Consider the following 57,508-nt stretch of genomic DNA (forward strand, 5'->3'; position numbering starts at 1 on the left):
ACATGCGCCTCAGTACACGCAGCGACTCGCGCTCGAATTCGTCGTCTTGGGCTTCGGGCCGTCCTGCCTCAGACGTCACGATTGCAAAAGAAGAACCTGTGCGCTCCATTGGCGCAAAGTGTGATTGGGCCAGAGAATGCAGAGCTGCATCCACCAAAGGATCGTCCCTGCGCATCTCAACCCTGCGGATCTGACGCAGAATGGTCGAGGCATGGCACCCTGCGGACCGCGCAATATCCCGAATAGATCGCCCTGACTCCGTATGGTCCAGATATCGTTGCGCCCCTTCGGGAACCCATGCCGGAACAGTGAATGCCACGCTGTTTTCCATATTTCTTCGCCCTCGTCGACAAAACAAACTGACAGTTTTAGCCGTCGGATTCTTAGTTAACCAAATCTAACTAGAGTTGCTTTCATTACTCGTTCGTTAATCACAGACGGCACAGAGCAGAATTGATTCAAAAAGATAAACAGTGGTGAAACCATAGTTCGGGGTGATCCCGCACAAGGCAACACCCGCTTAGGTTGTGTCACATTTCAGACAGCGAAATTGAAAAAGAAGGAAAGCTGCCGTGCAGGACCTGATGACCATGATCACCACACTCCGCCGCCCGCGACTACTGGCCCGTGCCGCCAAGATCGGGGCGCAGGACTATAATCGCGACCGCCACCTGCAACGGCTTCTTGGGTATGGATCAACGCCGGCCACTGGAGCAGCGTTGATCCGTTTGCTGGAATTGGAGCGTGAGACTAACGCGCAGCGCATCGAAGATGATGCGGCCTATTCACTGGTTCGCCATCTTGATCTGCTGATTGCATTGAATGGCGAAGCGCAACTGTATCAGGCCAGTCGCGCAACGCAGTATCAGTAATCAGGTGAACGCGTCCGGCATCGATGCTTTCTTTTCGGCAACATATGCGTCGAGCGCCGCCTTTACATCAGGGTCAAGCTGCGGCTGCTGGTAGTTCGCCAACAGATGCTCAACCCGTGCCGAAGCCAGCGTCCGTGTATCGCGGGCGCCTTCTTCTTCCCAGGTCTCAAACGGCTTATAATCCAAGAGATCGGTTTTCCAGAACGCTTCCTTGAAGTTGGCTTGCGTATGGGCACAACCTAAATAGTGACCTCCGGGACCGACTTCGCGGATGGCGTCCATCGCCTGTGCATTCTCATCATAGGCCACACCTTTGGCCAATCCGTGCAAGACGCCCAACTGATCGGCATCCATGACGAATTTCTCGAAATCCGCCACCAAGCCGCCTTCGAGCCAACCGCAGGAATGCAGCATGAAATTCACACCCGACATAAGGCCCATGTTCAACGAGTTCGCGGTCTCATACGCAGCTTGCGCATCCGGCAATTTTGAACCACAGAACGAACCCGCAGAGCGATATGGCAAACCCAGTCGGCGCGCCAACTGACCCGCACCATAAGTGACGTGCGAAGCCTCTGGGGTGCCAAAGGTCGGCGCTCCTGAATTCATGTCGATCGACGATACGAACGCCCCAAAGATCGCAGGAGCACCCGGACGGATGATCTGGCTATATGCTACACCTGCCATGACCTCGGCCAGAACCTGCGTCAGCGTGCCCGCGACCGAAACCGGTGCCATAGCACCACCAACGATGAACGGCGAAATAATGCAGGCCTGATTGTTTGCGGCATAAACTTCCAGAGAACCCATCATCACGTCGTCAAAGGTCATCGGCGAGTTGATGTTGGTCAACGATGTCATCACGGTGTTGTTCTGCACGAACTCTTTGCCGAACAGAATCTCGCACATCTCGATCGAATCCTGCGCCCGGCTAGGATCAGTGACCGAACCCATGAACGGTTTGTCGGACAGTGTCATATGCGCCATCAGCATGTCCAAATGGCGCTTGTTTACCGGAATATCTGTCGGTTCGCAGACCGTACCGCCCGAATGGTGCAGCCACTTGGACATGTAGGCCAGCTTCACGAACTTGTTGAAATCGTCCATTGTCGCGTAACGACGTCCGCCTTGCGCATCGCGTACGAACGGAGGACCATAGACCGGAGCCAGAACCATATTGCGGCCGCCGATGACTACCGATTTCTCAGGATTGCGGGCGTGCTGGGTAAATTCGCTAGGGGCGGTCTTGATCAGCTCACGTGCCAGGCCGCGCGGCAGGCGGACGCGCTCACCATCCACATCTGCACCCGCGTCTTTCCAGCGCTCAAGCGCTGCCGGATTGTCTACGAAATTGACGCCAATCTCAGCCAATACGGTTTCCGCATTGGTTTCGATAATCTCCAGCGCCTCTTCGTTGAGGACCTCGAAATTGGGGATATTGCGTTCGATATATTTCGCGGTTTCGATCTTGACCGCCGTACGCTCGGCACGACGGGCGGCACCACCGCCACCCCGTGCCCTGCGCCGGGTGTTTGCCTCTGCCATTGAGTAAATCCCGTGATTGGTTGGTTTGGTAGATGTGTTACATGAACGGCAAACTTCGCCACAGGTAGTTTACGGCGCTCTAGAGGTAAAAGCGACATGAACCGCGGGCCGCTGCGACATATGTCTGTCGGTTACTACTTTGCCTTTTTCTGCATAACGACAGTGTTTCCTGACACCTCGACCTCAACCCACCCCAGATGAGTGTACATTTCGCGGGTTGCACGCATCAGCCGATGTGTCCGCAAGCGCAGGACTGAAAGCCCGGCCTCAACGGCCTTAGCTTCAGCAACTGCAAGCAGTTGCCGCGCAATACCCTTGCCCTGAGCCTCTGGCGAAACGGCGAGATTGAATATCATCATAGCCTCGGCCTGTTGATCAAATATGATGACACCAAAAAATGTACCGTCCACTTCAGCAATGACGACCTGATGCTCTGCGATCTCTTCCTCGATACCAGACGTAACATCCGGCAGATCGGCAATGTCTCTCATCGCATCGGCATAAGCGCTTGCGATACAAACTTGTATCGACTTGGCGTCGCTTCGTTCGGCAGTTCTGAGTTTTATGGTGGTCATGTATCAGCCTCCTCGCTGAATTGACGTCATTACGCTTGCACAAGCAAGGCTTGCGACCTAATAGCCAATCATGACCCAAGACAGCCATGACCGCCTTTTGATCATCGACTTCGGCAGCCAGGTGACGCAGCTTATTGCCCGCCGCTTGCGCGAACTGAACGTCTATTGCGAAATCCACCCCTACCAGAACGTCACGATGGATTTCGTGCGAGAGATGGCGCCCAAGGCCGTCATTTTTTCGGGCGGCCCTGACAGTGTTACGCGCGAGGGTTCACCCCGCGCCCCGCAAGAGATTTTTGACTACGGCGTGCCGATCCTGGGCATCTGCTATGGTCAGCAGGTGATGATGCATCAACTGGGCGGCAAGGTTGAAAGCGGGCACGGCACCGCAGAATTTGGCCGCGCATTTGTTACTCCGAATAATCGGCTTGATATCCTCGATGGCTGGTTCGCCGAAGGTGACGAACAAGTCTGGATGAGCCACGGCGATCATGTAAGCGAAATCGCTCCGGGTTTTGAGGTGTTCGGCACTTCACCCAACGCGCCGTATGCCATCACGGCCGACGCCTCGCGTCATTTCTATGCGGTGCAATTTCACCCCGAGGTTCATCACACACCCAAGGGTGCAAAGCTCTATGAGAATTTTGTCAAACTGTCAGGGTTCAAGGGCGATTGGACCATGGGGGCTTATCGGGACGAGATGATCCGCAAGATCCGCGAACAGGTCGGGGACAAAAAAGTCATTTGTGGCTTGTCTGGCGGTGTCGACAGCTCGGTTGCGGCGATCCTGATACATGAGGCGATTGGCGATCAGCTGACCTGCGTGTTTGTCGACCATGGGCTGCTACGCAAGAACGAGGCTGCCGAAGTCGTCGGCATGTTCCGCGACAATTACAACATCCAGTTGATCCACGCGGACGAAAGCGAACTGTTCCTGGGTGAACTTGATGGACAATCCGATCCTGAAACCAAGCGCAAGATTATCGGCAAGCTGTTCATCGACGTGTTCCAGAAACACGCCGACACAATCGACGGCGCCGAGTTCTTGGCACAGGGCACCTTGTATCCAGATGTGATTGAATCCGTGTCGTTTTCAGGCGGTCCATCTGTGACCATCAAATCGCACCACAATGTGGGTGGCCTGCCTGAAAAGATGGGCCTGAAGCTGGTCGAGCCTCTGCGTGAACTCTTCAAGGACGAGGTCCGCGCGTTGGGCCGCGAGTTGGGCCTGCCCGACAGCTTCATCGGTCGCCACCCCTTCCCCGGCCCCGGCCTTGCCATCCGCTGCCCGGGTGAGATAACTCGCGAAAAGCTTGAGATCCTGCGCGAAGCCGATGCCATCTATATCGACCAGATTCGCAAACATGGTCTGTATGATGAGATTTGGCAGGCCTTTGTCGCCATTCTTCCGGTGCGCACAGTCGGTGTAATGGGGGATGGACGAACATACGATTATGCCTGCGCCCTCCGCGCGGTCACATCCGTCGATGGCATGACAGCGGACTACTATCCGTTCAGCCACGAATTCCTCGGTGAAACCGCCACGCGTATCATCAACGAAGTCAAGGGCATCAACCGGTGCACTTACGACATCACCTCGAAACCTCCCGGAACGATTGAATGGGAATGATTATTCCCCCTCGACAGTGCTGAAATGCACCGCGTTTGACGGGAGAAGGACAATTCGATGAGCAACTACTCGGTACATGAAACGGCAATCGTCGATGAAGGCGCGCAGATCGGAGATGGCTGCCGAATCTGGCATTGGGTGCACATCTGCGGAGGCGCCAAGCTGGGCCGAAATGTTTCACTCGGGCAGAATGTCTTCGTTGGGAACAAGGTCATAATTGGCGACGATTGCAAAAAATTCAGAACAACGTTTCGATCTATGACAACATCACGCTGGAAGACGGCGTATTCTGTGGGCCGAGCATGGTGTTCACGAATGTGTACAACCCGCGTTCATTGATCGAACGAAAGGCCGAATACCGCAATACTCTGGTAAAGAGAGGGGCCACGCTGGGCGCCAATTGCACAATCGTTTGCGGTGCCACAATCGGGGAATACGCTTTTATCGGCGCAGGTGCCGTTGTTAATTCTGACGTGAAGCCATACGCACTGATGGTGGGCGTCGCTGCAAAACAGATTGGCTGGATGAGCGAGTATGGCGAGCAGTTGGATTTACCTCTCACTGGTCGTGGTGAGGTTACCTGCCCTCATACCGGTGCTCGATACGTGTTGAACGGCGATTCGGTCAGCAAAGCTCTGCCAACCACCTGAGTATCAGAGCCAGCACGCCGAACGGCTAAGAACCCCTTTTATTTGCGGGTTCGCGTCAGAATACTGGCATCATCTAAGCCCCTCACCCAAAGCGATCATAGACGGCCAGACTTACATTTAGCCTTGCTTCATCGGGTAAAACGCAATCTATTCAGCCCGTTGCACCACAGCACATGTAAGAGATCTCATGAACAGCAATAAAATGCAGATCGGTAAGGCGGCGCTGTGGATGACAGGGGCGATCGCCTCATTCACATCGATGGCCATTGCCGGCCGCGAGCTGAGCGTGACGCACGACACCTTTGAGATCATGTTCTATCGCAGCCTAGTTGGTATCTGCGTGGTGGCAATCGTCCTCTCGGCTTCACGCAAATGGCATCAGGTAACCACCAAACGTCTTGGTTTGCATGGTATTCGGAACGTGTTGCATTTCACCGGGCAGAACCTGTGGTTCTATGCAGTAACGGTGATCCCGTTGGCCCAGGTCTTTGCACTCGAATTCACTCAACCCATCTGGGTGATCCTGCTATCCCCACTGCTGCTGCACGAGAGGTTGACCGCTTTGCGTCTGACCGCAGCCCTGATCGGATTTGCCGGGATTCTCATTGTGGCCCGTCCAGGGGCCGCCACACTTAGTCCCGGCGTTATTGCTGCGGCCGCATCTGCGATTTTCTTCGCGTTAACAGCAATATCGACCAAGTCCTTAACGCGCACAGCCAGCATCGGATGCATTATGTTCTGGCTTACTTTGATGCAGGCCGGTTTGGGTCTGGTTGCATCAGGTCTGGATGGGCAAATAACACTTCCAACCTTAACGACTGCGCCGCTTCTTTTGCTTGTCGGCTTGGCAGGCCTATTGGCCCACTACTGTATTACCAATGCCCTGGCCATCGCGCCTGCGACCGTGGTCGTGCCGTTTGATTTTGCACGCCTTCCGACCATCGCGATCCTCGGGATGGTCATTTATCACGAGCCGCTGGATCACTGGACGCTTCTGGGGGCCGTGGTGATCTTTGCCGGGATTTTCCTGAACGTTTGGTCCGAGAACCGTAACAATTCAGCAACACCCGCATAGAGCTATTTTGCTGAATAACGCTCCGTCACCGGTTGACCCAATTTTAAAGTTTAAGACAGTAAAAAGCGGTAACGAGGCCGAATACGCCCAATGAGGATGCGTATAACAGGCAATTTGGACAGTGTAGGGAGGAATATATGAAACGAGTGTTGTTGCACACATGCGCGTTGTGCATTGGGGCAACCGCGGCGCAGGCCGGCGGCCTAGACCGAAGTGGGCAAGGTGTTAACATCCTGTTCGAAGAGGGATCTGTCGTGCAGTTTCGGCTTGGGTATACAAAGCCGGATGTAAGCGGATCGATGGAGGATCAAATCCCGACCAGCCCGACGTTTGGGGAAACGATTGACTCGGGCAATGTCTCGAACAGCTTTTTCACGCCGCATCTGGCATACAAGACTTCTTTGACCGAAAAGCTCGACTTCGCGCTGGTTTATGACGAGCCGTTTGGCGCGGATATCGACTATTCTTCGGATTATCCCTTGTCGCAGAATGTCTTGGCTCTGGCAGGTCTTCCCGGAGCAACAACTGACGTGCTTCGCGCAAAAGCAGATACCGATGCGATCACGGCTTTGCTTCGCTACAAATTGGATGGTGGCTTTAGTGTTATCGGTGGTCTCCGCGCCCAGCGTCTGAAAGCAAGTGTTTCAGTTCCGATCGCTGGTGCAAGCACAACACCATTCGCGTCCGGCGGATACCGCGTTGAAACCGATGCCGAGATCGATTTCGGTTACGTTGTCGGTGTTGCTTGGGAACGGCCAGATATCGCCGCACGGGTCGCTCTGACCTATAACTCGAAAATCACACATGATCTGTCGCAGACCGAAGCCAACGATGCCATCACTGGAATTGTACCACCCGGCATACCCGTCGTGGGTCGCGTCAGCGCTGATTCATCGACCGAGGTTGTGACGCCTCAATCGGTCAATCTCGATTTCCAAACAGGTGTCGCGCCAAAAACCCTGTTGTTTGGTTCGATCCGTTGGGTTGACTGGCCGCAAACCGTGTACGCACCGCCGGTCTATACTGGTCTGACCGGTATTAACCTAGTCGACTACGAAGAAGCGACATGGACCTACTCACTGGGTCTCGGCTATCAGTTCAGCGAAGAATTTTCTGGCGCGGTAACGCTGGGTTACGAGAGCTCTCAGGGGAACTCGGTCTCGAACCTAGGCCCGACGGATGGGTTCTGGAGTATCGGTCTGGGCGGCACTTACTCTCTTGAAAAGGCCAAGATTTCCGGTGGTGTACGCTACACGGATATTGGGGATGCCACTGCCAACGGTACTGGCCCCGATAACCGTGCCACGTTCACTGGCAACAGCGCATGGAGCGTTGGTATTCAGGTGACTTACGCGCTGAACTAAAGCAGATGCAAATGTGCATATTAAGCCCCGCCAATTCGGTGGGGCTTTTTCGCATGTTCCGGGTCGATATGCTGATTGAGAGATGCCAGAACAAGCCATGACTTCTCAGAAAACACTCACAGCTCGCACTTGGTCCGAATTGATACTCCTTGGTGTCATTTGGGGAATGTCATTCCTTGCGATCCGAATCGCACTTGATACGATTCCCGTCATAACATCAGTTTTCCACAGGGTTTTTTGGGCAGCGCTGGCGTTGTGGATCGTCATCATCTTTCAACGCCAACCGGTCCCGAGCGATCCGAAGGTCTGGGGTATTTTTCTGATCATGGGGCTGTTGAACAATGTCCTGCCATTCTCGCTTATGGCCTGGGGGCAGCTCTATGTCGAAACTGGGCTGACATCGATTCTGAACGCTGCCACCGCGATCTTCGGCGTCCTTCTGGCGGCCTTGTTTTTTCGCGACGAGAGGCTGACCAAAACCCGCCTCCTTGGCGTAGGGCTTGGGTTTCTGGGCGTTTCAATCACAATTGGCCTCAGACAGTTTAGTAACCTAAACCCAAGCAACCTGGGTCAGGTTGCGATCCTGGCTGGGACGCTTTCTTATGCGTTTGCAGCCATCTGGGCGCGTAGCCACATGAGCGCCCTTCCCCCTCAGATCGCCGCGGCAGGTATGTTGACCGGATCTGCGATCCTGATGACGCCTGTTATGTTGTTGGTCGATGGAGTTCCAACCTTCACCCTGCCCCTGCAAACCTGGCTGGCAATCGCCTATTACGCCCTGCTGGCAACAGCCGGAGCCTATTTGCTGTACTATCGGGTGCTGCAACAAGCAGGCAGCGGCAATGTTCTGCTCGTAACGCTCATCATTCCGCCAATCGCAATCCTAATGGGTGCTTTGGTGCGCGATGAAGCTTTGCCACCACGTGCTTTTATTGGTTTTACGGTACTGGCGATCGGCTTGCTCATCCTCAGCCGATCTCGCCGACGCGATTGACGCCGCCAGCGGCCCGTTTTAGCTAGGGCAAAACAAGGGACGGCGGATTATGATCTACAACTCGGCAACGGACTGGCGTCAGGCTGCGCGAAAGAAGGTGTTGTTCTTCGGTATGTCCGGGTTGGGAAAATCCTATGTCTCAAACACGCTGCGAGATGCCGGGGACTGGTTCCACTATTCAATCGATTACCGCATCGGCACCCGCTATATGGGCGAACATATCGCGGACAATGCCAAGGCTGAGGCGATGAAAGTACCCTTTCTCCGCGAGCTTTTGCTGTCGGATTCAATATATATCGGGTCGAACATCACGTTTCAGAACCTGACCCCGGTGTCGACTTATCTGGGCAAGCCGGGCAATCCCGATCTGGGCGGCCTTGAAATCTCGGAATATCAGCTGCGGCAAGACCAGTTTCGGCAGGCCGAAATCCATGCCCTGTTGGATACCAAGTATTTCATAGATCGGGCCAACCGTCTTTATAGCTATCCACACTTTATCTGCGATACCGGCGGGTCAATCTGCGAATGGGTAGAGCCTGACAATCCAAATGACCACATTCTGACTGAATTGTCGCGCCAGACCCTGATGATCTGGATCAAGGGCGATGAAGCCCACACTGAAGAACTGATCAAACGCTTCGACAAGGCACCAAAGCCTATGTCCTATAAGGCCGAGTTCCTGCAGAGGGTTTGGGACGAATACCTCGCCCTCAACAAGTGTTCCGGCACCGAGGTTGATCCGGATGCATTCATCCGCTGGACCTATGCGCAAGCGCTGGCGCACCGGCAGCCACGCTATGAAGCGATGGCCCGAAATTGGGGCGTTACAATAGCAGCCGATGACATCGCCAAAGTGCGGGATAGTGGCGATTTCGATGAGTTGATCGAACGCACCCTTGAGACCCGCCCCAACCCCGCCTAAGTTCCAGACTTCCTTCGCAGTTTCAACAGCGTGACCAAATGCCGATCAAAATCCCCTCCGACCTGCCCGCCTTTGAAGTCCTGACAAATGAGGGCGTCATGGTCATGGCTGATGATCAGGCCGCACGGCAGGATATTCGCCCCCTTCGGATCGGGCTTTTGAACCTGATGCCAAAGAAGATACAGACCGAAAACCAGTTCGCACGCCTGATCGGAGCGACCCCGCTGCAGATTGAGCTATCGCTGATCCGCATGACGGAACACCAGACAAAGAATACCGCCGCCGAGCATATGGCCGAGTTCTACCATCCTTTTCAGGAGGTGAAGGACCAGAAGTTCGACGGCCTGATCATAACCGGTGCACCAATCGAACATCTGGATTTCGCTGACGTCACCTATTGGGATGAAATCCGCGAAGTGTTTGAGTGGACCCAGACCAATGTGCATTCCACATTTGGCGTATGCTGGGGTGGTATGGCGATGATCAACCATTTCCACGACGTTGAAAAACACATGCTGGATGCGAAGGCCTTTGGCTGCTTCCGGCACCGGAACCTAGCACCCGCGTCTCCATTTTTGCGTGGTTTTTCTGATGATTGCGTGATACCCGTCAGCCGCTGGACCGAGATGCGGCAATACGAGATCGATGCGGTTCCTGATCTGATCACTTTGCTTGGCAGTGATGATGTCGGCCCCTGCCTGATCGAAGATCCCGTGCATCGGGCGCTCTATATCTTCAATCACTTTGAGTATGACAGCGATACGCTTAAACAGGAATATGACCGGGACATCGCAAATAACACGCCGATTAATGTGCCTATCAACTACTATCCCGACGATGATCCAAGCCAGAACCCTCAGAACAGGTGGCGCAGTCACGCGCATCTGCTTTATGGTAACTGGATCAATGAAATTTACCAGACAACCCCGTTTGATATGAGTAAAATTGGCCAGTAAGCTTTTGATATCACTCAGCGTTGCGCTTGTGGGTCTCGCTCTTGTGACCGCATGGCGCAGCGGGCAGCGTGAAAGCAGCGCCGAGGCTTCGTTTCCGCCAGAAGGCCAGATCGTCGATGTCGATGGCGTTGCTGTGCATGCCGTCGTGATGGGCGTAGGGCCGGATGTGGTGCTTATCCACGGGTCCAGCGGAAACACGCGCGACATGACTTTTGCGCTGGCCCCAATTCTGGCCGAGACCTATCGCGTCATCGTCTTTGACCGCCCGGGTCTTGGATATTCAGATAGCTTTAACTCCGACGGTGAAACCATTGTCGAACAAGCGGAAATCCTACAACGGGCTGCATCGAAACTAGGCGCAGAAAAACCGATCGTCGCCGGGCAAAGCTATGGCGGTTCGGTTTCGCTTGCCTGGGCTGTCACCCGGCCCGACAACATCGCAGCTTTGGTCCTGATCGCTCCGGCGGCGATCCCGTGGGAAACACCTCTGGACGCGTTCAACACTATTGGTGCGACGACAGCGGGCAACGCCCTTGCTTTGCCTTTGGTCAGCGCATTTGTTCCTGACTGGTTTGTTACGAAGGCGTTGGACCAGGTGTTTGCACCGCAAAAAGCCCCCGAAGGATATGCCGAGCATTTCGGGCCGGGCTTGACCATGCGCCAGTCTTCGATGCACGCAAATGCCAAACAGCGTGCAAATCTGCTGGATGAAATCACCGAGCTTCAACCCCGCTATGGCGAGATCTCCGTGCCAACCGAAATTGTCCACGGTACCGCGGATACGACTGTCGGGCTGGGCTGGCATTCCGAGCGCCTGATCGAACAAATCCCTGGCGCTGAGCTGATCGAATTGGACGGCATAGGACACATGCCGCAGGTTGTGGCCGCCCCAGAGGTTGCCGCCGCAATCGACCGCGCAGCCGAGCGCGCGGGTTTGCGTTAAGCCCATCCGTAATTCATAGTAAGATATGGATTTTATTGCGAGGCGTGCATGACCCAATCAGACCCGGACACTATCGAGAACTATTTTCACAACCACGCCCCAGAACCCATACGCTCGGCTATTGAAGAGGCCAAGAAGGGTGAAATTCTGAACCCGACCTACCCCTACTCCAAAAAGCTTAAAGGCAAGGAATACGATCAGCAGATGGAAGGTCTGCAGATTGAGCTGGTCAAGATGCAGCGATGGGTCAAAGAGAATGACCAGCGCATCGCTATCCTGTTCGAGGGCCGTGACGCCGCTGGCAAAGGCGGAACCATCAAACGGTTCCGCGAGAATTTGAATCCGAGGGGCGCGCGGAACGTGGCGCTTAGCAAACCCTCGGACGCAGAACGCAGCCAATGGTATTTCCAACGCTATATCTCTCATCTCCCATCGGCCGGTGAAATCGTGTTTTTTGATCGCAGTTGGTATAATCGGGGCGTTGTCGAAAATGTCTTTGGCTTCTGCACGACGGAAGAGCGTGAACGGTTTTTCAGGCAGGTCCTGCCCTTGGAAACCGGGTTTAGCAACGATGGCATACATATCTTCAAGTTCTGGCTGAATGTCGGGCGCGCCGAGCAGCTTAACCGCTTTCTTGCCCGCGAAACCGACCCTCTGAAACAGTGGAAACTCAGCCCGATCGACATCGCAGGCCTACACAAATGGGACGAATACAGCCAGTCGATTACCGAAACCCTTACACGAAGCCATTCCGAAAACTGCCCTTGGACGATCATTCGATCAGATGACAAGAAACGCGCCCGGCTGGCAGCCATTCGCACCGTGCTAAGCCAACTCGACTACGAAGGCAAAAACCTGGAAGTGGTGGGCATGCCGGATGAAAAGATCAGTGGTGGTCCGGAAATCTGGGATGCATAAGCTAATTGCAACACTCTGCTCAGCCTATGCTGGATTACGCCCTAGCCGCTGCATATATATAATAAAACGCGCCTGAGGCCGGGATGACGAAACGCGGATATCACCACGGAAACCTAAAGCAAGCCTTGATGGAGGCCGCCTTATCCCTGATCGAACAGAAGGGACCGACCGGTTTTACATTGTCAGAGGCCGCAAAGACCGCTGGGGTCACTCCCGCAGCCGTTTATCGCCATTTCGAAGGGCGTGAGGACCTGATCGCCGAGGCTGCGCGGCAGGGGTTTGAGATGTTCGCCGACCTGATGCAATTTGCCTATGACAAAGGGCAACCCTCGGCACTTGCGGCGTTTGAGGCCACGGGCCGCGCCTATCTGGCCTTTGCCCGCAAGCACCCCGGCTATTATATTGCGATGTTCGAAAGCGGGATTTCAATCAATCGTACACCGGAACTGGCGCTGGCCGCGAACCGGGCCAAAAACGTGCTTGAAAAGGCCGCCAGCGATCTGTCGCAGCATATTCCGCCGGAGAAGCGTCCGCCCGCTTCGATGTTCAGCGCCCATATCTGGGCCATGAGTCATGGTGTTGTCGAACTTTTCGCACGCAATACCGGCGCAAGTTCCCCCTTCCCGCCTGAAGACCTTCTGGAGAGCGGAATTGGAATCTATCTGCGCGGTTTGGGTCTGGTCGCACAGGACGAATAAGACCGTGCCAGTCAATCACTTTCGCGGGCGGTCTCGCCGTCGATCAACGGGACTCCCGCTGCCCTCACGCCTGCAATAAGCGCATCAACCGGTTGCGACTCTTTGAATACGCGGCGCTTCAGGGCCTCCAGCGGAAAACCAGGCCAAGTTTTCTGGTAAACATTGGCGAGACGCCGTGCCTCGACTTGTTCGCCATTGTTCCAATGTGCGGCCATCAGATAGGCCGCTGAAATCGGCCCAAATGGTCCTCCGCGCTCGATCGTGTCCTCGTAAGTTCGGATCGCCGCTGCATAGTCTCCGGTATGAAAATGCGCAGACCCCAGTACATTGCCAAAGACAAGCCCGCCGCTGCGTTCCGCGAGCTCTTCATACCATTCAGATTGCGCCAGGATCCGCTCGAAATTCAGAGTATAGAGTGAAATAAGCGCATCGAACTCAGCAACATGCGGATCGGTCGGGGCCAGATCAACGGCTCTGCGAGACAGGGCCGATGCCCGATCGTAATTGCCCAGTGCAAATTCCAGCCAGGCCCGCGCCGAAAGCGCCCAAGCCTCATCAGGTGCGATATCCATCGCATGGGCGCTTTTTTCATCGGCAGACTTCAAATACTTTTCTGCATCCGGTTCAAAGAACAACAAAATGGCCAGCATGGTCTCGACCTGTGCCGCTCCGGCATAGCCGCAGAAAAAGAGTGGATCTCGTTCAATCGCCGTCTCAAAAATCAGCAAAGCCGGTTGCAGGCGCGATAGGTCAACAACGGGGAACATCACATCGCGGCCAGCACTACAAAGGTTTATCGCTTCTACCCGCGCGGGAGATACGTCATAAATCGCGCTTTGCCCTCGGCCCACAGCGCTGCGTGGCTCATTCTTTGAGTAATAGCCTGATACCCAGATGCCTGCGCCAATCAAAACCAGAAAGAACGCGATAACCAACGCGCTTCGCCGAATGCCCTGTGGGTTCTGGGCTTGCGAACTCCCCAGCGTAAATTCGGGTGCATAGCTACCGACAGGCAGCGAAATCACCACGGGATCAGTTGCGCCATCACCTCCGTAGTAAGCTTTTAGCTTTCGCCGGACACGACCCGCATCGACGCGCACAACCCCTTCCCGCTTGGTCAAGTCGTCGGCGCTGTAGCCATAAACATCCATGGCAATGGTCTTGGCGCGGATCTCATCCGTGCGGCCCGCAAGCGCTTCGGTCACGACATAGCTAAGAAAAGCCCGCATTCGGGCAGATCCTTTGAAGCCACCTGAGTTCAATACCCGCTCAAGAGCACTTCGCACCTCCTCATCCGAGAAAGAAAGCGCTGTGTCACGTTGTTTCTTATCCGCCTGGGCAGTCAAGAACTATCCTTTCATGACAATGGCTTGACCCCATGATGCTACGGTAGCATGCGGCTTTATACGTTCAAGTCATATTCTAGGGAACGCATGCTTTATGAGCAATTTCTACGAAGGCAACGCGGATGGACGAAGAAGACTTCTTTGACGCACATTTCCCGGGAACCTCCGTTCTGCTGCGAAACATGCGCGCCCAAGACAGTGAGTTCGACCGGATTTGCCTCGATTATCAGGAGATGATGACCGAGCTGGCACTGTCTCCTGTTTCCGACACGGGCGTTCGCCCTCGGTACCTCGCGGATCTGGCGGAAACCGTTACTGATTTGCGAAGCTCTATCGAAGCAAAGCTATCAGACCTTCCAGATACTCCCGGGCATATGGATAAAACGAAAGGCTTGAAATGACCCTGAAACACATTTTGCCCGCGCTAATCCTCACTGCAGGTTCGGCATATGCCCAACAGAACCCGATTATTCACGATGGTGAGTTCGAATTTCTGCGTGCCCAGTTCGGCGCGGTCTGGGATGCCCAGGACATTGAGATTGACGCGAAACTGGCCGAAATCCGCGACGCAAACGGGGGCAAACCACCCAATATCCTGTACATCCTGATCGACGACATCAGCTTTGGTCAGATGGGTGATCGCAAGATGAACTACGTCATGGGCATCGAAACGCCCAGCATCAACCAGTTCGCCACCGAAGGTTTGTCGCTGATGCGAATGTACACGGAACCTTCGTGCACGCCGACCCGCACGGCAATGCTGACGGGGCGACATCCGGTGCGTGCCGGTGTGACAGAAGTCAAAGTGGCTCTGGTAGGCGAAGGCCTTCCAGCCAGCGAGGTGACCCTGCCCGAGATCCTGAAAGAAGTTGGCTACAACACCGTGCATGTCGGCAAATGGCACCAAGGTGATATCGAACAGGCCTACCCCCATAATCAAGGTTTCGACTGGGCTGCCTTCCCCCTGCATCAACAAGTTCAACTGAGCCTCATGACCCCCGAGGCGATGCGCGCGAATAACATGCTTGGATACGTGCCCGAGGGGCAGAACAATCAGTTTCTGCTGGATGAACGTTTCAAGCCCTACGGGCTGGTGACCGGTGTCGAGGCAGAAGCAGGCGGCACCGCTCGAGAGGTGGATATGTCACCGGGCGAGGTCTGGACCCAAGCCAAGTATGAAGCGATGAACGAGAGGTATCAGCGTCAGGCTCTTGAGCAATTGGAGCGTGCCGCAGCCGAGGAAGAACCGTTTTTCCTGCAATATTGGCCGCTCTACCCGCTGAATTTCGTTTATGCCGAGAACGCGATCTCTCGCAACGGCGGGTTTCATGCTGACAAACTGCAACTACTAGATGGCTGGATCGGTGACCTGCTGGTCAAGCTCGAAGAAACCGGAGAAGCCGACAACACGATTGTGGTTTTGATGGCCGACAATGGACTGATGTACCACTACGAAGGAACTTCGGGGCTCAATCAACTGATCTATCGTGGCGGTAAGACCCAACATCTGGAAGGTGGCGTACGCACGGATGCATTCATTCGCTGGCCCGGAGTAATCGAGGCTGACAGCGCCGCCGGAGATATCTTTCATGTGTCTGATATCTATACCACAATGGCTCGGATCGCAGGCGCGACTGATCATATCCCGCGCGACCGCATCATCGATGGTGTCGATCAGACCGCCCTGCTGCTGAACGGTGAAGGCAACGGTCGCCGCGATTATGTATATGTCTATGAAGGCCCGGTTTTGCGCTCGGTGGTCAAGCAGGAATTCAAAATGCACCTGCCCGCGCCCGGCCAACCCGGAGCGGCGGCCCCGACCTTCAACATCTATCGTGATCCACGCGAACTGCACCCTTTGGTCGGTTACTCACTTTGGGCCGGAGCGTCGTTTCAGGACATGATCAAACGCCATCAGAAGATGATCGCGAAACATCCACATTCCGAAATCGGGCGCGGCATCCCCTACGAGGGCATCGACAACCTGCGCCCGGAATCTGAACTGGCTCGCGATGTATTCACCAGCTGGCAGCAGTGAAGGCTACAGAAATTCCTGTTTAAATATGATAATGTTTTAATGTGAAATCAGCGGCAGGAGTGTTTGCGTTCCGCCCAGTACACGATCGGGGGATATCGAATGAAGATTTCAGGGGTATTGGTTTTATTCGTCGGCCTTGCCGCGCGCAGCACGTTCGCGCAAGAAAACCCAATCCAACACGATGCCGAATTCTATATCTTGCAAGCACAGCGCGCAGAGCAATGGGCCCAGGATGATATGGCTGTGGATGAAGCCCTGGCTGCATTTCGCGAAGGCAACAACGGTAAGCCACCGAACATCATCAGCGTTCTGATCGATGATCTGGGATTCGGCGACATGGGGATACCCGAGTTGAACGCCGTTCGGGGCTATTCGACGCCGAATATCAACGATTTCTCCGACGACGCGATGCGCATGGTTCGGATGTATACCGAACCCTCTTGCACCCCTACTCGCGTCGCCCAAATGACAGGGCGGCTGCCTGTACGCATGGGAATGGGTGATACCACCGTTGATATTGCCGGCTTTGGCCTGCCGGGGGCAGAAGTGACATTGGCCGAAGTGCTGAAACAGGTTGGCTACGCAACCAGCCATGTAGGCAAGTGGCACATGGGGGATATCGCGGAAAGTTGGGCGATGAACCAAGGCTTTGACTATGCGCAACACGCCATTCACCAGCAGGGTCAGCTGACGATTTTCAATGATGATGCAATCAAAGAGCAGGTCTCGGTCGCGATCAGAGATTATGATGACAAATACACGCTGGACGGTTGGTTCAGGCCGGACGCCTCAGCGATGATGACCGTCATCGAAGGCGAAACAGGCGGTCCTATTCGCGAAATTCGGATGGAGTCCGGTGAGCGCTGGAATGCGGCCAAATACGATGAGATGAACCAGGCCTTTCAGGACAAAACCTTGTCAGAGCTTGAACGTCTTGCCAGCGACAATACCCCCTTTTTCCTGCAATATTGGCCGATGATCCCTCTGGATAATACCCGCGCCGGACGCTCTGGTCCCGAAAGCGCGAATGGCGGTCTCTATGTCGACAAGATGCAACTTTTGGATCAGTGGCTGGGTGATTTGTTCGCCAGCATGGCAGAGTTGGGGGTCAGCGAGAATACCATCGTCATCGTCATGGGGGACAACGGCCACTTTACCAAATACGCCCCGCAATCTGGCTATACTCCGATGATATATGCTGGTGGCAAAGGGGATACGACCGAGGGCGGTGTTCGGGTCGATGCCTTTATTCGCTGGCCGGGGATGATACAGGCAGATGGTTTGCTGAACAGCATCATTCACGTGTCGGACCTTTATACAACGCTTTCACGTTTTGCGGGGGCCGAGCAATACATCCCGCGGGATCGTCTGGTGGATGGCGTCGATCAATCCGCAGCGCTATTGTTTGCGGACGAAGCCAAAGCGCGCAGAGATCACGTGATCATCTATTCGGTGAACAAACCCGAGGCGATCGTGAAGGACCAGCTTAAGCTCAAACTGCCGGGAGCCGGGGAAAGCGCCATTCTGGCAAAGTTCTTTGATCTCTACCGGGACACGCGCGAGGAATATTCAGTCTCGACCGAGGTTGGCGCCTGGGGCGGGCAGGAATTCGCACGCATCCTTGGCCGACACATGGCCCGCAAAGAGAAATTCCCCGACACGCCACCCGCGTATGGCGTGCCCTATGAAGGGATCGAGAACCTGCGCCCCGAAACCCAACAAGCGGTCGAGGCTTTCCTGGTCAAAAGCCAATCCCCGCAGCAATAGCACGGTGTCGCCGTCGTCATTCACTCAAGTTTCTAGGATCATCACATGCTTGGATTACTCCTATTCGCACTGGGTTTAATCGGATCACTTGGGATCGGGTTCGTCTACTTCCGTGATTTGGGCGACGTGTCCCAGATGCTGTTGAAGGTAAAGCGCGAGAATATGGTGCGTTTCATCCGCAATGAATACCGCTTGATTGCCATCGGGTTGGGCGCATTTGCTCTCGCAACGCTCGCGCATTTCGCCCTGGGAGCCGGGCCGTTCTGGCTTTGGCTCATTGCCGCTTTACTTGTTCTACTTCTCTATGGCTTTCCCTATGTCTGGGTTCATCTAGGTCTGAGAAATCAGCTAAATGACGCGCAGTATTTTCCCATCGACGAGGCCCGCAAATATGTCGGGCCGACTGCCCCCGTGATGGTGATTGAGAATGACGGCCATGCCCGAGCCCATCCTGATGCACAAATCATGCGCCCACATTTGGCGGGCGACGACAAAGGGCTGGGCGGAGAAGACGTCGTGATGACCTATTGCGCCATGGCCAATCTCGGTCAGGGCTATGCGCCAAGCATCGAAGGCAAACGGCTGAACCTTGAGGTTCTCGCCCAGCATGGCAACAACCTGATCCTGCGGGACAACGATACTGGCGAGCCCATCCAGCACATATACGGTTTTCGCGAAGCGGATCGTGACACAAATGCACACGGTCTCGCGTGCCCTCTGCGGCCCGAAGCGCAGATGACACCCTGGCCAACCTATCGGATGACCTTCCGTGGATTTCAAAAGGCTTTCCCGGAAGGCGAGGTGTTTTTGAACAAACCCTCCCCAAACCCCTTGCTGCGGCTGCTGGACATGATGACCGAGATCACGTTCGGCTGGGGCATTGGCCGCCAGCATCAGGAAGAGGCTCCGGTGATGGACAACATGGACCGTTCGGACACTCGGCTGCCGAATAAAACCTATGTCTGGGGGATCACAATCGGACAGGATGCCACCTGCTGGACCGACGATTTCGTTGTCGACAACGATTGGATCGTCAACGCGCGTGTCGGCGGGCGGGATATCGTCGTCAGCCTCGATCCAAAATTTGAAAGCTTGGGCGTTTGGTACAATGACAGCGGTCAACCCGTGACCCAATGTGACTTTTGGGGAATGTCTGATCAGGGCCAACTACAACGGGTCGAAACGCTGCGCGCAGGCGTGTTCTGGCATGTCTGGTCCGAGTTTTTTCCCAGCACCGATATCAATCGTGTCGGTGACGGCGCAGGCAAATCCGAAGACGTGGCAGCATGAAAGAACGAACAATGCGCCTGGCTAGGTTGGCATGAGGCGACAATAGAAATCAATTCAAGGTTCTTGGCGGGAGACGGAAAATGGATGTGACAGTAAAGTGGACAGGATTGGCTCTTGGCCTCGCAATGGCAGGTTCGATGGCACCAATGGCCTTGGCCCAACAGTCGGACTGGTCATATGAGGCCTCAATCTATCTTTTCATGCCGGAAACTGAGACCTCACTCAGCACACCGATGGGTACACTGGATGGCACCCTGAGTTTTTCCGATGCGTTGGACAATCTCGATTTTGCTTTCATGGCCGCGTTTGCCGCCACAAATGGCCGGTGGTCCCTGTTGGCCGACTATAACTATACCAATCTGTCTTTCAGCAGCGACACTCCCGGCCCTGCCAGCTCAGGCTTGGACACATCCTTTACCACGCAATTTCTCAGCGGCTATGTCGGCTACAGGGTCTACGAGGATCAAACCGCGAATGTGGATATTGTCGGTGGATTCAGGTGGTTCAGCACGGAAACCGACTTTGAATTGCAACCAGGCGCGGCCCCCGGCCGTCGAACAACGGTTGATTCAAGCTGGACTGATCCCTTGATCGGGGCCCGCGCACGCGTCAAGTTCTCGGACAAATGGTCAGGAACTGGGTTTGTAGACTATGGCGGCTTCCGCAGTGGCAGCGAGACATGGCAGGTTCTGCTGACAGCCGACTATGCGATTAATGATCGTTGGCTGATCCGCGGTGGATACCGCTATATCTCATTCGACCACGACATCGACGGAAACGATTTCAAGTTCGACCAATCCGGTCCACTGATTGGCGCGACTTACCGCTTTTGAGCGGCTTCTAGTGACCGCCAAAGTAGGCCTCAAGCAATCGCTTATCATTCCGCAACTCGTCTGCGGTGCCTGATGTCTGCATGCGTCCTGACTCGAGCACGTAAATCCGGCTCGCCAGCGAAAGCGCGAAGTTGGCGTTTTGCTCGGTGATTACAACTGTCAGCCCGTATTCCTTGTTGAGCTTGCGCACCACCTCGGCGATTTCGTGACAGATTTTTGGGGCCAGACCAATCGTCGGTTCGTCGACGAGCAACAGCTCGGGGCTGGTCATCAGCGCGCGTCCGAACGAGACCATCTGACGTTCCCCGCCCGACTGGGTCGAGGTCTCCTGCCCTTCCCTCTCTTCGAGACGCGGGAACAGACTGTGTACCATTGCCAGATTGCTCTGGATGTCTTCGCGGGCCGTGAAGGCACCGACCATTAGGTTGTCACGCACCGACATATAGGGAAACAGGTTAAAGCGTTCGGGCGCATAACCCACGCCATGTCGTACAATTTCGGAAGGCGTCCGACCGGCAAGGCTGTGCCCCCTGAGCCGGATATCGCCCTCGATTTTGACTAGCCCCATGATGCTGTCCAGCAAGGTCGATTTTCCAGCCCCATTTGGACCCACCACAGCGACAATCTCACCGGGTTGGACGGTGATCGAGATGTCGGTCAGCGCTTGCGCCTTGCCATAGAATGCCGACAGGTTTTCGATTTCCAGATACGACATTACGCGCCCCCCAGATACGAGGCCTGAACAGCCTTGTCGTTCATGACTTCGCTGAACGAGCCCTCGGCAATCATGGTGCCCCGTTCAATGGCGATCGCACGGTCGACCAATGGCTCAAGCGCAGGCAAATCATGGCTGACGATCAGAAAAGTCATCCCATCTTTGCGCATCGACTGAATGAGATCAGAGATTTGGGCGATCTCTCCTGTGGTGAGACCCGCAAACACTTCATCCAGCAGCATCACCTTGGGCGCGGTTGCCATTGTGCGCGCCATCTCAAGTTTACGCAGATCACCCATGGCCAGTTCTGTTGGCGCTCGTTTCAAATCCGCTTCTGTAAACCCGACGCTGAGCGCAAGCTCTCGCTCACGTTCTTTATCTGGGGGTGAGACGATCATCTGCCAGATATTGTCGGGCATTAGGCCAACCCGGATATTTTCGGCAACGCTCATATCACCAAACGGGCGTGGGATCTGATAGGTTCGGCTGACCCCGGCCCGAATGCGTTGCGGGGTCGACAGCGTCGAAATCTCCTGCCCGAACAGTTCGATCGTTCCGCCGTTTTGCCGCAACTCACCCATGATCTGGCTGAACACGGTCGTCTTGCCTGCCCCGTTGGGGCCGATCAATCCAAGCGACTCGCCCTCTTTGAGAGAAAACGACAGATCATTCGTCGCGACTAATCCGCCGAAACGTTTTACCAGACCTGAAACCTGTAACGCCACGCTCATGTCGTCCGCCCCTTGCCCAGGCCTTTGAAACCACGCCGAACCAGCTCAACAATGCCTTTCGGCTGATACATGTAGAGGAGCAGCGCTATGGCTCCGTAGACGAAATACCGTTCGGCGCCAGGAAGGACCGGTCGCAGATACTCCAACAGGAATGTCATGAAGAACGCGCCGATCATGGGGCCAATGATGGTCGAGGTTCCCCCCAGAAGTGCCGCAACGATGATTGTGAACAGGAAGTTAATATCAAACAACGCACGCGGCGCGAGCGATCCCAGATAGTGAACGTAGAAGGCACCACCCAGGCCCGCGATCATCGCACTTGTCAGAAAGGCAAAAGCTTTGAGACGCGTGGTGCTGAGGCCCGAGCCGCGCACGCTTTCTTCGTTCATACCGATGGCAGACAAGGCCGTTCCAAGCCGCGTCTTCATCAGCAACCACATGCTGACGGCGATCGCCAGCATCAGCGTCGTGGACAGGTAATACCCGTTCGCCGCGCCGCGCGTCAGAGTTTGAATACCCGACATGCCGCGTGTTCCGCCGGTCAGATCCGGGCGAATGACCTGAACTAGTTGGTAGAGCAACTCCATGAACGCCAGCGTGACCAGCGCAAAATAACTTCCACGGATACGCAGCGCTGGTAGCAGCACCAATAGGCCCGCGATCATGGTAACAAGTACGGCGATCGGGATCGAGATTTCGACAGCGACGTCAAAGCGCTTGGTCAGGATTGCCGTGGTGTAGGCCCCGATACCGATCAGGAATGGATGACCAAAGCTCACATAGCCTGTTCGGCCAGACAACACGTCCCAGCTGATAGCGAAGATCGCCAGGTAGTTGGCAAAGATCATCGTGCGCATCGTCCCGTTCGAGACGAATTGCGGAAGCAGGAACATTCCGACGATCAAGCCACCCCAGAGTGCAAAGTGAAACCAGCGTAGCCCCATCGTCACAGCTCCTCTCGGCCGAACAGGCCCTGCGGTCGCGTGACCAGCACCCCGATGATCAACAGCATCGTGAAAACACCGCGCAACTCAGGTGCAAGCGTCGCCACAACGATGACTTCGAGGAAGCCCACAATATGCGCCACCACCAAAGTGCCCAGGATCGATCCGATCCCGCCAACGATAACCACAGCCACCGAAATGATTAGCGGAGCCACCCACATGGATGGCGATAGCTGAGTGTAGCTGGCAAAGAAGACGCCTCCGATTGCGCCCAATGCGCCAGAGATACCCCAGGTGATCAGATTGATGCGATCCGGATCGATCCCGGAAATTGCAGCGCCTTTAGCATCCATCGACACCGCCTGCATCGCCCGTCCGGTATGTGTGAGCCGCACAAAGGCATAGAGCCCTAGCAGAATTGCCCAGCTAATAAGGGTTGCAATCAGGATGTTATACGTGACCGAGGCCCCGGCCACATTGATCACACCGGGGACAATCGGCAAAAGGATTTTGCTGCTGTCGCCAAAGACCAAAACGATCCCGGCCTGAATGACGACAGCAAGGATCAACGTCGAAATCTCGACAGCCACGTGATCCCCTTTGAGCGTTTTGACGATCAGGCGGTACTTCAGAACTCCCATCAAAACACCCAGCACAGCGGCAACGGCAACGCCCATGAGTTTTGGCATACCAAGTGACTGCGATATCCAGAAGTAAATGTAGCCGCCGACCATCAGATAGGCGCCATAGGCGAGATTCAGAACGCGGCCTATGCTGAAGATCAGCGTAAACCCCATTGCTATAAGCGCGTAGAGACCGCTGAGCAAAAGCCCCTGAATCAGTATCTGCAACATAAATGGATCCTTGGCTGCGGGTGCGCGCTGCCGCGCACCCGTTTCAAGCTAACGACGCGACCGGGTTACGGCTTGACCCAGCTGGGAAGCGTGAATTCGCCCGTCGCGTATTTCTCGGGGTACACAACTGCGGCAGTGCCGTCTTCATACCACTGAACAACGACCATTGACGGGGCCGCATCATCAAACGGCTCGGAAAGATCAAAGCGAATGTTGTGAGGATAGGTGCGGCCTGTCACAGGCTCGACCTCATCATCGCCCCAGAAGGCGTAGCGCAGCCAAAGCTGACCATCCATCTCAAGAACCAGATCCTGCTTCTTCATTGCGTCGGCCCAGCCTTCGACATTGTCGAAGCCACCCGCCTCTTCCGCGGCAGCCATAGCCTGTTTCAGACCGTGGTAGGCGTTGAAACCATTGAAATGCGGCAGCAGTGGGCGGCTGTCATACTTGGCCTGATAGGTGTCGACAAAGGTCTGGCTTGCCGGGTCAAGTTTGAACCCTACAGACGGGATCGGTGACAGGGTCGAGATGCCGCCCCCGGCTCCGCCAGTGTCTTCCCAATATTCCATACCCAATGCAGCTACGTTCACCCCTGTCATCGCCATGGGCACCTGCAGTTTCACATATTGCGACGAGACCACCTGAGAATTTACGGATGAGACCTGGTAGATGAAATCCGCCCCAGTGTCCTGCGCACGGCTGAAGATCGGCGCAAAATCAACGGTGGCAACATCATAGGTGATGATGTCCTTGACCTCGATCCCCGCAACCGGCGCAAGCGCCTCGGTCACCAATCCTGTGATTGCCTCGCCAAACGCTGTATCCTCAGCCAGAATGACAACGGAGTCCCAACCCATCTTTTCCTTCAGAACATCCGCACCGAAATTGATATAAAGCGTGGCAAGCGCCTCGTCTGAGGCGATGTTCATGAAATATGGTGCCATGCTTTCGGGATCTTCGACCACCATGTCGATGATGCCGATATATGACGTCCATGTGTCCAGCGTCGGAATCCGGTATTCCTGCATTCGCGGCAGCCAGCCCAACGAAACATCATCGATAGAGCCTGAGATGATGAAATCCACTTCCTCGGTTTCCGCCAGATATTCATAGGCCCGCACACCTTCAGTCGGGTCCTGACCGGTATCGGCAGACACCAGCGTGATCTGTTCCCCCATAACGCCGCCATTCGCATTAAGCTCTTCAATCGCGATCTCTGCACCACGCAGCGTCGACAGACCGGTGTCTGAGGAAAGAGATCCAATAAAGCCCACCTTGATTTCAGCTGCGGCCGCCGAGGCCACAAGCGCGATACATGTTCCGCTGAGTAGCGCTGTCTTGATCATCACATTAGCTCCCTGTGTCTTATTGTGCCCTTCTTGTATTCTGTATACAGTACACAAGACGATAGTTCGATCAAATCCTTTCTTGGTGACTCATGTTCAGATTCCGCTGATTTCGCCGTTTTCGTCGTGAATTACCGCATCCACATCGATTTCCACCGTCAAACCGGGTTGCGTCAGCCCGGCTTGAACGGCTGTCAGAACAGGATCAATATCCTTGAATACCTCTCCGTGAACGCTCGCGAATTCACCCGCGCACGACAGATCGGTCAGATATGCGCGGACCCGGCCAACATGGCGCATCTCGGCACCGACGGCCTTAAGCGCCTCTTCTATACGGGACAGAATGTATTTTGTCTGGGCGCCCACATCTCCTGGCGCATGAATACGCCCGCTGGGTTCGATCGCTGTGGTCCCTGCGACCCAAACGAAGGGACCGATGCGCTTTGCGCGGGAATAAGACGCATCTTCTTCGAACCGCCCGCCTGACTTCCAGATGCGGAGGGTCACAGGCCTAACCTCGATCGGATGGCATCCGCCGCTTTCTGCAAGGCTGCTTGTTCTTGATCGGTCAGCCGCAACTCCTCGACTTCGACCAACCCGGAAGACCCCAGATGGGCAGGAACACCAAGCACAACCCCATCGATGCCATATTCCCCCTGCAACATGACCGAGACCGGAACCGGGCCGGTGCGTGCGCCCCGGATATGGTCGATCAACTCGATCGACGCGTGCGCCGGTGCTATGGTTGCGGAACCGGATTTCTTCAGGGCAACTACCTGCCCACCGCCGGTCACGGCGTCCTGAACGCAAGCCTCAATCTGATCAGGCGATAAAAACACCTCCAATGCCCTGCCCTTAATTTTGGCCCGGCTTGGGATTGGCGCCATCTCGTCCCCGTGGCTTCCGAGCGTGAAGGCTTCGACATCAGCGGGCGCTACTCCCGCAGCCATAGCAAGGGCGTTGCGAAACCGGCTGCTGTCCAAAGTACCGGCCATGCCCAGCACTCTTTCACGAGGGAACCCGGTTGCACGCAGCATTTCTACGGTCATTTCGTCAAGCGGATTGGTCACCACGATGACGATGGCATCAGGCGCAGCGGAGCGTATGGCCTCAGCGGCCTGGCGGATCACGCGCGCATTCACATCGATCAGATCCGCGCGGCTCATACCCGGTCGCCGGGCACGGCCTGCTGTCACCACGACCACCTCAGCACCTGCCACAAGGTCCAGCGACTCGCCGCCAACACATCGTGCCCGTGCGCCGGTAATGCCTGACGTGTGGTTCAGATCCAACGCCGTAGCAGCGGCCATTCCAGGCGCAATATCGATCAGCGCGATCTCATCCGCGATATCCTGCATCGCCGCCAGATGCGCCACATTGCCCCCGACGCCCCCTGCCCCGATCATGGCAAGTTTGCCAAGCCTTCGGGCGTTGTGTTTCGCACGCACCGGAGCAACCCATTTTGGCGAGCGGCGATACAACACCCGCTGCATTGAAATAGCAGCGTCTGTACGCGTTGGTTGTGGCTTTTCCAGCGGTCCGTCGACAAGCTTTATGCCAACACGCTCGGCAGTTTCGCGTGCCAAGGCCGTCACGATATCGTCGGGCAGGACTTCAAACACGATCCGACCGCGACGGCGGGCATCTTCGACCGCCTCTGAACCTATGACGCGCGGCGCTGCCATCAGTTGGCTTGCCCGTCCACCGCCTCGATGGCGCGGGTCGCAGCCTCGACGGCGGTTTTGACCGAATTTTCCGACCCGGAAATGAACAACCGCCCAAAACGCCCCACGGCGCGCACTTCGACAATATCGATCTCTGCCGCCTTCTCCGCTTCATTCGCGGCAATCGAGATATAGGCTGCCGGGGCACATTCGACGATGCCCAGCGTCTGCCCTGGAACGATCAGAGCCCCTTTGCGCCATTTGTTCAGCAGTTGCGCCTGATAGGGTTCGACGCTGGTGATAATCTGCGTGGAACTGATCGCCGGTTTCAACCGGTCAGACATTGTTGCGCCGAGCTCTGCCAGCATCGCATCGCGCGCAGCGGACACCTCCGCATTCGACGGAGACCGCAGGATAAAGAACCCGAACTCGCGCTCGACCATTTGTGTTGTCGCCTCAACCGAAGATGCCTTGAGCGCCCGGTCGATCAGCGAGAATACTCCGTTACCCGGCGCAAACTCTCCGATCAAAACCGTATCCCCGGACAAGGGCACCGACCCTTGCACCGTCGCACCGTTATAGGCGGCGAATTTTGGTTGCAGGTTGTCGATCTGCATCAGCGCCCGGATGGTAATCTCGCTCATGCGCCATACTCCTCGTAAATGTCGCGCCAGGGCCTGCTTTCGTAGGCAACCCGTTTGATGTTGATGAGATGCAGGGCTGTCACATTGTCCGAAGTGATCGAACCTGACCACGTGCCGGTGCCCAGCATGAAGGATGGTTCCAGATCAGTCGAATATCCCATACCGCCCATGATGCCCGGTGTATTCACCAGTACCCGACCCGTCGGCACGGTGGCAAAACGGGCCACGATCTCAGGGTCGTCCGAATGGATGACCGAGGAATGACCCCACCCTTCGAACTTGGCGATTGATTGCGCCAGCTCGATCCCATGGTCTGTGGATTTCGCCGCGTAGAACGCTAGAACGGGGTTCAGCTTTTCTGCAGACAGCGGGCGCTGCCAACCTACTTCTGTCTCTTCCGAAACAAGGCACCGGGTGCGTGGTGGGATGGAAAAACCGGCGGCATCCGCCAGCGCCTGCGGGCTTTGCCCCACCTTCTCAGGGTCCATGGCCTGCACGCCTTTGAAGATCACCCCGGCAAGACGATCCGCTTCGGCCGGTGTGCAGAAATAGGCACCTTTCAATTTAAGCTCGTGGCGCAAATCACGTGCGATCTCGGGATCAGCGACGACGGCCTGCTCACTGACGCAGGCGGTTCCGTAGTCAAAGCTCTTCGACGTCACGATCATCTCGGCGACTTCCGCCAGATCGCGAGCTTTCGACTTGTGTACGTAACACGGCACGTTGCCCGCACCGACCGCGAGCGTGGGTTTGCCGCTGGAATACGCCGCTTTGACCATGGCCGGACCACCGGTTGCCATCACAACCGAGGTGCGGCGATGTTTCATCAACTCGGCTGTGCCCTGAATTGTCACGGAATCCAGACATTGGATTAGACCCTTGGGCGCGCCCATTTGTTCAGCCACGCGCGCCATAATTCGCACCGTTTCGATGCCACAACTCACACCACGCGGATGCGGCGCACACACGATCGCATTGCCTGCCTTCACCGCAGAAAGCACTTTGTAGATGATCGTTGAAGTGGGGTTCGTCACCGGGATCAGAGCTGCCACAACGCCCATCGGTTCACCGAAGGCTGCGATCTTTGTCGCATCATCGCGCCAAAGCAATCCCAGCGTTGTCACATCTCTTAGATAATCCGCGACTGAAAGCGCGTTGAACAGGTTCTTGACGCGCTTGTCCGGCACATTCCCATATCCGGTTTCCTCGACGGCCATTTGCCCCAGCCGTTCGGCCTCGGGCTCGATGGCGCGCGCCATGGCGTCGACTATTGCGTCTACCTGCGCCGGGTCGGTGCCCAAAAAGGCGCGATAAGCCTCGAAAGCGCTATCTGCGGCACGCCGTGCGGCGGCGATTGATTTCAGATCTGCATCCATCAAGAAGCTCCGGTGACGATGGTGTCAAAGATACGGCGCGCTTGAACAACGTCGCCCGCTGAAACCCCTATGGCTTCGAGGCGCCGTCCGGCGGCAGCCACATCCGCCCCCAAAATTCGATCGGACATCGCGATCAGGCTGTTCGTCAACGGGCTCGGGATACCCGCAAGCTCACCCGCTGAGACCAAAGGTACAAGCGAGCCCAACACGCCATCCCGCATCATACCGCGCGACGTTTGCTGATCCGGGATCGGACGCGCGCCCGAGCCACGTTCGGCGCCGGCAAAGGTGGCTATCCACTGCCCTGTCTCCGGCAGGTTGCGAACTCCAAACGCAGCAGCAATGCGTCGCCGTTCGTCTGCAAGACCCTGAATGACCTCTGCCTGGTCTGGACCAATCAGAGACACAAAGGTCTGGTTATCCTCAAGCGGAACACCACCCATTGGAATGTCAGGACCACCTGTCCCCATTGCGGCACCGCCGAGGATCAGCGCAGGTATCTCGACTGCGGCCGACAGATCGTTGAAGCCGCACGACAAAACCGAGTCGACCGCCTGAACGTTGGACAAATAGGCGGACACGGCGTCCAGAACTTCTTCCCGACCGCGCGGCAAGGTTGCCGCAGCCATCGGTGCCGCCTGCGAAAGCGTCAAAGCTGCGCCCTCGGAACGGAACCAGTATGGCAGACCCTGAACCTCGACCAGCGTGACGTCCGCCGCGCAGCCTCCGATCCGCAATAGCCAGGCTGTTTCCACAGCCCCCAGGGATCGTCCTGGCGCAAGGACCAAGATTTGCCCGTCGTTGAGGTGATCGGCCAGCACCATCGCATAAGTGCGCTGTTTGTGAAGCGGTCCGGTCAGGAATATCACCTGTGCATCGCGCACCGCTGCATCCAGCTCAGCGGTTGTGCGCACCGACGGCCCATCCCGATCGACTTGATAGGTCCCGACCGGACCTTCACCGCGAAGCGAAATGCCCGAGGACTGGGCCAACAGCGACAGTTCGGCCCCATAGGCCGAAAACAAGGTGACCTCAGCCCCTTCGGCAAGGCAAAGAGCGGCCAACAGGCGTGCATCAGCCCCGCCGCCCAACACCGATATCCGGTCGAGCTTGGGATGTTCAGGTGCACCCCGGGTTGAGCCACGTGTCGCTGCACGTGTGAATTCCTCGAAACCGGCTGACATAGCGTCTCCTCAAGACAGACGGATTAAGCCGCAGAGCCAGCACCAAGGCTGTCGATTATGGCCTCAAGTTCATCATGTGGGCGCGCGATCACGTGGACGGATACGACTTCACCCACTTTGTTTGCCGCTGTCGCACCGGCATCCGCGGCGGCTTTGACTGCGCCGACTTCACCACGCACAAGGGTGGTGACTAGGCCTCCGCCAGCCTTGGTTTGGCCGACAATCGAAACGCTGGCCGCCTTGACCATCGCATCTGCCGCTTCGATCGCGCCGACCAGTCCGCGCGTTTCGATCATGCCCAGGGCCATTTGCCCCGCCACTGGTTTCGCCATTTTTCGTTCCTCCAAAGAAATTTAGATGTTTGGTGTTCTTGGTTCAGGTCGTGGACACGCTATCCACAATCGCGATGATCGCCAGATCGACGGGCGCGGTGGACAGACCGGCGGCCATACGCGCCGCCGAGCCGTTGACCAGCAGAACCGTATCCCCCACCCCGGCACCGCAGGTGTCGACGGCGACCCGCGCCGGTTCGATCACCTTGCCTTTGCTATCGACCAAATCCGTCACCAGCAGTTTCGTACCAACCAGTTTTGCGTCTTTGGCCGTGGCTGTGACGGTCCCGACGACCTTGCCCAAATGCATCAGAAGGTCCTCAGGTAACGGTCCAACTCAACCGGAGTGACCTGTTGATTGAAGAATTCAAGCTCGCGCTCAGCCTGCTGCAGAACCAACTCCCACAGCATTTCGCCCATGAGATCGCGAAGCCATTCGGATCCTCGCGCCAGTTCGATCGCCGTTGGCAAGTCGGTTGGGATCGGATCGCCGATCCCTTCTTCGTAACCGTTGCCGGTTGTCGGTTCTGACGGAGCCAGGCCCTGCTCGATCCCGTCCAGCCCCGCTGCTATCTCGGCTGCCAGCAGAAGGTAGGGATTGGCATCTGCACCAGCGTCACGTTTTTCTACGCGCACCGCGCTGTCGGATCCCTCAATGACCCGAATACCAACGGTCCGGTTGTCATAACCCCAGCTCGTGTTGATCGGGCAGAAAGTATAAGGCTGACGGCGTCGATAACCATTGACGGTGCCACTGCCACAGATTGCCGTTTCGCACATGCGTTGTTGGAGCCCGGCGATGAAGGATTTGCCGGTATCGTTTATCTTGCCGTTATCGGCAAAGACGTTCTTGCCGTCTTTCCAAAGCGAGTAGTGTGTGTGGAAGCCGTTGCCGGACTGATCGAAGAACGGTTTTGGCATGAAGGTTGCCAGATAGCCGTGGGCGATGCCCAGCTGGCGGATCAGCGACTTAAACAAGACGACACGATCTGCCGCTGCCAGCGCTTCGCCGTAACGGATATTCACCTCAATCTGACCCGCAGCGTATTCGGGGTTCGATTGCTCGATTGGGATACCGCACTCGTTGATCTGCTGACGGATCGGTCCAACGATGTGCTCCATACGCGCGGCGCGGCCCAGACCGTAGACCTGAATCCCGCTATCGCGCGGCTGTCCGGTCTCCGGATCCAGTAGATAGAATTCAAGTTCAGTGCCGACATTGACCTCGAACCCCATTTCGCGGGCCCGTTCAACCTGACGCACCAACGCCTGACGCGGATCGATCGGTACAGGCTTGTGGTCCATACCTTCCGCCCGACCAAAACAAACAGCGACGCCTGGCTCCCACGGCACAGCGACGGGCTGGGTCATTGGGAAGACGTGCATATCGGGGTAGCCGTTGTCGAAATTGACATAAGGCGTATCCCAGACGTCGCACGTCATATCGATCGCCATCAATGCAATCGACAGCGCATTGCCGCTTTTGCAGACGTGGTCCCAGTGGCTGGCCGGAATGCGCTTGCCGCGCATGATGCCGTTGAGGTCACCCACACCGAGTATGACGGTGTGCGTACCTTCGGGCAGATCAAATCCCGAACTCATTGATGCGCTCTCCCTGTTTTTTGGCTTTATAATTGTTGTATTCTGTATACAGTATTCACAAAGACAATCGATAAACAAGGAAAATCTGCATCATGTCCAAGAACTCGGTCATCGTTGTCGGAGGCGGCATCGTCGGCGTCATGACGGCGCTTACACTGCAACGACGTGGTGAGGCAGTGACTTTGATAGATCGCTGGGAACCGGGACATTCCCGTGCATCTTCAACGGATTACAACCGTGTCATCCGTGCGATTTCCGGGCGGGATGAGTTCTATACACGTTGGGCCCGCGAAAGCCGCCTGCGCTGGCTGGAACTGCAAGCCGAGAGCGGCCAGAACCTGATGTATGAATGCGGTGCGCTGATTCTTGCAACAGGCGGTCATTGCGACTGGGAGAATGCCACAGCCGAAACCTTCGACCGCGTTGGTGTGCCCTACTACAAGTTCGGGCGGCAGGACATCGAATCGCGATTTCCGCAGTTTCGCGTTCCTGACATCGAATACGCCCTGTTCGAACCCGAAGCCGGAATGCTGATGGCGCATCGCTGCGTCCTGACCGGGCTTGAGCTGTTTCGTCGAGCGGGCGGGATCGTACAGCGCGGTCGCGTGACCACCGATGGATCAGAGCGCCCAATGCTGGATGGAAAGCCGCTTGAGGCCGATCTTATCATTGTCTCGACCGGTCCCTGGATGGCGGACATGTTCCCCAGGACGATCAAGCCGATATCGACGGTGGTTGGTGTGAATGTCCTCTATACCTCAACGCCAGATGGGTCCGAGGAGTTCGATATGAGCCAGATGCCCTGCTGGATCGATCATGGTCAGGGCTCATTCGGGCTACCCTCATCCGAAGGTTCAGGCGTGAAAGCCGCGGTCGTAATTCCGGACAAGATCGACTTAGACAATGACGAAAGGCTGATCCGACAGGAAACGCTAGGACGCACTCGCAGCTACATCCGTCATCGTCTTCCGGGCCTTGAAGGTGAGCGGGTGGTGGATTCCAAATTCAACCAGATCATCCTGACACCTGACACGCACTTTATTGTCGACTGGCACCCCGAGCATGAAAACGTGCTGTTCGCCGGAGGCTGCTCGGGACATCTGTTCAAACACGCGCCGGTTTTTGCAGAGTTTGCGGCAGGTGTTGGAATGAAGGATTTCGGAACGGCTGATCGTTTCAAGATCACTGGTCGAAGAAAACTGAGCCCAAAAGAAAGTCCAAGCGGGCGTTAACCTTCTGAAAGCGCCACATAGAGTCCTGAATTCGGGCACTTTTCCTGAGGCAGGCGAACGCCTGATCGAATTGCATCTCGGCAGGTCTTTGCTTGGCGACAATGTCCACATTTTTCCGCCAACTCAAGGCCAAGCTCAGGATGGGCATTAAGATCATCTTCACTCAGGCCAAACTGACTAGCCATCGAGAGTATACGCTCTCGCGCGTTGGGCGCGCCAGAGCGCAACATGGCCAAGTCAGCGCGGGACAGGCCGAGATCCGATAGCTCCAGATCGCTGATACTTCCCTCGCGTGGAGCATTCACAATCCGCGCAATCCTCTCAAAGAAATCCTTGTATCCCGTCATTGCCAAATCTCCCAACCGATTGCGTATACAGTATACAAAATGCGGCTTGGCTGGACTTGATTAGGATCAAGAGCCGTTCGCTCAAACGCTTATTGTTCAGGGACGTATGCACCGCGAAAAAGCTCTACTGCTTGAAGCGCTGCAATATCGTCCGGCACCTTTGCCGTGTTGATCGAGGACATCCCATCATCCGCCTCCGTAGCTGACAAAAGCACCTCTCGACCTCTAGTGAACAGATCGCGCAAGTGATGCGCCTTGTATTCGGGATGAAACTGAACAGAGCGGGCAGGAAAATCATAATCTAGTGCACCAACTGGACAGTGGCCCGCTGATCCGGTCACCCGAGCCGAGTCCGGAATGCTTGTTACCTGATCCTGATGCCAGACATATGCATCCACGCTATCTCCGCCATAGTTGAAGGGCCGTGCACCAACGACATTGCCTACCTCGACTTTCTCGGCCCGACCACCATAGACGTCAGCCATGATCTGATGTCCGAAACAGATACCAAAGACTGGAATTCGGATTTCTCGACAACGGTCCAGGAAGGCACGTAGCGGCTGCATCCAATCCGTGTCATCATAAACGCCAAATTCAGATCCGCCGACTATAGCACCGTCGAAATCGCTCTCGTCCGGGAGCGGTTCTCCATCAACAACCCCTACTACTACGAACTCGGCTTCCGGTAGGTGTGGGGCGATCCACTCCTGAATCTGCTGTGAAGTCCGCGGCATTCCCTCCAACAATGGCAGCGGGTGGCTAGTCAACTCAAGAACTGCGATTTTCACCAGTCAAAAGCCCTGTCAATTCCAGCCATTTTCACCCCAGTGAAAGCTGACGCTTGAAAACTAAGCGCACGCAAGTCTTCGGTTTCCAGATTGTGTACCGAGGACTTTCCGCAGGCTTTCGCAAGCGCTGTAATCTCCATGGTCATGGCCGTCAAATAGCGCGCAATGCGCTCTGCCCCTGCATTCGGGTTCATACGAGCTTCGAGACTTTCATCCTGCGTCGCAATCCCGACCGGGCAGCGACCTGTGTGACAATGGTGGCAGGCACCTGGGGATGTTCCCAAGGCCGCGTAATCTTCGAGATAGCGCGGACTGTTGCACCCTAGCGCAACCATGGCCGCGTTGCCGATCATCACAGCGTCAGCACCGAGGGCCAGACACTTCGCCGCGTCCACACCGGACCGAATGCCACCGGCAGCGACCAGAGAGACTTTGCCGGTCATGCCGCATTCGTCTAATGCTTCACGCGCAGCGCGAATGGCGCTCATCGTCGGGATACCGGTATGGTTTAACAACAACTCCGGAGACGCGCCGGTACCACCTTCGGCACCATCAACTACTACAACATCAGCACCCGCTTTGGCGGCAACTGCCACGTCAAACCGGGGACGTGTCGCACCCATCTTGATGAAGATCGGCACCTGATAGTTGGTGGCGATGCGCAATTCTTCAATCTTCACTGCCAAATCATCAGCGCCGAGAAAATCTGGATGGCGGATCGTAGATCGCTGATCCACGCCTTCGGGCAAAGTTCGCATCTGGCTGACGCGCGGGCTGACCTTCATACCCAGCAACAGACCCCCGGTTCCGGGTTTCGCACCCTGCCCCACGACAAGTTCCAAGGCATCCGCGCGGCGCAGATGATCCAGATCCACACCATACCGCGCGGGTGACATCTGATAGAGCAGGCGTTGGGAGGCTTCGCGCTCCTCTTCCAGCATGCCACCCTCACCCGTGCAAGTCATGGTTCCTACTTTCGAGGCCCCATAACCCAGCGATGCCTTGGCCGATGCCGACAAAGCACCAAAGGACATTGAAGCGATGTAGATCGGGATCTTCAATTCAAGCGGGCGCTCCACAAGGCCGCGCCCTCCACCCAGTACGGTCGTCGTATCGCAATTCTCGCGATAGCCTTCCAGCGGCAGGCGGGTCATCGTTGCAGGAACGAATGTCAGATCATCAAAGGTCGGCAATTGCTTGTTGAACGTGTTGTATCCACGTACCTGATAGCGCCCAAGCTGCGCCAGCGCGTGAACTTCCGAGATCGCCTCGGGTGTCCAGCGGGTCGAACCTCCTTCATCATACGACGAAGGAACGCCAGCCGGGCGGCCGTCGATCGCTCCCGCATCGCGGAACCTGATTTCCTCTTCCGAGGCAACGTCGAACGGATATTCGTAAGGTTTACTCAGATCATGAGCCATGCGCTTGCGTCCCTGCTTTCAAAATACCAAAGACGCTGGCCCGAAACCATTTTGCGCCAATTTCGCGAACTGTCGACAAGCCCGAGCGGGTCGAGGATCGCATCGACCTCGGCCACTTCTTCAGCAGTCGGTTCGATCACGTCGACATCCACACCCAGGCTGTCGACCTCGCCAGCTACCCAGACCTCACCTTCCCAAAGCGCATCAGCACAGGATTCCCCCGCTCCGCCAAGCGCTATGATCCGACCGGAATGCGCCATGAAGCCGGACTGATAGCCAATCTTTCCTTCGACGACGATGTTTCCACCTTTCATCGCAACGCCGACCCTTGGGCCCGCATCGCCTTTGACATGGATCGTGCCGCCGATCATCGCAGCACCACAGGACATACCGGCATAGCCACCGACAGTGATGTGCCCTTTGGCCATACCTTCGCCAACGGCCCAGCCGCAGTTGCGTTCGATAGTGATTTTCGCCCCGGTGTTGAGACCGCCGCAGTAATAACCAACCGACCCCTCGAAAGTGATATCCACATTGTCTGGCAGACCCACGCCCAAATTATGACGAGACAGCGTATCTACTACGCGGATCGGCCGACCCATTGTGCAGGCTTCCATTATCTCACGATTGACCTCGCGGATATGTCGCTTGCCGACTTCGATGACGATCTCATCCATCTTTGCAGCCACCTCATTCATGCCGCCAAACTCCGGTTTCCGACGCCCCAGATACCGGTCAGCGACGGGCCGTCGTAGTTGATCACATCGCATTCCTCGGTCATCACCCGGCGGACCGCTTGTTCTTCGGTCGCAGCCGCCAGATCGCCATTGCGGTTGACGACGACCAGAGGCTTCATTGCAAATCGGTCTTTGGCAAACCCAATCCCGTTTGGCGTTGCGATCATGTAGGTAAACACACCATCGATAGAGGTAATGGACTTCTTTAGCGCCTGCTCCATGGTCAGGCCCGCCTTCATCTGGTCGCTGACCCAGACGGCAATCAACTCGCTGTCATTCTCAGTCAAGAACCGATAACCCATTCGGGTCAGCTTATCGCGCCAGGTGAAGTAATCGGTGATCTGCCCGTTATGTACGATCGCGACATCCGAAAATGGGCGCGCCCAGAACGGATGCGATGCGTTAGGCAATACCGAACTTTCCGTAGCAAGCCGTGCATGCCCCAGCCCATGTGTTCCTATCATATCGCGAACTCCGTGCTTTTCGGCCACGGCTTCGGCACCGCCAATATCCTTAATGATCTCAAGACTGCGGCCGCAGGATTGAACTTCAATGCGGTCTGTCAGCTCATCCGCGTCCGCGACCCAGGCTTGAAGATTCCTTGGGTCTGAAATTTCCATCCGAAAGCAATAGTGACGACTTTGGTCCGTTACGATTTGGGGGTCAGACAGAAAGCTGCTTCCGTGTTCACGCAATATCGTTTCAAACGCGGAGAGATCCGCATCCTGTTGAGACTTGTCGAATCCCATTCCGCGTAAAACGTATCCCGTTTCTCGTGGCAAACCATAAACGGCGAAGCCAGTGCTGTCGGCGCCTCGATGTTCCTGCGCATCCATCAGGTCAACAAGATCCGCCCCAACCTTCCCGGGCGCGGCCAGTATTCTACCAGCGATTCCACACATGAAGAGCTCCCTGTTCATTCTTTCCTGTATACTGTATACAGTACACGAACAATAGCAACCCCATTCGCCTTGGCAGCAGTTGTTTTATTGAATACAGAATTCATGAAGGACAGAAAGAGAGGCTCCGAGTGGCTCTGAAACAAATCAAAACACAACGCAGACGCCTGGCGGACGAGGTCTATGACCAACTGGTCGAAGCCATCATGAGTCGCGAGATCACCGGTGAAGATCGGCTGGTGCAGGAAAAGCTGGCCGCCGAGTTGAACATCAGCAGGACGCCTGTACGCGAAGCGCTCATGCGGTTGGAGACTGAAGGCGTGTTGGAAGTGGCCGCCAGCGGCGGATTTCGACTGGCGCGCATGGACCAGACCGAGGTTCGGCAACTATACCAGGCACGCGCAGCCATCGAAGGTCAAGCCGCACGCATACTTGCGGTACACGCTGAACCAGAGGTTCTTGATCGATTGCGCGAACTCATTCGTCGCGAAGAAGATCTGAGCCAGCCAACGACACGAGACTATTTTATCGCAAACCGACGCATTCATCGTGCCTTCATGGTTGAGGCGGGCAACAAATTTCTTATCGACATGTTCGATATGATCTGGGGCAAAGCGATGGCGTTCCATCTGTTTTCAGCAATTGAGAACGTTGATATATCCAAATCGCTCGGAAACCACCTGACGCTCGTTGACGCGATTGCGACGGGTGATGTCACCGAAGCGCTGGAAACTTTCACCAGCCACATTCAGGAAGGTTTCGACCTTCAGATCGAAGGTCTGAAAGAAGCGGATAACGGCTAAACCGCGTTTCTGATCGAGCGGCCAATCAGGGCCTGTGACCTGATTGGCCGCAACTGGTTCAAATCACAAAATGCAACCTGTCGAACTCACCGCGCCATCCAGATACCTCGGATAGAACGGATTCACCGCTCAAGCCACGTCGGATCAGTTCTGCCAGACGCTCTGCATCTCCCGCTGTCATACCCCACCGGACCAGCTCGGGCGTGCCGATCCGTAGGCCATTCATGTCGCCTTCCACCGGCTCAACTGGCAATCCGATGCCACATGCCAGAAACCCGGATTTACGAAGCAGTTTGGAGGCAGTCTGACCGCCACCATACGGCGCTGCCAGTACCGCGAATTGATGCGATTTGGTGAAACCCTCTCCACCCGCGAAGACCGGAACACCTTGCGCATCCAACGCGGCAGCAAGTGCTTTGGACATCGCAATCATCTCATCTGCATAGGCTGAGCCGAACTCTTTCCAATCCAGCATCGTGACGGCAAGTGCAGCCGTTTTGGCTGCATCAAAGTTGGCTGTCATGCCGGGGAAAGCAATTGCATCCAGCGACCGGGCGATTTCTGCATCGTTCGACACAATCAGCCCCCCGGCCGGTCCGCCTAAGCTTTTGTAAGTACTCATGGTCATGAAATGCGCCCCCTCCTTCAGCGGGTTGGACCATGCGCGCCCGGCGATGATACCGCACTGATGGGCGGCGTCGAACATGACCTGTGCGCCAACTTCATCTGCTATGGCACGCACCTCGGCGACAGGATGCTCAAACAGATTCAGACTGCCGCCTATCGTAATCAACTTGGGGCATTCGGTCTTCGCCAATGCCCTCAAGCGTTCCAGATCAACGGTATACCCATCCGCATTGACGGGGGCCTCAATAGTGCGCAGACCAAACAGCCCCGCACACCCCGCCAAATGGTGAGTCACATGGCCACCTATCGATGCTGGCGGAGCGATTATCGCATCACCGGGTTTGCAGGTCGCCATAAAACCATAGAGGTTGGCAATTGCGCCCGAAGGCACGCGAACCTCGGCGAATTGCGCGTCGAAAACATCGGCACACAACTCTGCTGCGATGACTTCGATCTCTTCGATCGCCTCCAACCCCATTTCATATTTGTCACCGGGATATCCCAGCGATGGTCTGGACCCGATGCCTGACGACAAAAGTGCCTCGGCCCTTGGGTTCATGACATTTGTCGCCGGGTTGAGATTGAAGCACTCTTTTTCGTGAATGCGCCGGTTTTCCTCTGCCAGATTCTCGATTCGGGCCAGCAAATCGCCAGACGACGTCGATGCGGCCTTGGTCGCGATATCCTGAATCAGGGTTTCGCTTGCAGCAGGCACCCAGTCTCTTTGTACAAGTGTCATCTGACATCCTCCTGTTTTTTGCAGTTTGGCGGCTTTCGCGTGACACCGCAAAGCAGAATTGTTATTTCTTGGCGTAGAAAAACTAAGGCTAGATCAATGAGTGTCGCCCCCAAACGCCCCAAGGGACCTCCGCTAAACGCAATGAGGGCGTTCGAGGCCGCGGCGCGTCACGTCAGCTTTGTCGCGGCGGCGGAAGAGCTGAACGTTTCTCCGGGTGCGATCTCACAGCATGTAAAGGCGTTGGAGGGTTGGGCAGGTGCGCCGCTGTTTCGCCGCAACGCGCAAGGGGTTGAACTGACGCCCCAAGGTCAATCACTTGTCGCTGTCTTCACCACAGCCTTTGATCAGATGGGCGATGCCGCTCGGGCCTTGCGAAACCTTAAACCAAATGCCGATTTTCACATCGCCGCTTTGCCTGCTGTTGCCCAACTCTGGTTGCCCAAACGATTGCGCCGGATCAGAGAGTGTTTTCCGCATATCAATTTTTCGGTCACGGCGCTGGAAACACCACCCAGCCTGTCGCGTGAGATGTTCGATTTGGCGATCTTCTTCGCGACCTTGGACGAAGCACCTGACCAAATTGTGCTGTGCGAGGATGAAACCCAACCGGTTTGCGCGCCTGCTCTGCTGGATCGGGTGACCGGCAACAATGGGTTTCAAGGCACTCCCTTGTTGCACGATCAGACGTGGAGCAGCGATTGGTCCACATGGTCGCGAAGCACAGGTTGTGAGGTCCCAGATATCAAAACTGGTCCGCAGTTTTCGCTTTACAGCCTTGCCGTGGAAGAGGCCAAGGCCGCAGCTGGCGTGCTAATGGGGCACCTATGCTTACTCGAAGAGCCATTGAAATCTGGTGTACTCGTAACGGCCCACGCGCAATCCTGCCCGACAGGGCGTGCTCTAGCGGTTCAAGTGCCGGTGGCATCGCGACGAAGACCCGAGACCGATCAAGTCATCGCCTTGTTGTCAGATTGATTCAAATCTCATCAATCCGGTGCATTGTGCACGACGCTTCACATTGAAAGCCGTGCACAAAACAGTCTCGCATAGACCGCAAGGCAACTCAGATTTCATGGGGCATATGGCGGAGAGACAGGGATTCGAACCCTGGAGACGGTTTCCCGCCTACACACTTTCCAGGCGTGCGCCTTCGACCACTCGGCCACCTCTCCGGTAGAGGTGACTTATGCGAATTTCTGAACCGAGCGCAAGGCCCCTTTCGCAAAAATGGACGGGTCAGAAAATACGAAAGCTGGCGACAAATGGCAGATGATCCGACACCTCATCCTTGAACGCCTCGCGCCCCATATTCATGGTCCAGTGCATAGGAAACAGTCGCAAGCTGCCGCGGACATAATCGGTGGAATAAGTGCGTGATACGGCAAAACCGTCCAGTAAATTGGCGCGACCCCTATCCAGAATATGCGAAAATCGGTCTTGTAGATCCCAGCACGAAACAAAGTCCATCATGTCATCCCCACCAAGATGGTGGAAATTGCTGACGTCCTGACCTGGGATCATGTTGAAATCACCCATCAGAAGGATCGTGCGCTGTGTCAGACCGGGGGTCGAGCGGATCTCGGCGATCTTGTCTCCGATAATCCTGCATTGGCTGTCACGTATCTGCTGCTCGGGCCGGTCTCGTCCGGATTTAAGATGCACAGCGATCAGCTTGGCCTTGAATTTGCCGACCTCGACATCGGCGATCAGGGCCTGACGTCCGCCGGGATCGTCACCTTCCGAGCCGTCGATCAGCTGCAAACCTGTCACCGAGACCCCCGGTTTGTGCAGAAACCCGATATGGATATTGCCGTTGGGCTGCGGCAGGATCTTGACCTGATAGTCCAGCCCCTTATCGGCCAGACCCAAGGCCAACCGATCGATATGTTCGATGGGGCTGACCTCGACCAGAGTGATCAGTTCGGCGTCCAGCAGGGCCAGCCCTTCGATTTGATGGGTGACCCGGTCACTGCTGGCCGGAATACCCAGACTTGTGTTTACTGGATTGAAGCCGGCCAGATTCCAGACGGCAATACGCGCGAGGCTGTGTGAAAATGTAACCATCAAAATTCCTCCTGCAAATGACTTCAGACTACATCAAAATGAAACAGTCCGATAACCATTTGCGGGAAAATGCCGATCGCATCACGCTCAGTGGTTGTCGCCCTCGCCGTCCTGATCCCCTGCCGCGTCCAGATCGTCTGCTGTCATGTCCACTGGTTTTGTCGATGGCGCATGGGGTGATAGGTCGTCATCCACGGCAGAAGCATCATTGGACGGATCGGACTGACCCGTCAGCACCTCAGGGTTACGGAGCCACAGGTCACGCTGCGCAAACGGGATCTCGATGCCTTCCTCAACGAACCGGCGATTGATCTCGTGGTTCATGTCGGATTTGACAGACAGCACCCAATTCACATCCCGCAGGATTGCGCGGATTTCGAAATCCAACGAGTCTGCACCGAAGCCCTGGAACACTACGCTGGGCGCGGGATTGGCCAGAACCATCGGGTGCCCGTTTGCGATCTCGCCCAGAATAGTTTCGACCTTGCGGGTATCGGTACCATAGGCGACGCCTACAGGCACGATCACTCGGCCAATCGTATTGCCCCGGGTGTAATTCGTAACCACCCCACTGATCAGGTCCGAGTTCGGAACGATCACATCCGTCCGGTCGAACGTCTCGATCCGCGTCGACCGGACTGAGATATCGCGCACATATCCCATCATGCCGTTCACATCGATCCAGTCACCTTTGGAGATAGGACGCTCAACCAGCAGGATGATCCCTGAGACAAAATTCGATACGATGGTCTGAAGACCGAAACCGATGCCGACCGACAAAGCACCCGCCACGATCGCAAGCGAGGACAGGTCAAAACCGGCAACCATGATGGCGATCAGTGCCGCTAGAAAAATTCCGACATATCCGGTACCCGACACGATGGCATTCTGCCCGCCGGGATCAATGCTGGTCTTCGGCAGCAGTGAATTGCGCAGCCCGCTTTGCAGCAAACGGGTCAGCGTATATCCAATGGCGAAAATGGCAACGAACGTCAGGAAGTTACTGGGTGAAATCGTAACCCCGCCAATATCGAACCCCAGCAACAATCGCGACCAAGCTTCAAGCAGATCCGTCTGCCGCGCGCCCCAGTAAAGCGCTAATATCGGCAACGCCAGAATGGCAAGCGCGAACCCGACCAGAACCGAAAACAGTGAATCGCGCGCGGCGTCGCCCTGCCCCGAAAGCCAGCCATACACTGTACCGATAAATCGCTGCACGATCACCAGTGCTGCAATCAGAACCAGCGTTTTGATGGCAGGAAATACGATAGCTTCGGCAGCGTTGATGTATCCGAAGGCCCCCAAGATCGGAGTCGCAATCCCAAGCATGAACAAGGCGCGCCGCAGGAACTCGACCAATTGGCTGAACCCTGCGCCACGGCGGGTAGCTTCCTGGTCTGACTGTTCTTGCTGAGGCTCTGATTGGCGGACCTGACGCACACGCAGCAAAAGAAGGGCCGATACCACAACGATCGGGAAGCCAACAACGGCACGGGTCGCGTCCGAGATATTCTCGATCTGCTCGAACAATTGCGCCAGCTCGTGCAGAATAAGCATGACCGCCAACAGGTCGATATAAACCCGCAATTCTCTGATTTTGCCTGCGGACAGTCTTTGGAAGTTCTGCGCCGCTCCCATCAGATAGACCTGCCGGCCGATCCAATCAAAATAGAAGATAATCGCGGCCCAATAGGGGATTTGCTGGAACAAAAGTGTACCGCGCAGGCCCAGCACGCCAGTTAGCACGACAGCGGTGACCAACGCCAACACGCCCAACCAAGGCAATAGAATGCGCAACAGCGAAACAATAAAGGTCCAAACCCCGCTGCCGCTACCTCCTAGCGAGCGGAGATATTCGCCGCCTTTCTCGGACCATTTGCGCCCAAACAGCAATAGAACTGCTGAAACAACCAACAGCACGAGAATGCCAAGACCGCGCTCGCGGATTTGTTCGCGCACCACATCAGAGCGCAAGTTTTCGATGGTTTCGTTAATAAGACTGTGCGTCGCCTCTTTGATGTCGACCCAGGCTGGTCCCCAATAGACGGGGTTGAGCGGCGATGGCCCGCGTTTCAGCATCTCTTTCTTTTGTCTGTCCCGGACGATCCGATCAATTTCGCTGATCAGCCCATTCGCGCGACTGAAAGCCTCTTCCGAGATGATGCGGGGAACACGCAAACTGTTCAGCTGGGTTTCGAGTTGCGCGCGCAGCTTGGCAATGTCTTCGGCCTCGCTTTCCCCGTCAGCCGGCTTTGGGCCAAGCGCCTTGAGTTGGCTTTCCAGCGTCTGAATACGATCGGTGTTGGCACCTCGGGCTTTGTTAAAGTCTTCGCGATACTCATTTATTTCCGAACGCAAATTCTCTAATGCTGCGTTGGATGCACGGTTCGCGCGAATAACAGATTCCGCCCGGTCCGCCGTGCTGACCCAGCCCTGATAATACTCGCTCTGCCGGTCAGTAAGTTGGGCAGAGGCGATCCCGCCCAACCCAATCAAGCAGAATAGCACCAGAACCAGACACAGGCGGACCTGTTGCAGCATCACACGTCCTCAAACACGCCAGGAATACTGCGCGGCGCATCGGTCATCCAATCGGGCACGGGAAGTTCCTTTTCACGCAGGAATTCAGGATTGAACAGTTTGGATTGATAGCGGGTGCCGTAGTCACACAAAATCGTAACAATGGTGTGCCCTGGCCCCAGTTCTTTCGCCAAACGGACGGCACCGGCAATGTTGATCGCGGTTGACCCGCCCATCACCAGACCCTCTTCGCGCAGCAGATCGAAGATATAGGGCAGCGCTTCGCTATCGGTAATCTGCCAGGAATGGTCAGGTGTGAACCCTTCGAGGTTCTTGGTAATCCGCACCTGACCGATACCTTCTGCGATAGAACCTCCCTCCATCGCGATCTCACCAGTGGTGTAGAAGGAATAGAGCCCCGCCCCCATCGGATCAGCCAAACCGATCTTGACACCCTTGGGCTGCAACGCTTCGGCCACCCCGGCCAGAGTACCACCCGATCCAACGGCACAGATGAAGCCATCGACTTTACCGCCGGTCTGCTCCCAGATTTCGGGACCAGTGGTTTCCACATGTGCCTGACGGTTGGCGACATTGTCGAACTGATTGGCCCAAATCGCGCCATTTGGTTCGGTTTGAGCCAACTGCTCGGCCAGCCGGCGCGAATAATGCACAAAGTTGTTGGGATTACGGTACGGCGCCGCAGGCACCTGCACAAGCTGAGCCCCCGCCAGGCGGAGCATATCCTTTTTCTCTTCAGATTGGGTTTCGGGAATGACGATCACCGTCTTGAACCCCATCGAGGCACCAACCAGCGCCAGACCGATGCCGGTATTCCCGGCCGTGCCCTCAACAATCGTGCCGCCGGGTTTCAGATCACCGCGCGCAATCGCATCGCGGATGATAAACAACGCAGCACGGTCTTTGACGGACTGACCCGGGTTCATGAATTCGGCCTTGCCGAGAATCTCGCATCCCGTTTCTTCGCTGACGCGACGCAGCCGGATCAAAGGTGTTTTACCGACAGCGTCGGCAAGGTCTCGTGCAATGCGCATGGCATCCTCTTGTCATATGGTATTGCAGCAGATTTACAGGTGCCCTGACGCGATCACAAGCAGGGATCAACTAGCGCGCAGTCGATCGCGGTTCCGCGCCAACCAATAAGCAAGAGTTAGAAGCGGCAGATCCTTGAAAACATGAGCATCTACCATGTTCATGAATTCATCAAACGGCAGAATTCTGCTGCGGATATCCTCACCTTCGGAAGCGAGGCCACCGCTTTCAACCGTACTAGTCAGATCTCCAAGACCGACATAGAGATAAACATATTCTGTTGACGATCCGCTGGATGAATAGGCACCACCTACATATTCCAGTTGGTATAGTGAAATCTGCGCTTCTTCCATGGCCTCGCGGGTGGCCGCCTGCTGAGGTGTTTCGCCCGGGTCGATCATGCCAGCCACAGGCTCCCACATCCACGGCTCGGGGTCGTCGATCAAGAACACGGGCGCGCGAAATTGCTCTACCAGCAACACCGTATCGCGCACCGGATCATAAGGCAGGACGATCACTGCAGCCCCTTGCATCAACCCGCTGCGATGCAGCACCGGGCTCAGGGCGCCGTCATACTGACGATGCTGCAGTTCAATTTCATCCATCCCAAAATAATTTACATAGGCGTGCTTGCGGTCATGAACGATCACGTCATCCACAACGCTCCGCTCATCCCCCGTTCCACGTTGTCTTGCCGCTAATCTGGCCCAGGCGCGTGTTCTTATGGCTGGAAAGCTGCGCACGATGTCCGAGGCATCGACTCTTCCATAATGGGCCATCACCTCGACTGCCGCGAACACCGAAAGCGCACCCCAATCCCTGATCCAGGTTTCAAGATCCCACGGTGCGCCTTTTTTCCAAATGTCAGTATCCGGAAAGAACACCAAGGCCTGATGTTCTTTTCCATCCTCAGTCACGATTGTCTCCGGGCGCAGTTCATATTCGAACCCGCCTTCATAGAAGGCCAATCGACTACGCTCGACATCACCTAGGCCCTGCACCAGAACGCCACTGGCCTTACTGCCCTTTTCGGTGACAATCATTGGAAAGGGTTGATCTTGAACCGCATATACGGCGTGATCGGGCAAAACAGCCTGCATCGCCGATAAATCGTCTGCGCTGCGACCCATGACGAGTTCCAGCAAAGAGACATGGCGCAGAGTGCCATAGAAAAACAGATTGGACAAAGTTGAGGCCCCGAATTGGCAGATCAGATTTAACGCCAGCGGCGAAAGGCAATTTCGGTAAGTATCCCGCTGAGAACAGCACCAAAACCCAGCGTAAGCAGGATTTCCGGTGCCAGAAGCTGTTCACCATAGCCAATCCCGATCTGAAAGATAGCAAGCAGAGCCTCAAACGGACCACCAAACCGATGGCGCATCGCCTGACTGAACATCTCGTAGGTGCCCTGAACGAACAGCCCCCAGAACACCAGCGCCGCAACACCGGTCAAACCGTTGTTGACGGCCGCGGTCCAGCCACGGCCAGCACGTTTACCCATGACAACCCAGCCGCAGATCCAACCCAGGATTATGTTCACGTAGGTGAAATAACCATAGTCCTTACCCTCTTCCCCGTTATCGATAATCATGCCCGACACAAGGAACGCGATCACCAGCAGACACAACGCGGCGACGAGACGTGAGGCTGTAGGCATTCGATTTTTCCGTTCTTCAACTGGGTTTGGCTATCGTGATCTGTGTCACATCACAATTACCGGTGTCAAAGGCTGCGCCACATGCGGTCAAATAATAATTCCACATGCGGCGAAAACGCTCATCAAACCCCATCTCCGATATCTGATCCCACTTGGCATTGAAGGTCTCGTACCAGCGCCGCAGGGTCAGATCGTAGCTTTTGCCAAACTCTTTTGAGCGTACAACGGTCAACCCCGCCTGATCGATCTGATCTCTAAGGATAGACGGTGCTGGCAACATCCCGCCGGGAAAGATGTATTTCTGAATGAAATCAACGCCGTTCTTGTAAATATCCCAACGATGATCCGCGACCGTGATGATCTGCAAAGTGGCATGGGCACCCGGCTTCAACCGATCACGGACCGTGTTGAAATATGCGGGCCAATATTTCTGACCGACTGCCTCGAACATCTCGATCGAGGCAATTCCATCATATTGACCCTGCTCATCGCGGTAGTCCTGTAGCTTGAACTCCACCAGATCAGAAAGCCCTGCTTTTTCAATTCGCTCTCTAGCAAACTTCAACTGCTCTTGGCTAATGGTCAGCCCGGTGACGCGCAGCCCACGCTCTTTCGCGGCATATTCGGCGAACCCACCCCAGCCGCACCCGATCTCAAGGATATGATCCCCCGGTTTGGCCCCCATTTCATCCACCAGGCTGGCGTATTTCGCAGTTTGCGCCTTTTCGAGGCTTTCCTGACCCGTTTCAAATATGGCACTGGAATAGGTCATCGTGTCATCCAGCCACAGGCCATAGAAGTCATTGCCGAGATCATAGTGATACGAGATGTTCTTTTTCGCCTGCGACCGGTTGTTACGATGCAACCAGAACCGCAGTCTTTCATAGGCTCGCACTAGAAACTGTCCGGTAAAATCATCGTAGACCGTCTCAGTTCCCAGATGCACGAGGTCCATGAAACTACGTAGGTCCGGTGTGCTCCAATCGCCTTCAAGGTAGCCGTCCGAGAAGCCCAGCTCTCCCTCGCGCACCAGCCGGGAAAAGACGTCCGGGTCGTGGATGTCCACATGTGCCACGGGGCCTGGTTGTGGCGCATCCGCGCGGAAAATGCGTCCGTCGGGCAGCGCGATGTCAAGTCGGCCGCGCTCCATCCTCTTCAGCATCTTGAAGACTTGTGTAAAATATCTCGGCAGGTTTTCCTGCCCTTCGGTGCTCGTCAGGAACATCCGCTCTCCCCTCTGCGGTTGCGGGTCAAAGCTAGGACGGGATTCGGTTTCTGGCAAGTTTTCAGTTCCTTACTGGTCTTTTCCGGCATTATACGCGCCCAACGCACGGGCGCGGCCTTCCTTCAGCCCCACCACCGGTGCGGGATACATCTGGTCACGAGAAAGCCCCCATGATCGCGGCACGGCATCAAAATAGGCTAGCGCGGTCGATGGCGGCTCGGATTGGCCCTCGGCAATCCAGCGACGCACATAACCCGAGTTTGGATCAAACCGCTCGCGCTGTGTGTCGGGATTGAAGATACGGAAATACGGTGCGGCATCAGGGCCGGAACCGGCCACCCATTGCCATCCCATCGCATTTGCAGCTGGGTCCCAGTCGATCAGGCAATCCCCGAACCAGTCTGCGCCGATTTTCCAATGCGTCATCAGATGCTTTGTCAGATAACTCGCGACAATCATCCGAGCCCGATTGTGCATGCGTCCGGTGACATACATTTGCCTTAGACCGGCATCGACAAGCGGAATTCCGGTTCTTGCCTGGCGCCACGCGCGCACTTCGGGCGTGTCGGGATCAGTATTCCATGGGAATGCGTCCCATTCTGGCTTCCAATTGGCACTCAGAAGATGCGGCCAGTGGTACATTAAGTGATATGCGAACTCACGCCACACAAGCTGACGCAGATAGCCTTCACCACCATGCGCCCCGCTTTGGTCGGCGATTTGCACCCGGTGCCAGATTGTACGCGGCCCGATCTCGCCCAGAGCAAGGTATTCTGAAAGATCAGAGGTACCAGATTGATCCAGTTGATCCCGCTGTTCGCGATACTGATCAATACGTTCCAGAAACGCGTCCAGCTGGTCCAGCGCCGCATTTTCGCCCGGGTGGACAAACGGGCGGACCACTGCGGCCCCGCGCTGCATATCCCGATCCAGTCGCCAATCAGACAATTGATCGGACGCAGGCCAGGTCTTCGGCGTCATAAGCCGCGTGGGCGCGGGCTCGGGCAAAGAGACTTCGCGCCCCTGCACTGATCGCCACATCGGAGTGAAGACCCGAAACGGCTGGCCGGTTTTGGTGGCGATCGTCCAAGGCTCAAACAGAAGTTGGCCAGCAAATGACTGTGCCTGGATACCCTGTTCGGTCAAAGCAGCCTTGATCTGGGTATCCCTGTTGATCGCCTCTGGATCATAAGCCCGCGTCCAGAATACGGAGCCTGCCCCAGTTTCTTTGACCAGTTCACAAAGAACATCCAGTGCTTGACCCTGGCGCAGTATCAACTTGCTGCCAAGCTGCTCAAGCCTGCTGGCAAAAGCGTCAAGGCCCAGACCAAGGCGCCATTTCGGCGCGGCACCCAAAGTCTGAACCTGATGATCGAGAACAAATACGGGCACGATGGGTCGACCTGATTGCACCGCCGCGCTCAGCGCCGGATGATCTCCTAACCGAAGATCGCGCCTGAACCACAAAATGATCGGAGAATGATCAAAATCCATGTCCGCCCCATTTTTTCTTCGAACTACGAAGCGCCGCAGAAACTGGATCACAAAACGCGGTCAAGCGCCTCCAAAAGCTGATCAATTTCCTGTCGACTGGTGTAGTGTGTAAAGCTAAGGCGCAAGACCCCTTGTTCTGCTTCAACGCCCATCGCTTGCAACGGGCGATGTGCGTAGAAATCACCGCCACCCGCCATGATACCCTGTTTGGAAAGCTCGGCAGCAACAGGCTCGGCCTTCTTATTCAGACTTAACGCTACCGTCGGTGCGCGCCGACTGGCATCAGACGGTCCGATCAGGCGCAGAGCGTTCCGGTCTTTGACCGCGTCCAGTAGAGGTTGCAATAAAGCAACCTCGTGTTCCCGCATCAGATCATGCACAAAGGACCCCCTTGCCGAAGCTCCTGTTTCCGGTCCTCCATGATGGGCACAAAGCAGGTCCACATAGTCCGCCATGCCTGCGCTGGCCGCGATCTGAGCATGGTCAGGCCCGGCTGGTGTGAACCGCTTGAAAAGAGTGTCGCCGTTGAAATAATGCGCTTGGTTGGGCAGCAATTCACCCAGAGCTCGTCGAATAACCATGCAACCCTGATGCGGGCCATAGGTTTTGTAGGCGGAAAACAGATAGATATCAGGGCCCAAATCACCGACATTGGGGAACCCGTGCGGTGCGTAAGAAACCCCGTCGACACAGGCAAAAGCACCCGCAGCATGGGCGATTGCGGTGATTTCGGTGACCGGGTTGATTTCCCCAACGACATTCGAGCAATGTGGAAAGCACACCAGCCGCACTTTCTCGTCCAGCAAATTCTCCAAATCTTGCGGGTTCAAAGACCCACTCTCCGGATCAATCTTCCATTCCCGAATTTCGATCCCCTCATCGGCCAATCGCCGCCAGGGCCCCGAGTTTGCTTCGTGGTCCTGATTGGTCACGACAATCGCTTCGCCCGGCTGCATCCACTGCCGGAATGCCTGAGCCAGTACATAGGTGTTCTGCGTCGTCGAAGGGCCAAAGCTCAGCTCATCTGTTTCCACCCCCAATATCGCGGCAAGTCGCGCTCGTGCTTCGTCCATTTCCGCGCCACCCGCACGGCTCGCCTCATAGGGCGCGTAGGGCTGAACCTTTCGCTGGGTGTAGAACCGGCTCAACCGATCAAGCACAGGTTTGCAGGTATAGGATCCACCTGCATTCTCAAAAAAGGCCTGTCCCTGAAGGCTGGGTTCCGAAAAGGCCGGGAACTGTGCCCGAACGAATTCAATATCAAGAGCGCCCATCGCATCTCTCTCCCTTATCATGCACTACAGTCCGGGTTGTTGCCCGCGCAAAGTCCGGACATCCCCGAAAACAAGGCAGGTCTTCCAGCCCAGCCGCAGGTCCTTGGAACGGGTAAGGATCGACGGCAGCCCCCATGATGGCCCCATCACCACCAGCAGACCCGGCCAGATAGCCAGAGGTAGAAGGTTGGGTCAAGTGATTGCGTTAATGGTATTTTTTGCCGCCACGCAATGCGTGCACTGACGAAGACATTGGCCCACGCGGGGGCTTAGTTTCTTTTAAGTAGGAAAATGCCGGGCAGAGATGCCCGGCTCAGTGTTGTTCAAATCAGCATTAGCCCTGAACTTTGGTGTAAGTCCCCTCACCCGCCAGGATGCCGCGGAACCCGCCGGGTTCATCCAGACCGAAGACGATCAGTGGCAGATTGTTGTCGCGCGCCAACGCAATGGCCGATGCGTCCATTACGCGCAGCCGCTTGGCCAAAACATCGTCATAGGAAACCTGATCATAGCGCACTGCATCCGAGTGTACCTTGGGGTCTTTGTCATAAACGCCATCCACACCGTTCTTGCCCATGAAGATCGCCTGACACGCCATTTCGTTAGCGCGCAGAGTCGCAGCGGTATCGGTGGTGAAATAGGGGTTCCCGGTTCCTGCGGCAAAGATGCAAACCCGCTTTTTCTCAAGGTGACGAACAGCACGGCGGCGAATGTAGGGCTCGCACACCTCATCCATCCGAATGGCCGAAATTACACGTGTAAAGACCCCTACCCCCTCCAGCGCGGATTGCATCGCCAGCGCGTTCATGACAGTCGCCAGCATGCCCATGTAGTCGGCTGTCGTACGCTCCATCCCCTGCGCCGAACCAGACAGACCACGGAAGATATTGCCACCACCGATGACCATGCAAATCTCAACACCAAGATCATGAACCGATTTGACCTCTTGCGCGATGCGCTGAACGGTGGGCGGATGCAGTCCGAATCCCTGATCTCCCATCAGCGCCTCGCCGGAAATCTTCAACATGACACGGTCATATGTTGTTTTTGGGGTCTCGGTGGTCTCGATGGAAGGGGAAAGGCTCATATTGCGCTCCGGGCTGGCACGGGGTTATTTTCCGGCGCAAAATGAAGCAAAACCTCCGCAGGTTCAATGCGGATAGTCAGGAACGGGGCAACCAGTCATGGCCGACAACTCTGAGAACCGGCTTTTGGCGCAATTGCCGTCGATTCCCGATGACAAAGCTGTATTGATCGCCGGGCCCACTGCCTCGGGTAAATCGGCGCTGGCGCTGTTGATCGCCGAGCGTTTCGGAGGCGTGATTGTCAACGCCGATGCCAGTCAGGTCTATGACTGCTGGCGTATTATCTCGGCCCGCCCCTCGCCCGAGGATGAGGCCCGTGCACCGCACCGTCTGTATGGGCATGTTGCCTATGACCAGACCTATTCGACTGGTCATTGGCTGCGAGAGGTTACGCCGATGCTGTCGCAACGCCCTCGTCCGATAATCGTCGGAGGGACCGGTCTGTATTTCACAGCCCTGACCGAGGGGATGGCCGATATCCCCGCAACCCCGCCGGAAATCCGGGAACAGGCGGATAAGTTGCCGTTGCAAGAACTAATCGCGGGTTTGGACGGTCTGACCCTGCAGAGGATCGACACCCAAAACCGCGCGCGTGTTCAGCGCGCCTGGGAGGTTCAGAGCGCAACCGGGCGATCCCTATCGGATTGGCAGGCTGACACCCCCGCCCCGATACTGGATATTCAAAACACGGTGCCGATTGTTTTCGACGCCAGAAAAGACTGGCTGCTGGATCGCATAAACCGACGGTTCGACCTGATGTTGGACCAAGGAGCTATAGTGGAAGTGGAGGCCATGCGCGATCGCTATGACCCCTCTTTTCCCTCCTGTAAAGCGATCGGCGTTCCGGAGCTAATGGGCTACCTGGACGGCCGCATGACACTGGATGAGGCGCGCGAAAAAGCGACGATCGCGACACGGCAGTTTGCCAAGCGCCAACGCACATGGTTCCGTGCGCGCATGAAGCTCTGGCATCACCTTGACGCTGCGTGTTGAAGGCTGCAGTCGCCGGAGACGATAAAGCCTAATATAACAACGTCTTAATCAGCACCATGGTGAGAGATAGATATATATCCATCTATCCGTCACAACGTGTCTCGTTTCCTTTCACATTGAAACTTTCCGAACCTCACTTTCTGCTCGGATGTCGTTTTTGTACCATCTATGACGATTTCCAACATTGACGCAGGGAAAAAACTGGTGCCGAATGCGGCTATGGGGATGTTGATAAATCGTAAATCCAAGCCCGTGGCCCTACCAACCGAGACCAAACGGTCCCTGTAGTGCCCGGCTCTATCAATCAGAAACACGAAATCTAAAAAAATTATGTGTCACAGGGAGACATCTATGGAAAACCAGACAATCAACGGAAAGCCGATGCATTGGGCGGCAGAGATGCACGCCAAGGAATATCGTGAGGGCAATCTGAGCCGTCGTGAATTTCTGGCCCGTGTAACCGCGCTGGGCGTTGCTGTACCGACGGCATATGGCATGATTGGCCTGCAGTCACCGGCAGCCGCTGCCGAACCTCAGCGTGGCGGCACCATCCGCTATCAAATGGAAGTGCGCGCACTGAAAGACCCGCGCACATATGACTGGACGCAGATCGCAACCTTCACGGCTGGCTGGCTGGAATATCTTGTCGAATACAATAATGACGGCTCGTTCAAACCCATGCTGCTGGAAAGCTGGGAAGCCAATGATGACGCCACTGAATACACGCTGAACGTCCGCAAAGGTGTGAAGTGGAACAATGGTGACGATTTCACTGCCGAAGACGTAGCTCGCAATATCGAAGGTTGGTGCGACGGGTCTCTGGAAGGGAACTCGATGGCCTCGCGCATGGCCTCACTGATGGATGAGAGCACTCAGAAAGCCGCAGATGGCGCCATCACCGTTGTCGACTCGCATACAGTCAAGCTGAAGTGCAACGCGCCGGATATCACGATCATCCCCGGCATGGCAGATTATCCGGGTGCAATCGTACACAGCAGCTTTGATGCAAATGATATGCTGTCCAACCCAGTTGGTACGGGTTTCATGATGCCCGAAAGCCATGAGGTCGGCGTGAAGGGCGTACTGGTCCGCAACGAAGGCTTTGACTGGTGGGGCTACGAAGCTGGTAAAGGCGGCTATATCGACCGGATCGAATTCATCGATTATGGCACTGACCCTGCTGCTTTCCTGGCCGCCTATGAGGCCGAAGAGATCGATATGAACTGGGAATCGGTTGGCGAGTTTGTCGACATCTTTGACAGTATTGGCCTTGTCCGCTCGGAAATCCCATCGGGCTTTACCATTGTCATTCGCCCCAACCAGCTGGCTGAAGACGCCGACGGCAACAAAATCTATGGCGACAAGAGGGTCCGTCAGGCCCTTGCCATGGCAGTCGACAACGCCGTCTGCCTTGAACTTGGCATGTCCGGCTACGGCATCACTGCCGACAACTGTCATGTAGGCCCGATGCACCCCGAGTACGACTCGGCTGTGACGCGTATCCCTTACGATCCGGCAGGCGCAAAGGCGCTGATGGACGAAGCGGGTATGGGCGATTTCGAACACGAAGTGCAGTCGATCGACGATGACTGGCGTCGCAATACCACGGCTGCGGTAGTGGCTCAGTTGAACGATGCGGGCATCAAGGCAAAGCACACGGTTCTGCCCGGTTCGACATTCTGGAACGACTGGACCAAGTACCCGTATTCCTCGACCAACTGGAACCACCGCCCGCTGGGCACGCAGGTTCTGGCACTGGCGTATAAGTCGGGTGTCGCTTGGAACGAATCTGGTTTTGCCAACGAAGAGTTCGACAAGCTGCTGGCCGAGGCGAACTCGATCGCGGATGTCGATATGCGCCGCGAGGTGATGGCGAAACTGCAGGCGATCATGATCGACGAAGGCGTGGTCATCCAGCCCTATTGGCGGACCGCGATGCGTCACCACCGCGACAATATGGTCGGTGTCGAAAAGCACATTGCGGACCTGCCGCAGCTTTATAAGTTCGGCCTGACTTCCTAAGCCGAAACCTACAAGGGCCGCGCCGAACTGGCGCGGCCCTTCGTCCTCAATACGGCGACCAGAACAATAGCAACGCGTGGGGCGAAATGCCTGTCACGCCAGCCGATCAACAGGGGCTAACATGGGACTTTTCATTCTAAGGCGTGTGGGGATTATGCTGCTGACAGCATTGTGCCTGACATTCCTGGTCTTCTTCCTTACCAATCTCTACCCGAACCTGGAAAAGCTTGCGAAGACGCAGGGCAATTTCAGGATGTCTGATGAACAGGTCGAAAGCTATCTGGAGAAAAACGGCTACCTCCAGTCCACGCCGATCAAATACGGTGAATGGCTCGGTGTCCTGCCCTCGTTCCGACACACAAATGAGGACGGAACCGTTCAGGGTAGATGTATCCTGCCAGGCAAAACTGCCGAGGAATCTCCGAATTTCTGCGGTATCCTGCAGGGGTACTGGGGATATTCAACTGTCTTCAAGGAAGAGGTCTCTACCGTTGTTGGCAACCGGCTGGCACTGACCGGACGGCTGATGTTCTGGGTGATGCTGCTGATGGTCCCTTCGGCACTCATTCTGGGCATCCTGGCCGGGATGAAGGAAGGTTCGGCCACTGACCGGACGCTTTCAACCTTTGCCATCACGACGACGGCGACCCCAGAATACGTCTCGGGCGTTATCTTCATAGCGATCTTCACATCCTCCGCCGTCGGGTTGAAATGGTTCAAAGGCACCGCCACTCAGGCGATGGAGAACCCGACATTTGAGAATTTCTTCCTACCAGTGTTGACCATCGCGCTTTACGGGATGGGCTATATCGCCCGGATGACCCGCGCCTCAATGACCGAGGTGATGACGGCGCAATACATCAGGACGGCGCGTCTGAAAGGCGTGTCATTCCCGAATATCGTCATGAAACACGCGCTGCGCAACGCGCTTATCGCGCCCTTTACAGTCATTATGCTGCAGTTCCCATGGCTGCTGAATGGTGTCGTGATCGTCGAGACCCTGTTCAACTACAAGGGCTTTGGCTGGGCGCTCGTACAGGCAGCGGGCAACAATGACATCCAGCTGCTGCTGGCGATCTCGGTCGTGTCGGTCTTCGTGGTGCTGGTGACGCAGCTGATCTCGGATATCGGCTATGTCTACCTCAACCCGCGCATCCGCATTTCGTAAGGAGGGATAGATCATGGAACCACTTACCTGGACCGGCTCTATCGCCTTCCTGAACCCGCTGTTGATGCTTGCGTTGGGACTGATGCTTTTGTCCATCGTTGTCTGGATGCTGGCAAGTATCGTGCTGCCCGAAGATCAGATGATTGTGAATGCCGATGGGACGCTCAGTTCGAGCTCTGGCCTAAGAATCCTGATACAATCGTCGCTACGCTATAGCTTTCTGGCAAGTGTGGGAATTGCGGTGGCGTACATTGTCCTTGGCATCCTGATGGGGACCAGTGCTGGCATCATCGGCGCTATCTCTCGGCAGTTTCTGCCCGTCTGGCTGTCGCTGATCATCCTTTATGCGATGTCGATTGCGTTCAAGCGCAAGCTGGGCCTATATGGCAAGCTGTTCGACAGCCCCATTGGTATGATCGGCTTTGGCCTTGTGATGTTCTGGGTGTTCACCGGCATATTTGGCGCACTCGATCTGATCGTAACCCACGATCCCCTGTCGCAGGTCTCGGGTATGAAGAACAAAGTGCCGGGCACCCCGCTTCCCAATCTGGAGGACGGTCAATACGCTTGGTATTTGCTGGGTGGAGATAACCTCGCGCGCGACGTCTTTAGCCGTATGGTTAAAGGTGCCTGGATCGTCGTGCAGATCGCGCCGCTGGCGACGATGTTTGCCTTCATGGTCGGTATCACTCTGGGTTTACCCGCAGGCTACTATGGCGGGCGTCTGGATACGCTCCTGTCATTCCTCGCGAACCTGATCCTGGCTTTTCCCGTTATCTTGCTGTTCTACCTTTTGGTCACGCCCGAGATCGTAGCGACCGGCGTGCCGAACTATATGGCGGCGATCCTATTCGTGTTCCCGATCATCTTCCTCGGCGTTCTGCTGAATTCGCGTTTCTATACGCGTCCCAGTTTTCGAACGCCTTTGTTGATCGGCGTTCTGGGTGTTGCGCTCTGGCTCTACCTGTCGCTGATTTCGACCGGTGGCTACATCATCAACACCGACAGCTACCGCATCTGGGGTCTGCCGACCTACCTTGATCTGTTCGATATTCCAGGCGGTATTTTGGTGGTGTTCGTCTCGGTGGTCTTCGTGAACTCTCCGACCGTGTTCCGCATCGTACGCGGACTGGCGCTGGACATCAAAACTCGCGACTATGTGGCTGCGGCCCAAACGCGCGGCGAGGGTCCATGGTACATCATGCTGTGGGAAATCCTGCCCAACGCGCGTGGTCCGCTGATCGTCGATTTCTGCCTGCGCATCGGCTACACGACCATCCTGCTTGGAACCTTGGGTTTCTTTGGGCTGGGGCTGCCACCGGAAAGCCCGGACTGGGGCTCGACGATCAACGAGGGGCGCAAGCTTCTGTCGATCTATCTACATCCCGCACTGCCGCCCGCGCTGGCATTGCTGTCGCTGGTTCTTGGCTTGAACCTGCTGGCGGATGGTCTGCGCGAAGAAAGTCTGAAGGACTGATTGTGATCGAGGCCGGGGGCTCTGCCCCCGGACCCCCGAGATATTTTTAGCCAGATGAAGGGGAACCCCCGGACT

General features: G+C 56.0%; 54 protein-coding genes, 1 tRNA gene and 1 pseudogene (1 of these 56 only partly in view). 23 read left to right on the forward strand and 33 right to left on the reverse strand.

The genetic code is table 11. The annotated features are described in order from the left end of the window. On the reverse strand, positions 1 to 331 hold the 5' end (the start) of the coding sequence (locus ACR0A1_RS05940; protein ID WP_480584896.1) for a DUF6456 domain-containing protein. It extends 767 nt beyond the left edge of the window; 331 of the gene's 1,098 nt are visible here — the first part of the coding sequence; its start codon is at positions 329 to 331; the stop codon falls past the left edge of the window. A 241-nt stretch (positions 332 to 572) separates the two neighbouring features. Between ACR0A1_RS05940 and ACR0A1_RS05945 the strand changes: the two genes are divergently transcribed. Then, a complete protein-coding gene (locus ACR0A1_RS05945) occupies positions 573 to 872 on the forward strand; it encodes a DUF6477 family protein (protein ID WP_170562946.1) in 300 nt (99 codons plus the stop codon). Here the strand turns inward: ACR0A1_RS05945 and ACR0A1_RS05950 are convergent, their stop codons facing one another. Together ACR0A1_RS05950 and ACR0A1_RS05955 are read right to left on the reverse strand one after the other, a co-directional pair. Beyond that, a complete protein-coding gene (locus tag ACR0A1_RS05950; RefSeq protein WP_170393250.1) occupies positions 873 to 2,417 on the reverse strand; it encodes a trimethylamine methyltransferase family protein in 1,545 nt (514 codons plus the stop codon). It abuts the gene before it with no gap. 134 nt (positions 2,418 to 2,551) lie between these two features. Next, positions 2,552 to 2,992 (reverse strand): GNAT family N-acetyltransferase, encoded by a 441-nt coding sequence (locus ACR0A1_RS05955; RefSeq protein ID WP_170562949.1) that lies wholly within the window; start codon positions 2,990 to 2,992, stop codon positions 2,552 to 2,554. 70 nt (positions 2,993 to 3,062) lie between these two features. Between ACR0A1_RS05955 and guaA the strand changes: the two genes are divergently transcribed. The 10 genes and pseudogenes from guaA to ACR0A1_RS06005 all read left to right on the forward strand — a co-directional run bounded on the left by guaA (position 3,063) and on the right by ACR0A1_RS06005 (position 13,142). Continuing rightward, positions 3,063 to 4,622, forward strand: coding sequence for a glutamine-hydrolyzing GMP synthase (guaA, locus tag ACR0A1_RS05960; protein ID WP_480866622.1), 1,560 nt, complete (start codon positions 3,063 to 3,065; stop codon positions 4,620 to 4,622). A gap of 57 nt (positions 4,623 to 4,679) precedes the next feature. Continuing rightward, positions 4,680 to 5,272, forward strand: a pseudogene (locus ACR0A1_RS05965) (acyltransferase). 187 nt (positions 5,273 to 5,459) lie between these two features. Continuing rightward, complete coding sequence (locus ACR0A1_RS05970) at positions 5,460 to 6,347, forward strand: DMT family transporter (RefSeq protein WP_170421307.1); 888 nt, start codon at positions 5,460 to 5,462, stop codon at positions 6,345 to 6,347. Positions 6,348 to 6,484: 137 nt separating this feature from the next. Next, positions 6,485 to 7,711 carry an OmpP1/FadL family transporter gene (locus ACR0A1_RS05975; RefSeq protein WP_170393255.1) on the forward strand — a complete coding sequence of 409 codons (1,227 nt, stop codon included), beginning with the start codon at positions 6,485 to 6,487 and terminating at the stop codon, positions 7,709 to 7,711. A 97-nt stretch (positions 7,712 to 7,808) separates the two neighbouring features. Then, positions 7,809 to 8,705, forward strand: coding sequence for a DMT family transporter (locus ACR0A1_RS05980; protein ID WP_170732023.1), 897 nt, complete (start codon positions 7,809 to 7,811; stop codon positions 8,703 to 8,705). A gap of 49 nt (positions 8,706 to 8,754) precedes the next feature. Beyond that, complete coding sequence (locus tag ACR0A1_RS05985) at positions 8,755 to 9,627, forward strand: ATPase (protein ID WP_170421305.1); 873 nt, start codon at positions 8,755 to 8,757, stop codon at positions 9,625 to 9,627. Between the two features lie 38 nt (positions 9,628 to 9,665). Beyond that, on the forward strand, positions 9,666 to 10,583 hold the full coding sequence (gene metA / locus ACR0A1_RS05990) for a homoserine O-acetyltransferase MetA (protein ID WP_170393257.1): 918 nt from the start codon (positions 9,666 to 9,668) through the stop codon (positions 10,581 to 10,583). Further along, positions 10,573 to 11,526 carry an alpha/beta fold hydrolase gene (locus tag ACR0A1_RS05995; RefSeq protein WP_480866625.1) on the forward strand — a complete coding sequence of 318 codons (954 nt, stop codon included), beginning with the start codon at positions 10,573 to 10,575 and terminating at the stop codon, positions 11,524 to 11,526. The genes metA and ACR0A1_RS05995 overlap by 11 nt, the downstream gene beginning before the upstream one ends. A gap of 48 nt (positions 11,527 to 11,574) precedes the next feature. Then, positions 11,575 to 12,444, forward strand: coding sequence for a polyphosphate kinase 2 (gene ppk2 / locus ACR0A1_RS06000; RefSeq protein ID WP_480866627.1), 870 nt, complete (start codon positions 11,575 to 11,577; stop codon positions 12,442 to 12,444). An 83-nt stretch (positions 12,445 to 12,527) separates the two neighbouring features. Next, on the forward strand, positions 12,528 to 13,142 hold the full coding sequence (locus tag ACR0A1_RS06005) for a TetR/AcrR family transcriptional regulator (RefSeq protein WP_170393260.1): 615 nt from the start codon (positions 12,528 to 12,530) through the stop codon (positions 13,140 to 13,142). Positions 13,143 to 13,153: 11 nt separating this feature from the next. Here the strand turns inward: ACR0A1_RS06005 and ACR0A1_RS06010 are convergent, their stop codons facing one another. Next, positions 13,154 to 14,371, reverse strand: coding sequence for a tetratricopeptide repeat protein (locus ACR0A1_RS06010; protein ID WP_480866629.1), 1,218 nt, complete (start codon positions 14,369 to 14,371; stop codon positions 13,154 to 13,156). Positions 14,372 to 14,610: 239 nt separating this feature from the next. Here ACR0A1_RS06010 and ACR0A1_RS06015 point away from each other — a divergent pair, with 239 nt between their 5' ends. From ACR0A1_RS06015 to ACR0A1_RS06035, 5 genes are all read left to right on the forward strand, one after another. Further along, a complete protein-coding gene (locus tag ACR0A1_RS06015) occupies positions 14,611 to 14,889 on the forward strand; it encodes a hypothetical protein (protein WP_480866631.1) in 279 nt (92 codons plus the stop codon). After that, positions 14,886 to 16,526 (forward strand): sulfatase-like hydrolase/transferase, encoded by a 1,641-nt coding sequence (locus ACR0A1_RS06020; protein WP_170405371.1) that lies wholly within the window; start codon positions 14,886 to 14,888, stop codon positions 16,524 to 16,526. The genes ACR0A1_RS06015 and ACR0A1_RS06020 overlap by 4 nt, the downstream gene beginning before the upstream one ends. A gap of 99 nt (positions 16,527 to 16,625) precedes the next feature. Continuing rightward, positions 16,626 to 18,293 (forward strand): sulfatase-like hydrolase/transferase, encoded by a 1,668-nt coding sequence (locus tag ACR0A1_RS06025; protein ID WP_480866632.1) that lies wholly within the window; start codon positions 16,626 to 16,628, stop codon positions 18,291 to 18,293. 45 nt (positions 18,294 to 18,338) lie between these two features. After that, positions 18,339 to 19,583: a DUF3179 domain-containing (seleno)protein gene (locus ACR0A1_RS06030; protein ID WP_480866634.1), complete on the forward strand. Its 1,245-nt coding sequence runs from the start codon at positions 18,339 to 18,341 to the stop codon at positions 19,581 to 19,583. An 80-nt stretch (positions 19,584 to 19,663) separates the two neighbouring features. After that, on the forward strand, positions 19,664 to 20,416 hold the full coding sequence (locus ACR0A1_RS06035) for an outer membrane protein (protein WP_480561591.1): 753 nt from the start codon (positions 19,664 to 19,666) through the stop codon (positions 20,414 to 20,416). A 7-nt stretch (positions 20,417 to 20,423) separates the two neighbouring features. Here the strand turns inward: ACR0A1_RS06035 and ACR0A1_RS06040 are convergent, their stop codons facing one another. The 13 genes from ACR0A1_RS06040 to ACR0A1_RS06100 form a co-directional block, all read right to left on the reverse strand. Beyond that, positions 20,424 to 21,131, reverse strand: a complete 708-nt coding sequence (locus ACR0A1_RS06040) for an ABC transporter ATP-binding protein (protein WP_170393266.1) — start codon at positions 21,129 to 21,131, stop codon at positions 20,424 to 20,426. Continuing rightward, complete coding sequence (locus tag ACR0A1_RS06045; RefSeq protein ID WP_170393267.1) at positions 21,131 to 21,862, reverse strand: ABC transporter ATP-binding protein; 732 nt, start codon at positions 21,860 to 21,862, stop codon at positions 21,131 to 21,133. Before ACR0A1_RS06045 ends, ACR0A1_RS06040 begins: the two co-directional genes overlap by 1 nt. Next, entirely contained in the window at positions 21,859 to 22,806 is a 948-nt protein-coding gene (locus tag ACR0A1_RS06050) for a branched-chain amino acid ABC transporter permease (protein ID WP_170393268.1), read from the reverse strand. Before ACR0A1_RS06050 ends, ACR0A1_RS06045 begins: the two co-directional genes overlap by 4 nt. 2 nt (positions 22,807 to 22,808) lie before the next feature. Then, positions 22,809 to 23,660, reverse strand: a complete 852-nt coding sequence (locus ACR0A1_RS06055; protein ID WP_170393269.1) for a branched-chain amino acid ABC transporter permease — start codon at positions 23,658 to 23,660, stop codon at positions 22,809 to 22,811. 65 nt (positions 23,661 to 23,725) lie between these two features. Continuing rightward, positions 23,726 to 25,006 (reverse strand): ABC transporter substrate-binding protein, encoded by a 1,281-nt coding sequence (locus ACR0A1_RS06060; RefSeq protein WP_170393270.1) that lies wholly within the window; start codon positions 25,004 to 25,006, stop codon positions 23,726 to 23,728. A 96-nt stretch (positions 25,007 to 25,102) separates the two neighbouring features. Beyond that, entirely contained in the window at positions 25,103 to 25,513 is a 411-nt protein-coding gene (locus tag ACR0A1_RS06065; protein ID WP_480866638.1) for a Rid family hydrolase, read from the reverse strand. Then, positions 25,510 to 26,691, reverse strand: coding sequence for a malate dehydrogenase (locus ACR0A1_RS06070; RefSeq protein ID WP_480866640.1), 1,182 nt, complete (start codon positions 26,689 to 26,691; stop codon positions 25,510 to 25,512). Before ACR0A1_RS06070 ends, ACR0A1_RS06065 begins: the two co-directional genes overlap by 4 nt. Beyond that, positions 26,691 to 27,314 (reverse strand): BMC domain-containing protein, encoded by a 624-nt coding sequence (locus ACR0A1_RS06075; RefSeq protein ID WP_170393272.1) that lies wholly within the window; start codon positions 27,312 to 27,314, stop codon positions 26,691 to 26,693. Before ACR0A1_RS06075 ends, ACR0A1_RS06070 begins: the two co-directional genes overlap by 1 nt. Further along, positions 27,311 to 28,690, reverse strand: coding sequence for an aldehyde dehydrogenase family protein (locus tag ACR0A1_RS06080; RefSeq protein WP_170465420.1), 1,380 nt, complete (start codon positions 28,688 to 28,690; stop codon positions 27,311 to 27,313). Before ACR0A1_RS06080 ends, ACR0A1_RS06075 begins: the two co-directional genes overlap by 4 nt. Then, complete coding sequence (locus ACR0A1_RS06085) at positions 28,690 to 29,874, reverse strand: hypothetical protein (RefSeq protein ID WP_480736393.1); 1,185 nt, start codon at positions 29,872 to 29,874, stop codon at positions 28,690 to 28,692. Before ACR0A1_RS06085 ends, ACR0A1_RS06080 begins: the two co-directional genes overlap by 1 nt. 23 nt (positions 29,875 to 29,897) lie before the next feature. Then, positions 29,898 to 30,206, reverse strand: a complete 309-nt coding sequence (locus ACR0A1_RS06090; RefSeq protein WP_170393275.1) for a BMC domain-containing protein — start codon at positions 30,204 to 30,206, stop codon at positions 29,898 to 29,900. Positions 30,207 to 30,249: 43 nt separating this feature from the next. Beyond that, the gene (locus tag ACR0A1_RS06095; protein ID WP_170625991.1) at positions 30,250 to 30,516 is read right to left on the reverse strand and encodes a EutN/CcmL family microcompartment protein; all 267 of its coding nucleotides are present in this window, start codon (positions 30,514 to 30,516) and stop codon (positions 30,250 to 30,252) included. Then, entirely contained in the window at positions 30,516 to 31,808 is a 1,293-nt protein-coding gene (locus tag ACR0A1_RS06100; protein ID WP_170405351.1) for a glutamine synthetase family protein, read from the reverse strand. The genes ACR0A1_RS06095 and ACR0A1_RS06100 overlap by 1 nt, the downstream gene beginning before the upstream one ends. A 92-nt stretch (positions 31,809 to 31,900) precedes the next feature. On the opposite strand from ACR0A1_RS06100, the gene ACR0A1_RS06105 reads away from it, so the two are divergent. Further along, positions 31,901 to 33,040 carry an FAD-dependent oxidoreductase gene (locus ACR0A1_RS06105; RefSeq protein ID WP_480866643.1) on the forward strand — a complete coding sequence of 380 codons (1,140 nt, stop codon included), beginning with the start codon at positions 31,901 to 31,903 and terminating at the stop codon, positions 33,038 to 33,040. On the opposite strand, the gene ACR0A1_RS06110 is transcribed toward ACR0A1_RS06105, so the two are convergent. From ACR0A1_RS06110 to ACR0A1_RS06130, 5 genes are all read right to left on the reverse strand, one after another. After that, positions 33,037 to 33,387: a hypothetical protein gene (locus ACR0A1_RS06110; RefSeq protein ID WP_480866645.1), complete on the reverse strand. Its 351-nt coding sequence runs from the start codon at positions 33,385 to 33,387 to the stop codon at positions 33,037 to 33,039. The two genes, ACR0A1_RS06105 and ACR0A1_RS06110, sit on opposite strands and share 4 nt — an antisense overlap. Before the next feature lie 89 nt (positions 33,388 to 33,476). Next, positions 33,477 to 34,121, reverse strand: coding sequence for a type 1 glutamine amidotransferase (locus ACR0A1_RS06115; protein ID WP_480866647.1), 645 nt, complete (start codon positions 34,119 to 34,121; stop codon positions 33,477 to 33,479). A 50-nt stretch (positions 34,122 to 34,171) separates the two neighbouring features. Beyond that, entirely contained in the window at positions 34,172 to 35,596 is a 1,425-nt protein-coding gene (locus ACR0A1_RS06120; RefSeq protein ID WP_170393281.1) for an FMN-binding glutamate synthase family protein, read from the reverse strand. Next, entirely contained in the window at positions 35,581 to 36,294 is a 714-nt protein-coding gene (locus ACR0A1_RS06125) for a GltB/FmdC/FwdC-like GXGXG domain-containing protein (protein WP_170405341.1), read from the reverse strand. The genes ACR0A1_RS06120 and ACR0A1_RS06125 overlap by 16 nt, the downstream gene beginning before the upstream one ends. Continuing rightward, the gene (locus tag ACR0A1_RS06130) at positions 36,291 to 37,235 is read right to left on the reverse strand and encodes a class II glutamine amidotransferase domain-containing protein (protein WP_170421277.1); all 945 of its coding nucleotides are present in this window, start codon (positions 37,233 to 37,235) and stop codon (positions 36,291 to 36,293) included. Before ACR0A1_RS06130 ends, ACR0A1_RS06125 begins: the two co-directional genes overlap by 4 nt. 128 nt (positions 37,236 to 37,363) lie before the next feature. Here ACR0A1_RS06130 and ACR0A1_RS06135 point away from each other — a divergent pair, with 128 nt between their 5' ends. Continuing rightward, positions 37,364 to 38,035, forward strand: a complete 672-nt coding sequence (locus tag ACR0A1_RS06135; RefSeq protein WP_170405336.1) for a GntR family transcriptional regulator — start codon at positions 37,364 to 37,366, stop codon at positions 38,033 to 38,035. A gap of 58 nt (positions 38,036 to 38,093) precedes the next feature. Here the strand turns inward: ACR0A1_RS06135 and ACR0A1_RS06140 are convergent, their stop codons facing one another. Continuing rightward, on the reverse strand, positions 38,094 to 39,401 hold the full coding sequence (locus ACR0A1_RS06140; RefSeq protein ID WP_480866649.1) for an aminotransferase class I/II-fold pyridoxal phosphate-dependent enzyme: 1,308 nt from the start codon (positions 39,399 to 39,401) through the stop codon (positions 38,094 to 38,096). A 96-nt stretch (positions 39,402 to 39,497) separates the two neighbouring features. Between ACR0A1_RS06140 and ACR0A1_RS06145 the strand changes: the two genes are divergently transcribed. Continuing rightward, on the forward strand, positions 39,498 to 40,376 hold the full coding sequence (locus ACR0A1_RS06145; RefSeq protein ID WP_480866651.1) for a LysR family transcriptional regulator: 879 nt from the start codon (positions 39,498 to 39,500) through the stop codon (positions 40,374 to 40,376). Positions 40,377 to 40,483: 107 nt separating this feature from the next. On the opposite strand, the gene ACR0A1_RS06150 is transcribed toward ACR0A1_RS06145, so the two are convergent. The 10 genes from ACR0A1_RS06150 to pyrH all read right to left on the reverse strand — a co-directional run bounded on the left by ACR0A1_RS06150 (position 40,484) and on the right by pyrH (position 51,775). Beyond that, a tRNA-Ser gene (locus tag ACR0A1_RS06150) sits at positions 40,484 to 40,573 on the reverse strand. Positions 40,574 to 40,637: 64 nt separating this feature from the next. Next, positions 40,638 to 41,465 (reverse strand): exonuclease/endonuclease/phosphatase family protein, encoded by an 828-nt coding sequence (locus ACR0A1_RS06155; RefSeq protein ID WP_170645941.1) that lies wholly within the window; start codon positions 41,463 to 41,465, stop codon positions 40,638 to 40,640. An 87-nt stretch (positions 41,466 to 41,552) separates the two neighbouring features. Next, on the reverse strand, positions 41,553 to 44,006 hold the full coding sequence (locus ACR0A1_RS06160) for a DUF3772 domain-containing protein (RefSeq protein WP_170563045.1): 2,454 nt from the start codon (positions 44,004 to 44,006) through the stop codon (positions 41,553 to 41,555). After that, complete coding sequence (locus ACR0A1_RS06165) at positions 44,006 to 45,040, reverse strand: cysteine synthase A (protein WP_170393289.1); 1,035 nt, start codon at positions 45,038 to 45,040, stop codon at positions 44,006 to 44,008. Before ACR0A1_RS06165 ends, ACR0A1_RS06160 begins: the two co-directional genes overlap by 1 nt. A gap of 66 nt (positions 45,041 to 45,106) precedes the next feature. Continuing rightward, entirely contained in the window at positions 45,107 to 46,225 is a 1,119-nt protein-coding gene (locus ACR0A1_RS06170; RefSeq protein ID WP_480866653.1) for an NUDIX domain-containing protein, read from the reverse strand. 29 nt (positions 46,226 to 46,254) lie between these two features. After that, positions 46,255 to 46,695 (reverse strand): TrgA family protein, encoded by a 441-nt coding sequence (locus ACR0A1_RS06175; RefSeq protein WP_170405320.1) that lies wholly within the window; start codon positions 46,693 to 46,695, stop codon positions 46,255 to 46,257. 16 nt (positions 46,696 to 46,711) lie between these two features. Next, positions 46,712 to 47,920, reverse strand: coding sequence for an SAM-dependent methyltransferase (locus ACR0A1_RS06180; protein ID WP_170393292.1), 1,209 nt, complete (start codon positions 47,918 to 47,920; stop codon positions 46,712 to 46,714). Positions 47,921 to 47,989: 69 nt separating this feature from the next. Then, positions 47,990 to 49,414: a cryptochrome/photolyase family protein gene (locus ACR0A1_RS06185; protein ID WP_480866655.1), complete on the reverse strand. Its 1,425-nt coding sequence runs from the start codon at positions 49,412 to 49,414 to the stop codon at positions 47,990 to 47,992. 47 nt (positions 49,415 to 49,461) lie between these two features. Further along, entirely contained in the window at positions 49,462 to 50,688 is a 1,227-nt protein-coding gene (locus ACR0A1_RS06190; protein WP_480866657.1) for an aminotransferase class V-fold PLP-dependent enzyme, read from the reverse strand. Positions 50,689 to 51,022: 334 nt separating this feature from the next. Then, the gene (pyrH, locus tag ACR0A1_RS06195; RefSeq protein WP_480866659.1) at positions 51,023 to 51,775 is read right to left on the reverse strand and encodes a UMP kinase; all 753 of its coding nucleotides are present in this window, start codon (positions 51,773 to 51,775) and stop codon (positions 51,023 to 51,025) included. Positions 51,776 to 51,872: 97 nt separating this feature from the next. On the opposite strand from pyrH, the gene miaA reads away from it, so the two are divergent. From miaA to ACR0A1_RS06215, 4 genes are all read left to right on the forward strand, one after another. Next, positions 51,873 to 52,766 (forward strand): tRNA (adenosine(37)-N6)-dimethylallyltransferase MiaA, encoded by an 894-nt coding sequence (gene miaA, locus ACR0A1_RS06200; RefSeq protein ID WP_480866661.1) that lies wholly within the window; start codon positions 51,873 to 51,875, stop codon positions 52,764 to 52,766. A 351-nt stretch (positions 52,767 to 53,117) separates the two neighbouring features. Next, complete coding sequence (locus tag ACR0A1_RS06205; protein ID WP_170393298.1) at positions 53,118 to 54,788, forward strand: ABC transporter substrate-binding protein; 1,671 nt, start codon at positions 53,118 to 53,120, stop codon at positions 54,786 to 54,788. Positions 54,789 to 54,909: 121 nt separating this feature from the next. Next, positions 54,910 to 55,956, forward strand: a complete 1,047-nt coding sequence (locus tag ACR0A1_RS06210) for an ABC transporter permease (RefSeq protein WP_170393299.1) — start codon at positions 54,910 to 54,912, stop codon at positions 55,954 to 55,956. 13 nt (positions 55,957 to 55,969) lie between these two features. Continuing rightward, positions 55,970 to 57,433: an ABC transporter permease gene (locus tag ACR0A1_RS06215; RefSeq protein WP_480866663.1), complete on the forward strand. Its 1,464-nt coding sequence runs from the start codon at positions 55,970 to 55,972 to the stop codon at positions 57,431 to 57,433. Positions 57,434 to 57,508 lie beyond the last annotated feature (75 nt).

The sequence above is a fragment of the Ruegeria sp. D6 genome (assembly GCF_056534365.1).

Excerpts from the sequence above, each read along its gene's own strand:
- ACR0A1_RS06160 (WP_170563045.1), bottom strand. The coding sequence starts at position 44,006 with ATGCTGCAACAGGTCCGCCTGTGTCTGGTTCTGGTGCTATTCTGCTTG.
- ACR0A1_RS06055 (WP_170393269.1), bottom strand. The coding sequence starts at position 23,660 with ATGTTGCAGATACTGATTCAGGGGCTTTTGCTCAGCGGTCTCTACGCG.
- ACR0A1_RS06110 (WP_480866645.1), bottom strand. The coding sequence starts at position 33,387 with ATGACGGGATACAAGGATTTCTTTGAGAGGATTGCGCGGATTGTGAAT.
- metA (WP_170393257.1), top strand. The coding sequence starts at position 9,666 with ATGCCGATCAAAATCCCCTCCGACCTGCCCGCCTTTGAAGTCCTGACA.
- ACR0A1_RS06035 (WP_480561591.1), top strand. The coding sequence starts at position 19,664 with ATGGATGTGACAGTAAAGTGGACAGGATTGGCTCTTGGCCTCGCAATG.
- ACR0A1_RS06030 (WP_480866634.1), top strand. The coding sequence starts at position 18,339 with ATGCTTGGATTACTCCTATTCGCACTGGGTTTAATCGGATCACTTGGG.
- ppk2 (WP_480866627.1), top strand. The coding sequence starts at position 11,575 with ATGACCCAATCAGACCCGGACACTATCGAGAACTATTTTCACAACCAC.
- ACR0A1_RS06165 (WP_170393289.1), bottom strand. The coding sequence starts at position 45,040 with ATGCGCATTGCACGAGACCTTGCCGACGCTGTCGGTAAAACACCTTTG.
- ACR0A1_RS06205 (WP_170393298.1), top strand. The coding sequence starts at position 53,118 with ATGGAAAACCAGACAATCAACGGAAAGCCGATGCATTGGGCGGCAGAG.
- ACR0A1_RS06090 (WP_170393275.1), bottom strand. The coding sequence starts at position 30,206 with ATGGCGAAACCAGTGGCGGGGCAAATGGCCCTGGGCATGATCGAAACG.
- ACR0A1_RS06025 (WP_480866632.1), top strand. The coding sequence starts at position 16,626 with ATGAAGATTTCAGGGGTATTGGTTTTATTCGTCGGCCTTGCCGCGCGC.
- ACR0A1_RS06190 (WP_480866657.1), bottom strand. The coding sequence starts at position 50,688 with ATGGGCGCTCTTGATATTGAATTCGTTCGGGCACAGTTCCCGGCCTTT.
- ACR0A1_RS06045 (WP_170393267.1), bottom strand. The coding sequence starts at position 21,862 with ATGAGCGTGGCGTTACAGGTTTCAGGTCTGGTAAAACGTTTCGGCGGA.
- ACR0A1_RS06020 (WP_170405371.1), top strand. The coding sequence starts at position 14,886 with ATGACCCTGAAACACATTTTGCCCGCGCTAATCCTCACTGCAGGTTCG.
- miaA (WP_480866661.1), top strand. The coding sequence starts at position 51,873 with ATGGCCGACAACTCTGAGAACCGGCTTTTGGCGCAATTGCCGTCGATT.
- ACR0A1_RS06155 (WP_170645941.1), bottom strand. The coding sequence starts at position 41,465 with ATGGTTACATTTTCACACAGCCTCGCGCGTATTGCCGTCTGGAATCTG.
- ACR0A1_RS05975 (WP_170393255.1), top strand. The coding sequence starts at position 6,485 with ATGAAACGAGTGTTGTTGCACACATGCGCGTTGTGCATTGGGGCAACC.
- ACR0A1_RS05980 (WP_170732023.1), top strand. The coding sequence starts at position 7,809 with ATGACTTCTCAGAAAACACTCACAGCTCGCACTTGGTCCGAATTGATA.
- ACR0A1_RS06140 (WP_480866649.1), bottom strand. The coding sequence starts at position 39,401 with ATGACACTTGTACAAAGAGACTGGGTGCCTGCTGCAAGCGAAACCCTG.
- ACR0A1_RS06105 (WP_480866643.1), top strand. The coding sequence starts at position 31,901 with ATGTCCAAGAACTCGGTCATCGTTGTCGGAGGCGGCATCGTCGGCGTC.
- ACR0A1_RS06095 (WP_170625991.1), bottom strand. The coding sequence starts at position 30,516 with ATGCATTTGGGCAAGGTCGTCGGGACCGTCACAGCCACGGCCAAAGAC.
- ACR0A1_RS06085 (WP_480736393.1), bottom strand. The coding sequence starts at position 29,874 with ATGTCAGCCGGTTTCGAGGAATTCACACGTGCAGCGACACGTGGCTCA.
- ACR0A1_RS05970 (WP_170421307.1), top strand. The coding sequence starts at position 5,460 with ATGAACAGCAATAAAATGCAGATCGGTAAGGCGGCGCTGTGGATGACA.
- ACR0A1_RS06185 (WP_480866655.1), bottom strand. The coding sequence starts at position 49,414 with ATGGATTTTGATCATTCTCCGATCATTTTGTGGTTCAGGCGCGATCTT.
- ACR0A1_RS06040 (WP_170393266.1), bottom strand. The coding sequence starts at position 21,131 with ATGTCGTATCTGGAAATCGAAAACCTGTCGGCATTCTATGGCAAGGCG.
- ACR0A1_RS06060 (WP_170393270.1), bottom strand. The coding sequence starts at position 25,006 with ATGATCAAGACAGCGCTACTCAGCGGAACATGTATCGCGCTTGTGGCC.
- pyrH (WP_480866659.1), bottom strand. The coding sequence starts at position 51,775 with ATGAGCCTTTCCCCTTCCATCGAGACCACCGAGACCCCAAAAACAACA.
- ACR0A1_RS06100 (WP_170405351.1), bottom strand. The coding sequence starts at position 31,808 with ATGAGTTCGGGATTTGATCTGCCCGAAGGTACGCACACCGTCATACTC.
- ACR0A1_RS06075 (WP_170393272.1), bottom strand. The coding sequence starts at position 27,314 with ATGAGCGAGATTACCATCCGGGCGCTGATGCAGATCGACAACCTGCAA.
- ACR0A1_RS06130 (WP_170421277.1), bottom strand. The coding sequence starts at position 37,235 with ATGTGTGGAATCGCTGGTAGAATACTGGCCGCGCCCGGGAAGGTTGGG.
- guaA (WP_480866622.1), top strand. The coding sequence starts at position 3,063 with ATGACCCAAGACAGCCATGACCGCCTTTTGATCATCGACTTCGGCAGC.
- ACR0A1_RS05950 (WP_170393250.1), bottom strand. The coding sequence starts at position 2,417 with ATGGCAGAGGCAAACACCCGGCGCAGGGCACGGGGTGGCGGTGGTGCC.
- ACR0A1_RS06010 (WP_480866629.1), bottom strand. The coding sequence starts at position 14,371 with ATGCGGGCTTTTCTTAGCTATGTCGTGACCGAAGCGCTTGCGGGCCGC.
- ACR0A1_RS05985 (WP_170421305.1), top strand. The coding sequence starts at position 8,755 with ATGATCTACAACTCGGCAACGGACTGGCGTCAGGCTGCGCGAAAGAAG.
- ACR0A1_RS05955 (WP_170562949.1), bottom strand. The coding sequence starts at position 2,992 with ATGACCACCATAAAACTCAGAACTGCCGAACGAAGCGACGCCAAGTCG.
- ACR0A1_RS06015 (WP_480866631.1), top strand. The coding sequence starts at position 14,611 with ATGGACGAAGAAGACTTCTTTGACGCACATTTCCCGGGAACCTCCGTT.
- ACR0A1_RS06180 (WP_170393292.1), bottom strand. The coding sequence starts at position 47,920 with ATGTTCCTGACGAGCACCGAAGGGCAGGAAAACCTGCCGAGATATTTT.
- ACR0A1_RS06070 (WP_480866640.1), bottom strand. The coding sequence starts at position 26,691 with ATGGCAGCGCCGCGCGTCATAGGTTCAGAGGCGGTCGAAGATGCCCGC.
- ACR0A1_RS06005 (WP_170393260.1), top strand. The coding sequence starts at position 12,528 with ATGACGAAACGCGGATATCACCACGGAAACCTAAAGCAAGCCTTGATG.
- ACR0A1_RS06210 (WP_170393299.1), top strand. The coding sequence starts at position 54,910 with ATGGGACTTTTCATTCTAAGGCGTGTGGGGATTATGCTGCTGACAGCA.
- ACR0A1_RS06080 (WP_170465420.1), bottom strand. The coding sequence starts at position 28,690 with ATGGATGCAGATCTGAAATCAATCGCCGCCGCACGGCGTGCCGCAGAT.
- ACR0A1_RS06050 (WP_170393268.1), bottom strand. The coding sequence starts at position 22,806 with ATGGGGCTACGCTGGTTTCACTTTGCACTCTGGGGTGGCTTGATCGTC.
- ACR0A1_RS06145 (WP_480866651.1), top strand. The coding sequence starts at position 39,498 with ATGAGTGTCGCCCCCAAACGCCCCAAGGGACCTCCGCTAAACGCAATG.
- ACR0A1_RS06115 (WP_480866647.1), bottom strand. The coding sequence starts at position 34,121 with ATGCCGCGGACTTCACAGCAGATTCAGGAGTGGATCGCCCCACACCTA.
- ACR0A1_RS06215 (WP_480866663.1), top strand. The coding sequence starts at position 55,970 with ATGGAACCACTTACCTGGACCGGCTCTATCGCCTTCCTGAACCCGCTG.
- ACR0A1_RS06125 (WP_170405341.1), bottom strand. The coding sequence starts at position 36,294 with ATGAATGAGGTGGCTGCAAAGATGGATGAGATCGTCATCGAAGTCGGC.
- ACR0A1_RS06120 (WP_170393281.1), bottom strand. The coding sequence starts at position 35,596 with ATGGCTCATGATCTGAGTAAACCTTACGAATATCCGTTCGACGTTGCC.
- ACR0A1_RS06175 (WP_170405320.1), bottom strand. The coding sequence starts at position 46,695 with ATGCCTACAGCCTCACGTCTCGTCGCCGCGTTGTGTCTGCTGGTGATC.